At 71.1% G+C, this 55,367-nt stretch carries 58 protein-coding genes and 2 tRNA genes (1 of these 60 running past the window's edge); 26 read left to right on the top strand and 34 right to left on the bottom strand.

The window, feature by feature from the left end; genetic code table 11:
- Positions 1–446: the 5' end (the start) of a cell division protein ZapE gene (gene zapE, locus VGT80_RS18065; RefSeq protein WP_327458043.1), read on the bottom strand. Its footprint begins 679 nt before the window's first position; only the first 446 of its 1,125 coding nucleotides appear in the window; its start codon is at positions 444–446; the stop codon falls past the left edge of the window.
- 89 nt (positions 447–535) lie between these two features.
- Between zapE and VGT80_RS18060 the strand changes: the two genes are divergently transcribed.
- Positions 536–784: a hypothetical protein gene (locus tag VGT80_RS18060; RefSeq protein ID WP_327458042.1), complete on the top strand. Its 249-nt coding sequence runs from the start codon at positions 536–538 to the stop codon at positions 782–784.
- A 7-nt stretch (positions 785–791) separates the two neighbouring features.
- Here the strand turns inward: VGT80_RS18060 and VGT80_RS18055 are convergent, their stop codons facing one another.
- Positions 792–1,427, bottom strand: a complete 636-nt coding sequence (locus VGT80_RS18055; protein ID WP_327458041.1) for a hypothetical protein — start codon at positions 1,425–1,427, stop codon at positions 792–794.
- A gap of 4 nt (positions 1,428–1,431) precedes the next feature.
- A complete protein-coding gene (locus VGT80_RS18050; protein WP_327458040.1) occupies positions 1,432–2,928 on the bottom strand; it encodes a CoA-acylating methylmalonate-semialdehyde dehydrogenase in 1,497 nt (498 codons plus the stop codon).
- Positions 2,929–3,008: 80 nt separating this feature from the next.
- On the opposite strand from VGT80_RS18050, the gene VGT80_RS18045 reads away from it, so the two are divergent.
- From VGT80_RS18045 to trxA, 7 genes are read left to right on the top strand one after another with little or no spacing between them, the layout of a single operon-like run.
- Entirely contained in the window at positions 3,009–3,881 is an 873-nt protein-coding gene (locus VGT80_RS18045; RefSeq protein WP_327458039.1) for a 1-acyl-sn-glycerol-3-phosphate acyltransferase, read from the top strand.
- Positions 3,878–4,333 carry a tRNA (adenosine(37)-N6)-threonylcarbamoyltransferase complex ATPase subunit type 1 TsaE gene (tsaE, locus tag VGT80_RS18040; RefSeq protein ID WP_327458038.1) on the top strand — a complete coding sequence of 152 codons (456 nt, stop codon included), beginning with the start codon at positions 3,878–3,880 and terminating at the stop codon, positions 4,331–4,333. The genes VGT80_RS18045 and tsaE overlap by 4 nt, the downstream gene beginning before the upstream one ends.
- On the top strand, positions 4,323–5,408 hold the full coding sequence (amgK, locus tag VGT80_RS18035) for an N-acetylmuramate/N-acetylglucosamine kinase AmgK (RefSeq protein ID WP_327458037.1): 1,086 nt from the start codon (positions 4,323–4,325) through the stop codon (positions 5,406–5,408). The genes tsaE and amgK overlap by 11 nt, the downstream gene beginning before the upstream one ends.
- Positions 5,405–6,139: a nucleotidyltransferase family protein gene (locus tag VGT80_RS18030; protein WP_327458036.1), complete on the top strand. Its 735-nt coding sequence runs from the start codon at positions 5,405–5,407 to the stop codon at positions 6,137–6,139. The genes amgK and VGT80_RS18030 overlap by 4 nt, the downstream gene beginning before the upstream one ends.
- A complete protein-coding gene (gene addB / locus VGT80_RS18025; protein ID WP_327458035.1) occupies positions 6,136–9,174 on the top strand; it encodes a double-strand break repair protein AddB in 3,039 nt (1,012 codons plus the stop codon). The genes VGT80_RS18030 and addB overlap by 4 nt, the downstream gene beginning before the upstream one ends.
- Entirely contained in the window at positions 9,171–12,695 is a 3,525-nt protein-coding gene (gene addA, locus VGT80_RS18020) for a double-strand break repair helicase AddA (protein ID WP_327458034.1), read from the top strand. The genes addB and addA overlap by 4 nt, the downstream gene beginning before the upstream one ends.
- Before the next feature lie 50 nt (positions 12,696–12,745).
- On the top strand, positions 12,746–13,084 hold the full coding sequence (gene trxA / locus VGT80_RS18015; protein WP_327458033.1) for a thioredoxin TrxA: 339 nt from the start codon (positions 12,746–12,748) through the stop codon (positions 13,082–13,084).
- Between the two features lie 42 nt (positions 13,085–13,126).
- Here trxA and VGT80_RS18010 read toward each other — a convergent pair whose 3' ends face one another.
- The 11 genes from VGT80_RS18010 to aroA form a co-directional block, all read right to left on the bottom strand.
- Positions 13,127–14,443 carry a folylpolyglutamate synthase/dihydrofolate synthase family protein gene (locus tag VGT80_RS18010; protein WP_327458032.1) on the bottom strand — a complete coding sequence of 439 codons (1,317 nt, stop codon included), beginning with the start codon at positions 14,441–14,443 and terminating at the stop codon, positions 13,127–13,129.
- A 13-nt stretch (positions 14,444–14,456) separates the two neighbouring features.
- Complete coding sequence (gene accD, locus VGT80_RS18005) at positions 14,457–15,383, bottom strand: acetyl-CoA carboxylase, carboxyltransferase subunit beta (protein WP_327458031.1); 927 nt, start codon at positions 15,381–15,383, stop codon at positions 14,457–14,459.
- A 5-nt stretch (positions 15,384–15,388) separates the two neighbouring features.
- The gene (gene trpA / locus VGT80_RS18000) at positions 15,389–16,222 is read right to left on the bottom strand and encodes a tryptophan synthase subunit alpha (protein WP_327458030.1); all 834 of its coding nucleotides are present in this window, start codon (positions 16,220–16,222) and stop codon (positions 15,389–15,391) included.
- Positions 16,219–17,439: a tryptophan synthase subunit beta gene (trpB, locus tag VGT80_RS17995; RefSeq protein WP_327458029.1), complete on the bottom strand. Its 1,221-nt coding sequence runs from the start codon at positions 17,437–17,439 to the stop codon at positions 16,219–16,221. The genes trpA and trpB overlap by 4 nt, the downstream gene beginning before the upstream one ends.
- A 38-nt stretch (positions 17,440–17,477) precedes the next feature.
- On the bottom strand, positions 17,478–18,119 hold the full coding sequence (locus tag VGT80_RS17990; RefSeq protein WP_327458028.1) for a phosphoribosylanthranilate isomerase: 642 nt from the start codon (positions 18,117–18,119) through the stop codon (positions 17,478–17,480).
- 38 nt (positions 18,120–18,157) lie between these two features.
- Positions 18,158–18,589, bottom strand: a complete 432-nt coding sequence (gene mscL / locus VGT80_RS17985; protein ID WP_414693926.1) for a large-conductance mechanosensitive channel protein MscL — start codon at positions 18,587–18,589, stop codon at positions 18,158–18,160.
- Positions 18,590–18,642: 53 nt separating this feature from the next.
- Positions 18,643–18,930: an integration host factor subunit beta gene (locus VGT80_RS17980; RefSeq protein ID WP_327458027.1), complete on the bottom strand. Its 288-nt coding sequence runs from the start codon at positions 18,928–18,930 to the stop codon at positions 18,643–18,645.
- Between the two features lie 161 nt (positions 18,931–19,091).
- Positions 19,092–21,050 carry a DUF3857 domain-containing protein gene (locus VGT80_RS17975; protein WP_327458026.1) on the bottom strand — a complete coding sequence of 653 codons (1,959 nt, stop codon included), beginning with the start codon at positions 21,048–21,050 and terminating at the stop codon, positions 19,092–19,094.
- Between the two features lie 105 nt (positions 21,051–21,155).
- Complete coding sequence (gene rpsA, locus VGT80_RS17970) at positions 21,156–22,865, bottom strand: 30S ribosomal protein S1 (protein WP_327458025.1); 1,710 nt, start codon at positions 22,863–22,865, stop codon at positions 21,156–21,158.
- Positions 22,866–23,039: 174 nt separating this feature from the next.
- Positions 23,040–23,687: a d(CMP) kinase gene (locus VGT80_RS17965; protein WP_327458024.1), complete on the bottom strand. Its 648-nt coding sequence runs from the start codon at positions 23,685–23,687 to the stop codon at positions 23,040–23,042.
- Positions 23,684–25,009 (bottom strand): 3-phosphoshikimate 1-carboxyvinyltransferase, encoded by a 1,326-nt coding sequence (aroA, locus tag VGT80_RS17960; RefSeq protein WP_327458023.1) that lies wholly within the window; start codon positions 25,007–25,009, stop codon positions 23,684–23,686. The genes VGT80_RS17965 and aroA overlap by 4 nt, the downstream gene beginning before the upstream one ends.
- Before the next feature lie 137 nt (positions 25,010–25,146).
- Between aroA and VGT80_RS17955 the strand changes: the two genes are divergently transcribed.
- From VGT80_RS17955 to VGT80_RS17925, 7 genes are all read left to right on the top strand, one after another.
- Complete coding sequence (locus tag VGT80_RS17955) at positions 25,147–25,605, top strand: TIGR02300 family protein (RefSeq protein WP_327458022.1); 459 nt, start codon at positions 25,147–25,149, stop codon at positions 25,603–25,605.
- Positions 25,606–25,769: 164 nt separating this feature from the next.
- A tRNA-Ala gene (locus VGT80_RS17950) sits at positions 25,770–25,845 on the top strand.
- Between the two features lie 103 nt (positions 25,846–25,948).
- Positions 25,949–26,503: a hypothetical protein gene (locus tag VGT80_RS17945; protein WP_327458021.1), complete on the top strand. Its 555-nt coding sequence runs from the start codon at positions 25,949–25,951 to the stop codon at positions 26,501–26,503.
- Between the two features lie 26 nt (positions 26,504–26,529).
- Positions 26,530–27,249, top strand: coding sequence for a class I SAM-dependent methyltransferase (locus tag VGT80_RS17940; protein WP_327458020.1), 720 nt, complete (start codon positions 26,530–26,532; stop codon positions 27,247–27,249).
- 32 nt (positions 27,250–27,281) lie between these two features.
- Positions 27,282–28,298 (top strand): glycosyltransferase family 2 protein, encoded by a 1,017-nt coding sequence (locus tag VGT80_RS17935; protein ID WP_327458019.1) that lies wholly within the window; start codon positions 27,282–27,284, stop codon positions 28,296–28,298.
- Between the two features lie 7 nt (positions 28,299–28,305).
- Entirely contained in the window at positions 28,306–29,034 is a 729-nt protein-coding gene (locus VGT80_RS17930; protein WP_327458018.1) for a class I SAM-dependent methyltransferase, read from the top strand.
- Positions 29,031–29,429 (top strand): GtrA family protein, encoded by a 399-nt coding sequence (locus VGT80_RS17925; protein ID WP_327458017.1) that lies wholly within the window; start codon positions 29,031–29,033, stop codon positions 29,427–29,429. The genes VGT80_RS17930 and VGT80_RS17925 overlap by 4 nt, the downstream gene beginning before the upstream one ends.
- Here VGT80_RS17925 and VGT80_RS17920 read toward each other — a convergent pair.
- Together VGT80_RS17920 and VGT80_RS17915 are read right to left on the bottom strand one after the other, a co-directional pair.
- Positions 29,426–30,577, bottom strand: coding sequence for a hypothetical protein (locus VGT80_RS17920; RefSeq protein WP_327458016.1), 1,152 nt, complete (start codon positions 30,575–30,577; stop codon positions 29,426–29,428). The genes VGT80_RS17925 and VGT80_RS17920 overlap by 4 nt on opposite strands.
- Before the next feature lie 10 nt (positions 30,578–30,587).
- The gene (locus tag VGT80_RS17915; RefSeq protein ID WP_327458015.1) at positions 30,588–31,874 is read right to left on the bottom strand and encodes a phytanoyl-CoA dioxygenase family protein; all 1,287 of its coding nucleotides are present in this window, start codon (positions 31,872–31,874) and stop codon (positions 30,588–30,590) included.
- A gap of 231 nt (positions 31,875–32,105) precedes the next feature.
- On the opposite strand from VGT80_RS17915, the gene VGT80_RS17910 reads away from it, so the two are divergent.
- The gene (locus VGT80_RS17910; protein WP_327458014.1) at positions 32,106–32,525 is read left to right on the top strand and encodes an Hsp20 family protein; all 420 of its coding nucleotides are present in this window, start codon (positions 32,106–32,108) and stop codon (positions 32,523–32,525) included.
- Between the two features lie 110 nt (positions 32,526–32,635).
- On the top strand, positions 32,636–32,890 hold the full coding sequence (locus tag VGT80_RS17905; protein ID WP_327458013.1) for a DUF1150 domain-containing protein: 255 nt from the start codon (positions 32,636–32,638) through the stop codon (positions 32,888–32,890).
- Between the two features lie 180 nt (positions 32,891–33,070).
- Here the strand turns inward: VGT80_RS17905 and ptsN are convergent, their stop codons facing one another.
- From ptsN to VGT80_RS17885, 4 genes are all read right to left on the bottom strand, one after another.
- Positions 33,071–33,544: a PTS IIA-like nitrogen regulatory protein PtsN gene (gene ptsN, locus VGT80_RS17900; RefSeq protein WP_327458070.1), complete on the bottom strand. Its 474-nt coding sequence runs from the start codon at positions 33,542–33,544 to the stop codon at positions 33,071–33,073.
- A 75-nt stretch (positions 33,545–33,619) separates the two neighbouring features.
- A complete protein-coding gene (gene hpf / locus VGT80_RS17895; RefSeq protein WP_327458012.1) occupies positions 33,620–34,246 on the bottom strand; it encodes a ribosome hibernation-promoting factor, HPF/YfiA family in 627 nt (208 codons plus the stop codon).
- Between the two features lie 76 nt (positions 34,247–34,322).
- Positions 34,323–35,810, bottom strand: coding sequence for an RNA polymerase factor sigma-54 (gene rpoN, locus VGT80_RS17890; RefSeq protein ID WP_327458011.1), 1,488 nt, complete (start codon positions 35,808–35,810; stop codon positions 34,323–34,325).
- Between the two features lie 79 nt (positions 35,811–35,889).
- Positions 35,890–36,600 (bottom strand): type II CAAX endopeptidase family protein, encoded by a 711-nt coding sequence (locus VGT80_RS17885; protein WP_327458010.1) that lies wholly within the window; start codon positions 36,598–36,600, stop codon positions 35,890–35,892.
- Positions 36,601–36,666: 66 nt separating this feature from the next.
- Here VGT80_RS17885 and VGT80_RS17880 point away from each other — a divergent pair, with 66 nt between their 5' ends.
- Positions 36,667–37,389 (top strand): YafY family protein, encoded by a 723-nt coding sequence (locus VGT80_RS17880; RefSeq protein WP_327458009.1) that lies wholly within the window; start codon positions 36,667–36,669, stop codon positions 37,387–37,389.
- A gap of 1 nt (position 37,390) precedes the next feature.
- Here VGT80_RS17880 and VGT80_RS17875 read toward each other — a convergent pair whose 3' ends face one another.
- From VGT80_RS17875 to VGT80_RS17850, 6 genes are all read right to left on the bottom strand, one after another.
- Positions 37,391–38,038 (bottom strand): hypothetical protein, encoded by a 648-nt coding sequence (locus tag VGT80_RS17875; RefSeq protein ID WP_327458008.1) that lies wholly within the window; start codon positions 38,036–38,038, stop codon positions 37,391–37,393.
- Between the two features lie 11 nt (positions 38,039–38,049).
- On the bottom strand, positions 38,050–38,784 hold the full coding sequence (gene lptB / locus VGT80_RS17870; protein WP_327458069.1) for an LPS export ABC transporter ATP-binding protein: 735 nt from the start codon (positions 38,782–38,784) through the stop codon (positions 38,050–38,052).
- A 28-nt stretch (positions 38,785–38,812) separates the two neighbouring features.
- Entirely contained in the window at positions 38,813–39,391 is a 579-nt protein-coding gene (locus VGT80_RS17865) for an LptA/OstA family protein (protein WP_327458007.1), read from the bottom strand.
- Positions 39,392–39,423: 32 nt separating this feature from the next.
- A complete protein-coding gene (gene lptC, locus VGT80_RS17860) occupies positions 39,424–40,047 on the bottom strand; it encodes an LPS export ABC transporter periplasmic protein LptC (protein WP_327458006.1) in 624 nt (207 codons plus the stop codon).
- A gap of 6 nt (positions 40,048–40,053) precedes the next feature.
- Entirely contained in the window at positions 40,054–40,671 is a 618-nt protein-coding gene (locus tag VGT80_RS17855; protein ID WP_327458005.1) for a ribonuclease D, read from the bottom strand.
- Between the two features lie 90 nt (positions 40,672–40,761).
- Positions 40,762–40,848 (bottom strand) — tRNA-Leu (locus tag VGT80_RS17850).
- A 154-nt stretch (positions 40,849–41,002) separates the two neighbouring features.
- Between VGT80_RS17850 and VGT80_RS17845 the strand changes: the two genes are divergently transcribed.
- Together VGT80_RS17845 and VGT80_RS17840 are read left to right on the top strand one after the other, a co-directional pair.
- Positions 41,003–41,971 (top strand): complex I NDUFA9 subunit family protein, encoded by a 969-nt coding sequence (locus VGT80_RS17845; RefSeq protein WP_327458004.1) that lies wholly within the window; start codon positions 41,003–41,005, stop codon positions 41,969–41,971.
- Positions 41,972–42,029: 58 nt separating this feature from the next.
- A complete protein-coding gene (locus tag VGT80_RS17840) occupies positions 42,030–42,935 on the top strand; it encodes a sulfotransferase domain-containing protein (RefSeq protein WP_327458003.1) in 906 nt (301 codons plus the stop codon).
- Positions 42,936–42,941: 6 nt separating this feature from the next.
- Here VGT80_RS17840 and VGT80_RS17835 read toward each other — a convergent pair whose 3' ends face one another.
- A complete protein-coding gene (locus VGT80_RS17835; RefSeq protein WP_327458068.1) occupies positions 42,942–43,748 on the bottom strand; it encodes an undecaprenyl-diphosphate phosphatase in 807 nt (268 codons plus the stop codon).
- A gap of 95 nt (positions 43,749–43,843) precedes the next feature.
- Positions 43,844–44,149 (bottom strand): helix-turn-helix domain-containing protein, encoded by a 306-nt coding sequence (locus VGT80_RS17830; RefSeq protein WP_327458002.1) that lies wholly within the window; start codon positions 44,147–44,149, stop codon positions 43,844–43,846.
- A gap of 82 nt (positions 44,150–44,231) precedes the next feature.
- Between VGT80_RS17830 and VGT80_RS17825 the strand changes: the two genes are divergently transcribed.
- Positions 44,232–44,597, top strand: coding sequence for a VOC family protein (locus VGT80_RS17825; RefSeq protein WP_327458001.1), 366 nt, complete (start codon positions 44,232–44,234; stop codon positions 44,595–44,597).
- Positions 44,598–44,607: 10 nt separating this feature from the next.
- Here the strand turns inward: VGT80_RS17825 and VGT80_RS17820 are convergent, their stop codons facing one another.
- Positions 44,608–45,771 carry a citrate synthase gene (locus VGT80_RS17820; protein ID WP_327458000.1) on the bottom strand — a complete coding sequence of 388 codons (1,164 nt, stop codon included), beginning with the start codon at positions 45,769–45,771 and terminating at the stop codon, positions 44,608–44,610.
- Between the two features lie 83 nt (positions 45,772–45,854).
- Between VGT80_RS17820 and VGT80_RS17815 the strand changes: the two genes are divergently transcribed.
- The 4 genes from VGT80_RS17815 to queG all read left to right on the top strand — a co-directional run bounded on the left by VGT80_RS17815 (position 45,855) and on the right by queG (position 49,948).
- Entirely contained in the window at positions 45,855–46,940 is a 1,086-nt protein-coding gene (locus VGT80_RS17815; RefSeq protein ID WP_327458067.1) for a citrate synthase/methylcitrate synthase, read from the top strand.
- Positions 46,941–47,025: 85 nt separating this feature from the next.
- Positions 47,026–47,964: a cation diffusion facilitator family transporter gene (locus VGT80_RS17810; protein ID WP_327457999.1), complete on the top strand. Its 939-nt coding sequence runs from the start codon at positions 47,026–47,028 to the stop codon at positions 47,962–47,964.
- A gap of 96 nt (positions 47,965–48,060) precedes the next feature.
- Positions 48,061–48,747, top strand: a complete 687-nt coding sequence (locus VGT80_RS17805) for a glutathione S-transferase family protein (protein WP_327457998.1) — start codon at positions 48,061–48,063, stop codon at positions 48,745–48,747.
- A complete protein-coding gene (queG, locus tag VGT80_RS17800; RefSeq protein ID WP_327457997.1) occupies positions 48,728–49,948 on the top strand; it encodes a tRNA epoxyqueuosine(34) reductase QueG in 1,221 nt (406 codons plus the stop codon). The genes VGT80_RS17805 and queG overlap by 20 nt, the downstream gene beginning before the upstream one ends.
- A gap of 82 nt (positions 49,949–50,030) precedes the next feature.
- Here the strand turns inward: queG and rfbC are convergent, their stop codons facing one another.
- The gene (gene rfbC / locus VGT80_RS17795) at positions 50,031–50,585 is read right to left on the bottom strand and encodes a dTDP-4-dehydrorhamnose 3,5-epimerase (RefSeq protein ID WP_327457996.1); all 555 of its coding nucleotides are present in this window, start codon (positions 50,583–50,585) and stop codon (positions 50,031–50,033) included.
- A 31-nt stretch (positions 50,586–50,616) separates the two neighbouring features.
- On the opposite strand from rfbC, the gene VGT80_RS17790 reads away from it, so the two are divergent.
- Positions 50,617–51,657 (top strand): glycosyltransferase family 2 protein, encoded by a 1,041-nt coding sequence (locus VGT80_RS17790; RefSeq protein ID WP_327457995.1) that lies wholly within the window; start codon positions 50,617–50,619, stop codon positions 51,655–51,657.
- Here the strand turns inward: VGT80_RS17790 and argE are convergent.
- The 4 genes from argE to VGT80_RS17770 all read right to left on the bottom strand — a co-directional run.
- The gene (gene argE / locus VGT80_RS17785; protein ID WP_327457994.1) at positions 51,629–52,795 is read right to left on the bottom strand and encodes an acetylornithine deacetylase; all 1,167 of its coding nucleotides are present in this window, start codon (positions 52,793–52,795) and stop codon (positions 51,629–51,631) included. The genes VGT80_RS17790 and argE overlap by 29 nt on opposite strands.
- A gap of 195 nt (positions 52,796–52,990) precedes the next feature.
- Positions 52,991–53,518, bottom strand: a complete 528-nt coding sequence (locus VGT80_RS17780; RefSeq protein WP_327457993.1) for an FKBP-type peptidyl-prolyl cis-trans isomerase — start codon at positions 53,516–53,518, stop codon at positions 52,991–52,993.
- A gap of 15 nt (positions 53,519–53,533) precedes the next feature.
- Positions 53,534–54,742, bottom strand: a complete 1,209-nt coding sequence (locus VGT80_RS17775; protein WP_327457992.1) for a threonine ammonia-lyase — start codon at positions 54,740–54,742, stop codon at positions 53,534–53,536.
- A 34-nt stretch (positions 54,743–54,776) separates the two neighbouring features.
- The coding region (locus VGT80_RS17770) for a hypothetical protein (RefSeq protein WP_327457991.1) at positions 54,777–55,367 on the bottom strand (591 nt) is incomplete at its 5' end.

The following is a 55,367-nucleotide window of genomic DNA, read 5'->3' as shown; positions in this document are numbered from 1 at the left end:
ACCTGGAATTCGTCGAAGCACAGCAGTCGCGCCTCGCCCGCCACCACGTCGGCCAGGGGCGGGATCGGGTCGTCCCCCTTGTGTTGGCCGAAGCGGGCCTTGCGCGCCGCCGCGTCGCCCTTGCGCCAGGCGTCGATCAGCCGATGCACCTCGCCCATGAAGAGATGGAAGTGGGTCCGCCGCTTCGAGGTCGTGGGCGCGGCCTCGAAGAACAGGTCCATGAGCATGGACTTGCCCCGCCCCACCGGCCCCCAGAGATAGACGCCGCGCGGCGCCGTCTCCGCCGCCTTGCGGAACAGCCGCGTCAGCCCGCCCGCCGCCGGCTGGTCGGCGAGCTCGGCCTCCAGCCGCAGCAGCGCCTGCAGCCCCGCCTGCTGCCCGGGATCGGCGGCGATCTCGCCCTTGGCCAGGCGCTTGTCGTAGGCGGCTTGCAGGGCGGAGGCCATCGCCTCCCCGCCTAGCCGGGCTGAGCCGGCCATGCAAGGAACGGGGCGCGCGCCTGAGGGTTGGGACCATAGGCAGAAGGAGACCCGCCATGGCTCAAGACGATCGCACCTTCCGCACCTCCACCCCCGAGGCCAACCGCGCCGAGACGCAAGGGTTGGGCGTGGGGCAGAGGGAACTCGACGCCCAGCGCTCCCCCGGCGAGCCGGACGGACTCCTCGACGAGGACATCGAGACCGACGAAACCCCCTCGCGGCGGGGGCTGAAGACCGAGGCCGAGCGCGGCCAGGGCGCCAAGACCCGTCAGCTCAACAAGGACATCGTCAGCCGGCGGACCTAGGCGCGGCTCAGCCGCCGACCTCACGCCGCACGAATCGCCAGGTCTGCGGCGCCTGGCAGGCGCAGGCGCGCATCTCGCCCTTGCCGTTCCACCAGACGAGGATGGGGTAGGCGAACCTGACGCCGTTGTCCTTGAGCAGCGGCGTCAGCCGCGCGACCACCTGGCGACCGCTCTCAACGATGGCCGTGCGCCCCATGTCGCCGTCGGCCGCAGGCACGCCCGGCGCGGTCCAGCCCGCCGCCGGCGCCTTCTCCCAGCGATCGAGCAGGCCGCGGTCGCGGGCGATCCACAGCTGCGCCACCGTGGCCCGTTCGGCCGGGGTCGACTGCGCCTGGCCGTTGGCGTCGACCGGGGCCAGCGCGATCACCCGGGTGTCGACGCCGCGATCGCGCAAGCCGGGCAGCAGGTCGGCGCGCAGGCCGTCGCAACCCGCGCAGGCATGCGGCGCCAGCACATAGAGCTTCGCCCCCTTGCCGCCGCCGGAAACCCAGCCCGAGGCCTGGAGCAAGGCCGAGATCTCGGCCTGATGACGGGTGATGGTCTTGGGCCGCCAGCGCAGCTCGAAGTTCCACAGCGCCCAGACCCCGGCGACGCAGACCGCCAGGATCAGGAAAATCGAGGCCCAGAGCTTGAGGCGGCCCATGGGCTTACTTCATCGTCGGGATGACGAAGGCTGAGTCCTCGACCGAGCCCTCGGGCCAGCGAGCGGTGATCGTCTTCACCTTGGTGTAGAACCGCACGCCTTCCATGCCATGCTGGTTCACGTCGCCGAAGGCCGAGCGCTTCCAGCCGCCGAAGGTGTGGTAGGCGACCGGCACCGGGATCGGCACATTGATGCCCACCATGCCGACGTTGACGCGGGCGGCGAACTCGCGGGCCGCGCGGCCGTTGCGGGTGAAGATGGCGACGCCGTTCCCGTACTGGTGCGACGAGGGCAGCTCGAGCGCCTCCTCGAAGGTCTCGGCGCGGACGATCTGCAGCACCGGCCCGAAGATCTCCTCCTGATAGGTGCGCATCGTGGGCTTCACCTGGTCGAACAGGGTCGGGCCGATGAAGAAGCCGTTCTCGTAGCCCTGAAGCTTGAACCCCCGTCCGTCGGCGACCAGCTCGGCGCCTTCGTCGACCCCCATCTGGATGTAGTCCTCGATCCGCTGCTTGTGGGCGGCGGTGACCACCGGGCCGTACTGCGCCGCGGCGTCCGTCGAGACGCCCACCTTGAGGCTGTCGATCTCGGCGAGCACGCGCTCCCGGACCTCGTCGGCGGTTTGCTTGCCGACCGGGACGACCACCGGCAGGGCCATGCAGCGCTCGCCGGCCGAGCCATAGGCCGCGCCGATGATGTCCTTGGTCGCCTGCTCCAGGTCGGCGTCGGGCAGGATGATCCCGTGGTTCTTGGCCCCGCCCATGGCCTGCACGCGCTTGCCCGCCGCCGTGCCGCGCGAATAGACGTAGGACGCGATGTCCGAGGAGCCGACGAAGCTGACCGCCTTGATGTCCGGGTGGTCGAGGATGGCGTCGACCGCGGTCTTGTCGCCGTGCACCACGTTCAGCACGCCCTTCGGCGCGCCGGCCTCCATCATCAGCTCGGCCAGCCGCATCGGCACGCTCGGGTCCTTCTCCGAGGGCTTCAGGATGAAGGAGTTGCCCACCGCGATGGCGATGCCGAACATCCACATCGGGATCATCGCGGGGAAGTTGAACGGCGTGATGCCCGCCGCCACGCCCAGCGGCTGGCGCATGGAATAGACGTCGATCCCCGGTCCGGCGCCTTCGGTGTATTCGCCCTTCAGCGCATGCGGGATGCCGCAGGCGAACTCGATGACCTCCAGGCCGCGCTGCACGTCGCCCTTCGAGTCGGCGATGACCTTGCCGTGCTCGGCGGACAGCATCTCGGCCAGCTGGTCCATATTGGCTTCGACCAGCCGCTTGAAGTCGAACATGACGCGGGCCCGCCGCTGCGGGTTGACCAGGGCCCAGGTCTGCTGGGCCCGCAGGGCCGAGGCCACGGCCTTGCCGACCTCCGCCTCGCTGGCCAGCGCCACGCGGGCCTGCACCTCGCCGGTGTTGGGGTTGAAGATGTCGGAGAACCGACCGCTCGTCCCGGCGACTGAGGCGCCGTCGATGAAGTGGGTGATGTCACGCATGGCGCGCGTTTTAGGACGAGAGTCGCCGTCCGACTAGAGCGGCTTGCTCGCCTCGTGCGGCGCGGGGCATCCTGACGCTCATGACGGCCGTTTCGCCCGCCCAGGTCCTGCCCCGCGCCGGCGCGGAGAAGCACATCATCGACGTGCTGATCGAGGAGCGCGCGCCCAAGCTTTCGGCCTCGCCCGCCTGGCCGATCGTGCGGCCGATGCTCTACCGCCTGCTGGACTACGCCAAGGCGCGGCGCATGGCCGATGCGATCCAGTTCATGGCAGGGCGCGAGGCGCTGGAATTTGTCTCGGACCTCCTGGCCCTGAAGGTGGGGGTCCAGGGCCTGGAGCGCGTGCCCCGCGCGGGACGCCTGGTGGTGGTCTGCAACCACCCGACGGGCATCGCCGACGGCGTCGCGGTCTATGACGCGCTGAAGGCCGTCCGCCCCGACATCTGCTTCTACGCCAACTCCGACGCCCACCGGGTCGCCCCGCGCCTGGAGGAGGTGCTGATCCCCGTGGAATGGGTGGAGGCCAAGCGCACCCGCGAGCGCACGCGGCTGACGCTGCAGCGCACCCACGAGGCCCTGGACGCCGAGCGCTGCCTGGTGATCTTCCCCTCGGGCCGGCTGGCCCGGCGCGGCGCCGATGGCCAGCTCACCGATCCGCCCTGGGCGGCCACCGCGGTGTCGCTGGCCCGCCGCCAGGGCGCGCCGGTCACGCCGCTGCATGTCGCCGGACCCTGGTCGGCCCTGTTCCACTTCTTCAACAACTTCTCGCCGGAGCTGCGCGACGTCACCCTGTTCCACGAACTGCTCAACAAGCAGGGCCGCCAGTTCACCCTGACCCTCGGCGCCCCCATCCCGCCCGAGGCCCTGGCCGGCGAAGCCGCCGAGGTGGCGCTGCGCCTGAAGCACCATGTCGAGCGCGTCCTGCCGGTCGATCCGGGCCGGGCCTTCGCATGATCCTCGCCGATGAGGCCGCCACGGCCCGGCTCGGCGTCGCCATCGCCGCGATGCTGCAGCCGGGTGAGGCCGTCTGCCTCTCCGGCCCCCTGGGCGCCGGCAAGTCGACGCTGGCCCGCGCCCTGGTCCGCGCGCTCACCACCCCCACCGAGGAGGTCCCCTCGCCGACCTTCACCCTCGTGCAGTTCTACGAAGGGGCGCGACTGCGTGTCGCCCACTTCGACCTCTATCGGCTCTCGAACCCGGACGAAGCCTATGAGATCGGTCTGGACGAGGCGCTGGACGACGGGGCCGCGGTCATCGAGTGGCCGGAGCGGCTCGGGGGTCGGCTGCCGCAGGATCGACTCGATGTAGAGATCGCGCTCGATGATCCGGGGCGGTCCGTGCGACTGGTCCCCCACGGCGCCTGGAAGGGACGCAAGCTTGAGTTCGGCCAGGCAATTGGATCGTGAAGCCCTGAAGCGGGCGTTCCTCGAGGCCGCGGGCTTCGGGGCGGCGGTGCGCGAGCCGATGGGCGGCGACGCCTCGACGCGGCTCTACGAACGCCTGCGCCTGGCCTCGGGCGAGAGCTTCGTCTTCATGGACCAGCCCCCGGCCCTGGAGAGCGCGGTCTGTCCCCCGGGCGCCAGCGACGCCGAGCGCCTGGCCCTGGGCTATAACGCCGCCTCGCGACTGGCCGCGGGCTCGGTCGCCGCCTTCGTCACCGTCGCCGAATACCTGCGGTCCCTGGGCCTCTCGGCGCCGCGGATTCCGGCCTACGACATCGCCGAGGGCCTGGCGGTGCTGGAGGACCTGGGCGACGGCCTCTACGCCACCCTGATCGCCCAGGGCGCGCCGGAAGGCCCGCTCTACGAAGCCGCCGTCGAGGTGCAGGTGGTGCTGCATGCCGCCGCGCCGCCGGCCGTGCTGACCGCCAGGGCCGCGGCCTGGCCGCTGCTCAGCTACGACACCCTGGCCCTCAAGGTCGGGACCGACACCTTCCTGGAGTGGTGGCCGAGGTTCTCCGGCCTGGCCGAGTTCGATACCGCGGCGGTCGCCGAATGGGATGCGCTCTGGGCGCCGGTCTGGGTGCGCGGCGAGGCGGGCGCGACCGTCTTCACCCACCGCGACTACCACGCCCAGAACCTGCTCTGGCTGCCCGAGCGCTCCGGGGCCGGCCGGGTCGGCCTGCTGGACTTCCAGGACGCCCTTCGCGGACACCCGGCCTGGGATCTGACGCATCTCCTGCAGGACGCCCGCCGCGACGTCGACCCGGGGCTGGAGGCGGCCATGCTCGACCGCTATCTCGCCGCGCGGCCCGGCCTCGACGCGCCGGCGTTCCTGGCCGACTACCGGGCGCTCGCCGCCGCCAACGCCGCGCGCATCCTGGGCCGGGTGTTTGCGAGGCAAGCGCTGCTCGGCCGCTCGCAGTACAAGGCCTACATGCCGCGCACCTGGCGCTACCTCGAACGCAACCTGACCGACCCGGCGCTGGCGGACCTGAAGTCCTGGTTCGACCGCCACGTCCCGGCGCAGGCCCGGGCATGACCGCCGCCGCCGCCCCCGCCATCCGGACGGCCATGGTGCTGGCGGCCGGGCTCGGCACGCGCATGCGCCCGCTCACCGACCACCGGCCCAAGGCCCTCGTCGAGGTGGCCGGCAAGCCGCTGATCGACCACGTGCTGGACCGCCTGGCCGAGGCCGGCGTCGAGCGCGCCGTGGTCAATGTCCACCATTTCGCCGACCAGGTGGAAGCCCACCTGGCGAAGCGCCGGGACCTCGAGATCCTGATCTCCGACGAGCGGGCGGCCCTGCTGGACTCCGGCGGCGGCATCCAGCACGCCCGGCCGCTGCTGGGCGAGGCGCCCATCCTGCTCGCCAACATCGACAGCCTGTGGCTGGAGGACGGTCAGCCGGCGCTGGAGACGCTCAAGGCCGCCTGGGACGCAGGCCGCATGGATCTGGTCCTGCTGCTGGTGCAGCGCGGCCACGGCCTCGGCTTCGAGGGGCCGCAGGGCTTCTTCATGGACGCTGACGGCCGGCTCACCCACTCCACCTCTCCCGACGTGGTCACGCCCTTCGCCAACGTCGGCTTCGGGATCATGACTCCGCGCGCGCTGGACGGCCCGCCCACGGGCGCCTTCAGCATCTATCCCACCTGGCGGCGCCTGCAGTCGGAGGGCCGGCTCTACGGGGCGGCCATGAACGCCTTCTGGATGCACGTCGGCGACCCCGCCGCCCGCGACGCGGCCGAGGCGAGGCTCAAGGAGCTGACGTGAGCCCGCGGGACAGCCTTCCGGGCTTCCTTGATCGCCCCGCGCCGCGCTGGTTCAACATCCCGGCGCACCGGCCCTTCGTGCAGGACCTGGCGCGGGGCCTGCACGAGGCGCTCGGCCCGCTCGGCCCTGAAGCCCTCTCCCAAGCCACCGTCCTGACCCCGACGCGCCGCGGCGCCCGGGCCCTGGCCGACGCCTTCGTCACCGCCGCCGGCGGCCGCGCCGTCCTGCCGCCGCAGATGCGCCCGCTGGGCGACCTCGACGAGGGCGAGCCGCCCTTCGAGCCCGGCGACCTGGTGCTCGACCTGCCCGCGGCGATCGAGCCCCTCGCCCGCAGGTTCGAACTCACCCGGCTGGTCGCCGACCACGCCCATCACCTGAACCGCGACCTCACCGCGCCCGCCGCCCTGGAGCTCGCCGACGCGCTCGGCGGCTTCTTCGATAGCGCCCAGATCGAGGAGGTCGACCTCGCCGGCAAGCTCGAGACCCTGGTCGCCGCCGACCTCGCCGAGCACTGGCAGGTCAGCCGCATCTTCCTGGAAGCCGCCATCGTCGCCTGGCCCGCCCGGCTCGAAGTCCTGGGGCTCGCCGACGTCAGCGCCCGCCGCGTCGCCCTGCTGCGCCGCCTGGCCGGGGCCTGGACCGAGCGCCCGCCGAGCGGCGTGCTGATCGCGGCCGGCTCCACCGGCACGGCGCCGGCCACCCGCGCCCTGCTGACCGCCATCGCCGCCGCGCCTCAGGGCTGCGTCGTGCTGCCGGGCCTCGATCAGGACCTCGACGACACCGCCTGGGCCGAGGTGGGCGACCAGCATCCGCAGGGCGCGTTGAAGCGACTGCTGGCCGAAGCCGGCGTGGATCGCCGTTCCGTCGAGGAATGGCCCGCGTCCTTCGAGCTCGACGCCACCCGCGGCGCCCGCCAGCGGATCGTCAACGAGGCGCTGCGCCCGGCCGACCGCACCTCCGACTGGCTGGGGGTGATCGCCGATCTCAAGGCGCGCGGCGACCGGACCGGCGTCGACGAGATCGCCGCCGGCCTCGCCGGCCTCTCGCTGGTCAGCGCCCGCACCGAGGAGGAAGCGGCCACAGCCGCCGCTCTGCTGCTGCGCGAAACCCTGGAGACGCCCGAGCGGACCGCCGCCCTGGTCACCCCCGACCAGGCGCTGGCTCGCCGGGTCACCGCCAAGCTGGCGCGCTGGGGCGTGATCCCGGACTCCTCGGTGGGCGAGGCCCTGGCCGGGCGCCGCTGCGGCGTGCTGGCGGGCCTGGTCGCCCGCGCCGCCCTAGATCCCCTCGACCCCGTGGCCCTGCTCGGCCTCGTCAAGCATCCCTATGCGCGGTTCGGCTGGCCGGCGCAGCGGCTGGCGGCCGCCGCGGCGGGCGTGGAACGCCATGGCCTGCGCGGCGCCCGCCCGCAGAGCTGGGACCAGCTCGCCGCCCGGCTGGCGAAAGCCAAGGCGCCCGACGACGCCATCGATCTCGCCACTCGGCTGCAAGCCCTTGTCGAAGGCCTCGCCTGGCCCGCCGAAGCCGATGCGCCCGCCGCCGCCGCCCGCCGCCTGGCCGCCGCCATGGAGGCCGTGGCGGTCGACGACGCCGGATCGACCGGCGACCTCTGGGCGGGCCACGGCGGGGAGGCCATGGCCCGGCTGCTCGCCGCCCTGATCGCCGACCGGCGGCTGCCCGCCGCCGGGCCCCGCGCCTTCGCCGACCTCCTGGCCCGGCTGATGGACGGCGAGACGGTGCGCTCCGGCGGCGCCACCCATCCGCGCCTGCGCATCCTGGGCGCCATCGAGGCCCGCCTCGTGCGCGCCGACCGGCTGGTCGTGGCCGGCCTGGAAGAGGGCGTGTGGCCCCGCCCCGCGGCGCTCGATCCTTTTCTGTCGCGGCCCATGCGGCGCGAGCTGGGCCTGCCCTCGCCCGAGCGCCGCATCGGCCTCGCCGCCCACGACTTCGCCCAGGCCGCCTGCGCGCCGGAGGTGGTCCTGCTGCACACCGAGCGCCGGGAGGGCGCGCCCTCGGTGAAGTCCCGCTGGCTCTGGCGGTTGGAGACCCTCGCCCACGGCGCCCAGGCCGCCATCCCCGGCCGCGCCGATGTGCTCGCCTGGGCCCGGACCCTCGACGCCGGCGGCAAGCCGGAGCCCGCCCCGCGCCCCGCGCCGAGGCCGCCTGTGGCCGAGCGTCCGACCAAGCTGTTCGTCACCCGCATCGAGGCCCTGACGCGCGATCCCTATGCGGTCTGGGCGCGCGACATCCTGCAGCTGCGCGCGCTCGACCGGCCCGACCAGGCGATCGACGCGCGGGCCCGGGGCACGGCCATCCACCTGGCCTTCGAGCGGTTCGCCAGAAGCTTCCCCGAGGCGCTTCCCGCCGACGCCGCCGGGCGCTTCGAGAGCCTCTATCTGGAGGCCCTGCGCGAGGAAGGCGTGCCCGCCGAGGCGCTGGCCCGCGAGGCGGCCCTGGCCGGCGAGGCCGCCCGCTGGGTGGCCGACCTGGAGGCGCGGCGCCGCGCGGACGGCCGCGAGATCCATGTGGAAGCGACCGGCGAGATCACCCTGAAGATCGACGGTGAGGACTTCACCCTCGCCGCCAAGGCCGACCGCATCGAAATCGGGCCCGACGGCCTGGGCCATGTGCTCGACTTCAAGACCGGCCACGCGCCGTCGAAGAAGATGGTCGAGTTCGGCTTCTCGCCGCAGCTCACCCTGACCGCGGCCATCCTGCGTCTCGGCGGCTTCGAAGGGCTGCCCGCCGCGGAGCCGGGCGAGCTCACCTACCTCGAAGTCACCGGCCGCAGGCCCGCCGGCCGCGAGGAGGTCCGCGCCGCGCCGGGCGCCGACGGCAAGAAGGTCCTGGAAAGCCAGGCCGCGGTCGACGAGGCCCTGGCCGGCCTCGCCCGGCTGGTCGCCCACTACCGCGACCCGGCCCACGGCTACATCTCGCGCACCGCCCCGCAGTTCGTGCGCCAGTACGCTTCCGACTACGACCACCTGGCGCGCGTCTTCGAGTGGTCCACCAGCGGCGAAGGGGCTGAGGAATGAGCCTCACCGAGGCCCCGACCCCCACACGCGCCGCCGACCGCCGCGATCCCCAGGCCCGCGCCGCCGACCCGACCCTGTCGGTGTTCGTCACCGCCAATGCCGGCTCCGGCAAGACCAAGACCCTGATCGACCGCGTGGCGCGCCTGCTGCTGGCCGGCGCCGCGCCTGAGACCATCCTGTGCGTCACCTACACCAAGGCGGCCGCCGCCGAGATGCAGCGCCGCCTCTACGAACAGCTCGGCGACTGGTCGGTGATGGCCGGCGAGACGCTCGCAGAACGGCTCACGGCGCTGGTCGGCCAGCCGATCGACCCGCGCGACGAGGCCCGGCTGTCCGAGGCCCGCGCCCTGTTCGCCCGCGCCCTCGAGACCCCCGGCGGCCTGAAGATCCAGACCATCCACGCCTTCTGCGAGAAGCTCCTGCGCCGCTTCCCTCTGGAGGCCGGGGTTTCGCCGGGCTTCAGGGTGATGGACGATGCGGCCAGCGCCGCCGTGGCCGCCGCCGCCCGCCGCGACGTCGCCCGCCACGCCATGGCGCCCCTCTTGGGCAAGGAAGGCGGCGAGGTCGCCGAGGCCTATGCCCGGATGTCCATCGCCCTGGATTTCCAGGCCTTCGAGGCGATGTTCGGCGCCTTCGAGGCCCGCCGCGGCGCGCTCGCCGGCTTCTTCCAGCGCGAAGGCGGCCTGGCCGGCGCCAGGGCCTGGGTCTGGACCGCCTGCGGGTTCGACGCTCCGACCACGGTGGCAGCGCTTGCGCAGGACGGCGCGGCCCGCATCCGCCGCGACCAGTGGCGCGCCGCCGCCGAGGTCGCCGATGCGGGCGGCAAGCGCGACCAGACCTATGCCGCCCGGCTGCGCGCCGTCGCCGACGATCCCGACGCGCCCATCGAGACCGCCTTCGCGGCCATGTTCACCGACGGCGGCGACGGCAAGGAAGCCGACTGGTTCGCGGCGACCCGGTGCTTCGACGCCCATCCGGCGCTTCGGGCCTATCTGCTCAGCGAGCAGGCGCGGCTGGACGAACTGCGCGAATATATCCGCGCCGCCCAGGTGGCCGAGGACAGCGCCCATGCGCTCGCCCTCGCCGCGGCCTATCTCGAGGCCTACCGGATCGAGAAGCGGTTCGCCGGCGCCCTGGATTTCACCGACCTGATCGAGAAGGCCTGCCACCTGCTGCGCGACAGCGCGGCGGCCCAATGGGTGCTCTACAAGCTCGACGGCGGCATCGATCACATCCTGCTGGACGAGGCGCAGGACACCGCCCCTGACCAGTGGAGGATCGTCGACGCCCTCACCGACGAGTTCTTTGCCGGGGCCGGGCGCGCGCGGACCGGCCAGCTGGCGCGCAACCTGTTCGTGGTCGGCGACGAGAAGCAGTCGATCTATTCCTTCCAGGGCGCCCAGGCCGATCTGCTGATCAAGCAGTTCGAGGCCCATCTGGCGCGCGCTGCCGGCGCGCGGCGGGAGCTGCATCGGGTCGATCTCCTGACCTCCTGGCGCTCGACGCCGGAAGTCCTCTCCTTCGTCGACGCGGTCTTCGCCCCCGCCGAGCTATCGGCCGCGATCCAGCCGCGGCCCCAGCCCGAGCCGGTCCGCCACGAGGTCGCCCCCTATCGCGCCGCCCACGCCGGCTGCGTCGACGTCTGGCCGCTGGAGGCCGAGCCGGAGGTTCCCGAGCGCCGCGCCTGGGACGCCCCGCTGGACGCCCGGCCCGAGGACAGCGCCACCCGCACGCTCGCCCGCAAGATCGCCTGCGAGATCCGCGACCTGATCGCCCGCGGCGACGGGGTCTACGACAAGGACCTGAAGGATTGGCGGCCCGCAAAGCCCGGCGACGTGCTGATCCTGGTGCGCCGTAGGCGAGCCCTCTTCGAGGAGATCCTGCGGGCGCTGAAGCAGGAGAACATCCCCGTCGCCGGCGCCGACCGCCTCGCGCTCTCCGAGCACATCGTCTTCGACGACCTCCTGGGGCTCGCCCGCTTCGCCCTGTTCCCGGGCGACGAGCTGACCCTGTCGGCTCTGCTGCGCAGCCCGTTCTGCGACGTGAGCGACGACAGCCTCTACGACCTCGCCCATGGCCGGAAGCACGAGCCGCTGTGGGACCGCCTGCAGCGCCGGGCCGGCGAGCAGCCGGAGTGGGGGGCGGCCACCGCTTTCCTCAGCGCGGTCATCGCCGAGGCGGCGACCCGCAGGCCCTTCGAGTTCTACGGCCGGGTCATGGGCCTGACCGATGCGGCGGGCCGGTCCATGCGCGCGCGCCTGCTCCGCCGGCTGGGCGCCGAGGCGCAGGACGCGCTGGATGAGTTCCTCGCCCAGGTGATGGCCGCCGAGGCGCGCGGCGTGCACGACCTGGAGCGGCTGGCCTTCGACTTCGCCGGCCTGTCGATCACCGTGAAGCGCGAGATGGAGGCGGCGCGCGACGAGGTCCGGGTGATGACCGCCCATGGCGCCAAGGGCCTGGAGGCGCCGATCGTCATCCTGCCGGAGACCACGCTCTCCCAAGCCGCCCGCGGCTCGCCCCTGATGGAGACGGAAGACGGCGGATTCCTCTGGTGTGGCGCCAAGGATCGCGATTGCGAGCCCTCCGCCGCGGCCCGCGCGCGCCGCGCCAAACGCGAGGAGGACGAGGCCTACCGCCTGCTCTATGTGGCCCTCACCCGGGCCCGCGACCGTCTCATCCTTTGCGGCCGGCTGCCCAAGCGCGCCGACGAGGCCAAGCTCAAGGGTTGGTGGGGCGCGGTGCGCGACGCCCTGGGCCACGACGGCGTCGCCCCGCGGGTCCGCACGGTGGCCTGCGGCGGCATGGAGATCCTGCGCTACGGCCCCGATCCGACGGGCCGCCTCGCGGCGCCCGCGTCGGCCGCCGCGACGGTGGGGCTGCCCGCCTGGACCCGCGAGGCGGCCCCGGCCGAGACCTTCGGCCGCTACGCCTCGCCCTCGGACCTGGGCGAGGGCGCGCGCGTCGCCGCCCCCTCGCCGCTGGCCGCCTCGGGCGGGCTGGGCCGCTTCCGGCGCGGCGACCTGATCCACAAGCTCCTGCAGCTGCTGCCCGATCTGCCGGCGGATCGCCGCGCGCCGGGCGCCCAGGCCCTGCTCGGCCGCGAGCGCGATCTCACCGAGGCTCAAGCCTCCGAAATGGCCGCCGCGGCGCTCTCGGTGCTCGAGGATCCCCGCTTCGCCGAGGTGTTCGGCGAGGGCTCCCGCGCCGAGGTGGCCATCGCCGGCTCCGCCGCCGCCCTACCGGCCGGCCTCAAGGTCTCCGGCCGCATCGACCGCCTGGTGGTGCTGCCCGACCGGGTGCTGGTGGCCGACTTCAAGACCAACCGCCCCTCGCCCGCGACCATCGAGGCCGCCGACCCGGCCTATCTGCGCCAGATGGCGATCTACTGGGCGGTGCTGGCCGAGGTCTTCCCCGGCCGCCGCATCGAGGCGGCGCTGATCTGGACCGACGGGCCGAAACTCATGCCCGTGCCAGAAAACTTGATAAGGCAAAGCCTTGCCGGACTCGGGGCAAGCGGTTGATACCAGCCGGGCGGCCGCCTACATCGGCGGATCGATGAGGAGCGTAAGCCATGAGCAGCGTTAAGGTCACCGACGAGTCCTTCGAGGCCGACGTCCTGCAGGCCGACAAGCCGGTGCTGGTGGATTTCTGGGCCGAGTGGTGCGGACCCTGCAAACAGATCGCGCCCGCCCTCGAACAGATCGCCGACGAGTTCGCCGGCCGCGTGACCATCGCCAAGCTCAATATCGAGGAAAGCCCGACCACGCCCTCGCGCTACGGCGTGCGCGGCATCCCGACCATGATGCTCTTCAAGGGCGGCCAGATGGCCTCCATGAAGGTCGGCGCCATGCCCAAGGCCAAGATCGTCGAGTGGCTGACTGAAGCCGGCGTGGCCGACGCGGCGGCCTAAACGCTGCACTCATCCCTCCTCTTTAGGGGAGGGAAAATGTTCCTAGGTCGGCCAGGTCTCCGGGCTCATCGCCAGGACCTCGCCGGCGAAGTGCAGCCCCCCGCACACCAGCAGGTGCGGCGCGGGCCCCTCGCCGGCCAGCGCCTGGCGCACGCCTTCGCCCACATCGGCCACGATCTCGACGTCGAGCCCGGCCGCCAGCGCCGCGGCGGCGATGTCCTGCGCGGGCGCGGCGTTGGGGCTGTCGAAGGTGGTGGCGAAGACCTTGGGATGCATCTCGGCGAACGGCCGGAAGAAGCCCTCGGAATCCTTGCGGGCGAACATGCCGGCCACCAGCACCAGCGGCCGGGGGTCGCGGTCCACCAGCCGCGAGGCGGCCTCGGCGAGCGCGCGTCCGGCGTGCGGATTGTGCCCCCCGTCGAGCCACAGGTCCGAGCCCCGCGCCTTGGCGAGCGCCGCCAGCGGGCCCTTGGTCAGCCGCTGGAAGCGCGCCGGCCAGGACGCCGAGGACACCCCGCGGGCGATCGCCTCTTCGCTGAGGCCGTGGTCGAAGGTGAGCGCCGCGGCCACCGCCAGGCCGGCGTTCTCGAACTGGTGCCCGCCGAACAGGGCGGGCGGCGGCAGATCAAGCAGCCGGTCGGGCATCTGGACCATCAGCCGGCCGCGCTCCTCCCAGGCGTCGAAGTCGCGGCCCATGACGAACAGCGGGGCCATGCGGTCGTCGGCCTCGCGCTCGATGACCTCCAGCGCCTCGTCCATCTGGCGGGCGACCACCGCGGGCCGCCGGGCCTTGATGATCCCGGCCTTTTCCCAGGCGATCTTCCACAGCTCCGGGCCCAGCATCTCCAGGTGGTCGTAGTCGATGGGGGTGATCACGCTCACCGCCGGAGCGTCGAAGATGTTGGTGGCGTCGAACCGCCCGCCCAGCCCCACCTCGACGATGGCCAGGTCGGCCGGGGTCTCGGAGAAGGCCAGCAGGGCCAGCACCGTGGTGATCTCGAAGAAGCTGATCGGCTCGGCGCCGTTGGCCGCCTCGACGCGGGCGATCAGGTCCTCCAGCTCCGCATCGGTGATCAGCCGTCCGGCCAGCCGGATCCGCTCGGCGAAACGCACCAGGTGCGGCGAGGTGATGGCGTGCACCCGCAGGCCCGCGGCCTCGCCGATGGCCCTGAGGTAAGCCACCGTCGAGCCCTTGCCGTTGGTGCCGGCCACGTGGATCACCGGCGGCAGCTTCTTTTCCGGGTGGCCGAGCACGGCCAGCAGCCGTTCCACCCGGCCCGTGGTCAGGTCGATCAGCGTCGGGTGATTGGCGCGCAAACGCTGGATCACCGCGTCGGAGGCGCGGATGGGATCGTACATCGCAGCGATGGTATCAGGCGGCGGAAAGGCGGGCGCGCCCCATCATCATGGTTCCCAGCAAGGACCCCAGCATGGCCGGCAGCTCGGGCCGCGTCACCACCCGGTCGATCATGCCGCGCTCCACCAGGAACTCGGCGCGCTGGAAGCCCGGCGGCAGGGTCTCGCGGATGGTCTGCTCGATCACCCGGCGGCCGGTGAAGCCGATCAGGGCGTTGGGCTCGGCCAGGTGGATGTCGCCCAGCATGGCGTAGGAGGCCATGACCCCGGCCGTGGTCGGGTCGGTCAGCACCACCACATAGGGCAGGCGCGCGGCCTTGACCTCGTTGACCGCCAGGGTGGTCCGCGCCAGCTGCATCAGGGACAGGATGCCCTCCTGCATGCGCGCCCCGCCCGAGGCGGTGAACACCACGAAGGGGACCTCGCGCCGCACCGCTTCCTGCGCCGCCTTGATGAAGGCCTCGCCCACCGCGGTGCCCAGCGATCCGCCCATGAAGGCGAAGTCCTGCACCGCCACGACCACCGGCTGGCCGTGGATGGTCCCATAGCCGATGGCCATGGCGTCCTGCTCGCCGGTCGCCTTGCGCGAAGCCTTCAGGCGATCCGGATAGGGCTTCACGTCGGGGAATTTCAGCGGGTCGTCTGGGGTGACGGGCGAGCCGATCCGCTCGAACTGGCCGTCGTCGAAGGTGTAGCGCAGGCGGGCCGCCGCCCCGATCCGCATGTGGTGGCCGGACGGCGTCACCCACAGGGCGGCCTCGAGGTCCGGGCGGTAGATCATCTCCCCGGTCTCGGGGCATTTGACCCACAGGTTCTCCGGCGTCTCGCGCTTGGAGAAGGCCTTGCGGATGCCCGGCGCGATGCGCGACAGCCAGCCCGAACGCTCTTTCGGCGCGGCGGCGGGACGTGCGGGCTTGTCGTTCTTTTGTTCAGCCATCGCCATGGGTCTTAGACCGTCTTCTGGCCGATCCGGGCAGCGCGGACAGCCTTAGCCAAGGATTCGGCTTTGAGAAGAACCCGGTCGGTCACGTCTTCGTTCATCTTCACCGCTTCGGCCACCTCGTCGACCAGCGCGGAGCCGACCACCACCGCGTCGGCCACCCGGGCTATCGCGGCGGCCCTTTCCGGAGTCTTGATGCCGAAGCCCACGGCGACCGGCAGGCCGGAGGCTGCGCGCACCGCCTCGACCCTCGGCGCCACGGCCTTTTCGTCGGCTTCCTTGACCCCCGTCACGCCCGCCACCGACACATAGTAGACGAAGCCCGACGTGCCCTTGACGATGACCTTCAGCCGCGCCGCGTCGCTGGTGGGCGTGGCCAGCCGGATCAGCGCCAGGCCCACCGGATCGAGGGCGTCGATCAGCGGCTGGGCCTCCTCCGGCGGGCAGTCCACCACGATCAGCCCGTCGACGCCCGCCTGCGCCGCGTCGCGGGCGAAGGCCTCGAAGCCGCGGTGCAGCAGCGGGTTCATATAGCCCATCAGGATGATCGGCGTGGCCGGGTCGCCCTCGCGGAAGGCCCGCACCAGCTCCAGCGTGCCCGAGAGCGTCATCCCCCCCGCCAGCGCCCTCTGCGCCGCCCGCTGGATCGGCGGCCCCTCGGCCATCGGATCGGAGAACGGGAAGCCGAGCTCGATGAGGTCGGCGCCCGCCGCCGGCAGGCCCTTGAGGATCTTCAGCGCCGTCGCCGCATCCGGATCGCCGGCCATCACATAGGCCACGAAGGCCGCCCGGCCATCGCGCTTCAGCTGCGCGAAGCGGGCTTCGATACGAGCCTTGGTCAAATGGTGCGCCCCAGGTGGGCGGCGACGGTGGCGACGTCCTTGTCGCCCCGGCCCGACAGGTTCAGCACCACGATCCCGTCCCGGCCCACGTCGCGCGTCACCACGTCGAGGCGGGCCAGCGCGTGCGCCGACTCGATGGCCGGCAATATGCCTTCCAGCTCCGCGCAGAGCTTGAAGGCGTCCAGCGAGTCCGCATCGGTGGCGGTGAGGTAGGTCGCGCGGCCCACGTCGTGCAGCCAGGCGTGCTCCGGACCGATGCCGGGATAGTCGAGGCCCGCCGAGATCGAATGGGCTTCCTCGATCTGGCCTTCGCCGTCCTGCAGCAGGTAGGTCAGGTTGCCGTGCAGCACGCCCGGCCGGCCGCCGTTGATGGCCGCGGCGTGGCGGCCGCTCGCCATGCCCTCGCCCGCCGCCTCGATCCCGAAGAGCTTCACCTCAGCGTCATTCAGGAACGGATGGAACAGGCCGATGGCGTTGGAGCCGCCGCCGACGCAGGCCACCACGGCGTCGGGCAGCCGTCCCTCGGCTTCCAGAATCTGCTCGCGCACCTCGCGGCCGATCACCGCCTGGAAGTCGCGGACCATGGCGGGATAGGGGTGCATGCCGGCCGCCGTGCCGATCAGGTAGTAGGTGTCTTCGACGTTGGTCACCCAGTCGCGCAGCGCCTCGTTCATGGCGTCCTTGAGGGTCGCCGAGCCAGCCGTCACCGGCCGGACCTCCGCGCCCAGCAGGTTCATGCGGAAGACGTTGGGCTTCTGCCGCGCCACGTCGACGGCGCCCATATAGACCACGCACGGCAGGCCAAAGCGGGCGCAGACGGTGGCCGTGGCCACGCCATGCTGACCGGCCCCGGTCTCGGCGATGATCCGGGTCTTGCCCATCCGGCGGGCCAACAGGATCTGGCCCATGCAGTTGTTGATCTTGTGCGAGCCGGTGTGGTTCAGCTCCTCGCGCTTCAGGTAGATCTTCGCCCCGCCGTAGTGGGCGGTCAGCCGCTCGGCGAAATAGAGCGGGCTCGGGCGGCCCACATAGTGGGTCAGGAAGCTCGTCAGCTCCGCCTGGAAGGCCGGATCGGCCTTGGCCGCCGCATAGGCCGCGTCCAGCTCGTGGACCAGCGGCATCAGCGTCTCGGGGACGTATTGTCCGCCGTAGTCGCCGAAGCGGCCCTTCGCGTCCGGATAGGCCGAATAGTCGTTGGGTCTGGCCAAGGAGGTCATGAATCTGGAGCGTTCACTGGGTCGCTGCGCGGCGCCGGTCAGGCCTTGCGGGCGGCGTCGAGGAACGCCGTGATCAAGGCGGGGTCCTTTAGGCCGGGACCGCGCTCCACGCCAGAGGAAACGTCCACGATCCGGGCGCCGGATTGCTGCACGGCCTCGGCCAGGTTCCAGCTGTCCAGGCCGCCGGCCAGGAACCAGGGCCGCTGGAAGCGGCGCCCCGCCAGCAGGCTCCAGTCGAAGCTCGAGCCCGTGCCGCCAGGCCGGGTCGCGTCCCTGGGCGGGCGGCCCTCGAACATCAGGTGGTCGGCGACGCTCTCATAGTCCGACGCGCGATCGAGGTCGGTGGCCTCGGAGACCGGGACCACCTTGATCACCCCGGCGCCGGTCCGGGCGGCGGCTTCGCGCACCCGCGCCGGCGTCTCCTTGCCGTGCAGCTGCAGGAAGTCGGGCCTCAGGCCCTCGGCGATCCGGTCGAGTTCGGCATCGCTCGGATCGACGACCACGGCCACGACCTTGGCCCGCCCGCGCACCGGCTCGGCCAGGCGGGCGGCGGCCTGGATGGCGATGTTGCGCGGGCTCGCGGCGAAGAACATGAAGCCCAGATAGGCCGCCTTGCCGTCCAGCGCCGCGCGCACGGCCTCGGGCGTCGTCACCCCACAGATCTTGGCGCTCACGCTCATGGCGCCGATTAGGGGGTTTGGAGGCGGGGCCGCAAGGCCTAGTGCCGCGTCGGGCCTTGCGGGGCCTGGGCTTTCAGGAGGTCGCGGATCTCCATCAGCAGGGCTTCCTGCGGCGGCGGCGCGCTCGCCTCGGACTCCGGCTTGGCCGCGTCGCGGCGGCGGATGGAATTGACCAGCTTGACCATCAGGAACACCACCCAGGCGATGATCACGAACTTGATCATGGTGTTCAGGAAGGCGCCGTACTGGATGGCCACCTCCTCGTTGACCTTGGTCGCCGGATTGTCGGGCTTCAGCACCCACTTGAGCTGGGCGAAGTCGATGCCCGAGGTGCCGAGGCCAACCACCGGCATCACGACCTGGTCGACCAGCGACTTGACGATGTCCCCGAACGCCGCGCCGAGGATCACGCCGACCGCCAGGTCGATCACGTTGCCGCGGGCGATGAACTCGCGGAATTCGCCCAGGATCGGGACCCGCCGGGCCGCCTGCAGGGGATCCGGCAGCTTGACGGACAAGGGGACTACTCGTCCGTGGCGTTGAGCCGCTCGCGCAGCTCCTTGCCGCTCTTGAAGAACGGCACATGCTTGGCGCGCACCGACACCGGCTCGCCGGTCCGCGGGTTGCGCCCGGCCCGCGCGTCGCGCGACCTCACCGACAGGGCCCCGAAGCCGCGCAGCTCCACGCGGCCGCCGTTCTCGAGGGCCTGGATCATGCGCTCCAGCACCACACCGACCAGGCGCTCGATGTCGCGCTGGGTGAGGTGCGGATTTTCCTCGGCAAGCTTGGCGATCAGTTCGGACTTGATCATGGGAACCCCTCGAACGGCGCGACCATGGAAGAGTCCGCCTTTGTATTCAAGGCGCAAATCGGGGTGACCACCCGTTAAGGCCAAGCTTGCTCGAAAATGTGGCGCGACAACCCAGGCGCGCAAGTCGCCGCTGCTCGCTTCCCGGGCCGCCGGCGCGGGCTTCAGCTCGGGGCGCGGACCAGGCCCTCGTCGGACGCCAGGATGCGCAGCCGGGGGTTGGCGGCCTGGGCCTCGGCCACCGGGATCTCGCGGGTGTCGGAGCGCAGCTGCGCCTGGAAGAAGGCCACCCCGCCGGCCAGGCCGGAGGACCGCGTCACCTCATAGCCGCCCACCCGCTCCGCGCCGTTCGGCCCGCGCACGATGAAGCCCTTGCCCTGGTCGGGCAGGACGATCTCGGTGCGGTTCAGCACGAACAGCGGGAAGGTCACCGCATAGGGCGCGTCGATCGCCGGGCCGGGCTCGCGCACCGGGAACGGCTTGATGCTCACCCGCGGCGCATCGGTGCGGTACTCGCGCACCCCGAAGTCGGGGTTCTTGCGCCAGTCCATGGTGGCCGTGCCGGTCAGGTCGATCTCGAAGGCGTCGTGGTCGGGATCGTCGCGCCAGTCGACGGTCTCCGGCTGAAGCCAGTTCATGGAGGCGGCCATCCGCTGCTTGAAGGTGCGGACGAAGTCCTCCTTCTGGGCGCGGCCGATGCTGGTGCGCACCGCGCTGGCCAGGTCGCCCACATAGCGGAAGCTCAGCTTCACCGGGGCCGGCGCATCCAGGCCCTTCGAGGCGTCGATCCGCAGGCTGGTCTGGGTCATGGGCTCGGGCGGCGCGGGCTCGGGGATCGCCTCCAGCGGCGCGCCCTCGACCCGGAGCGGCAGGGCCCACCGATGCGGCGGCGGGCGCAGCGAGGCGAGACCGCCCTGGTCGCCGGCCCGGGTGCCGTCCAGCCAGTAGACCTGGCCCTTGATGACAGCCCGCACGATCACGTGGTTGAAGGCCGCCAGCGACGGCTCGCGCTCGTTCATCCCGTCGCCGCCGCCCAGGCTGACCAGCGCCGGCTCGGCCTGGACGCCAAGCTCCTTGAGCAGCGCCAGCAGCAGCACGGTCTTGCCCTTGCAGTCGCCGAACCGCCGGCTCCAGGTCTCGTCGGCGGCGGCCGGCACATAGCCGCCCTCGCCCATCAGCAGCGCCAGGTAGCGCACCTTCTGCTCGACCGCCTGCAGCGCCAGGAAGGCCCGCACCCTGGGATCTGGGCTGCGCGCCGCGATGGCGGCGGCCTCGGCCTTGATCGGCGAGTCCGGCTTCAACTGCGCGGCCTTGATGAAATGCGGCGCCATCAGCCGCGACACATCCTTCCAGTCGGCGAAGCTGGAGGCCTCCAGCGTGCCCACCCGGGCGTAGCGCAGCGGCGCGCCGGTGGGCGCCCGCGGCGCGCGGACATCGTGCAGGTCGAGGGTCAGCCAGGTGCGGCCGTCGTGACTGGCCGCCGACGGGGCGGGGAAGCCCGGTTCGGCCCGCCAGCGCACCGGGTCGCCCTGCGGCCAGGAAATCGCCACCCGATAGCGCGCCGCCAGGCCCGGGAAGCGTTCGGCCTCCAGGTCGTAGGAGCGGCCCTGCACCACCGGATCGCGCCGGATGCGGGTGAAGGCCACGTCGAGGATGTCGCCCACCTGCAGGCCGTCGAGCTGGCGGGTGGCGCTCATCCGCCCGTCCAGCATGGCCTTTTCCAGGTTCTGCTCGCGGCGCAGCACCAGCATGGCCTTGCCGTCGCCCAAGAGGTCGATGGTCTTGCCGTCGCGGATGATCTTCAGGTGGTGCAGGATCAGCTGTTCGGTGGACGGATCCCAGGTCTGGGTGATGGTGTTGAGCCCGGCCAGGGCCTCGGGCTTCAGCACCTTGACCGCGCGGCGGTTGTATTGGGCGTCCCCCGCCGGATCGAGGCGAATCTGGTCGTCGTCCAGCAGCACCTGGAACGCCGAGGTCGCATCGGGGTTCGCCGCGTTGGGCAGCTCCGCCGGCTGCACCCAGGCGGGCGGCGGGCCATAGCTCGGCTTGTCGTCGGCCGCCGCGGGACCAGCGAAGGCCAGCGCGAGCGGAACGGCCGCCGCGAACATCCAGAACCGAACCAAGCGCGCATCTCCCCTACTCGCCCCACGATAGAGGCAAGTCGTGAAAAGAAAACGGCGGACCGGTGTCCCGATCCGCCGTTCCGGTTTCCGTCCTGAAACGGAAGACTAGTCCTTCTTGGCCTTTTCGCGCAGGGCCGCGCCCAGGATGTCGCCCAGGGACGCGCCACTGTCGGAGGAGCCGAACTTCTCGATGGCTTCCTTCTCCTCGACCATCTCCAGCGCCTTGATCGACAGCGACATGCGGCGCGCCGCCTTGTCGATGTTGGTGATCTGGGCGTCGACCCGGTCGCCCACGGCGAAGCGCTCGGGGCGCTGGTCGGCGCGGTCTCGGCTGAGGTCCGACTTGCGGATGAAGGCCGTCATCGGCGCTTCGTCCTCGCCGAACTTCACCTCGATGCCGCCCGAGGTGACCTCGGTGACGGTGGCGGTGACGGTCTGGCCCTTGCGGAAGCTGTCGCCCTGCAGGGGGTCGCCGGCCAGCTGCTTGATGCCGAGCGAGATGCGTTCCTTCTCGACGTCGACGTCCAGCACGCGGGCCTTGACCATCTCGCCCTTGGTGTAGCGCGCGATGGCTTCCTCGCCCGGCGCCGTCCAGTCGAGATCCGACAGGTGCACCATGCCGTCGATGTCGTTGTCGAGGCCGATGAACAGGCCGAACTCGGTGGCGTTCTTGACCTCGCCTTCCACGGTCGAGCCGACGGGATGGGCCTCCACGAAGGCGTCCCACGGATTGGCCATGGCCTGCTTGAGGCCCAGCGAGATGCGGCGCTTGGAGGCGTCCACGTCCAGCACGACGACTTCCACTTCCTGGGAGGTGGAGACGATCTTGCCGGGGTGCACGTTCTTCTTGGTCCAGCTCATTTCCGAGACGTGAACCAGGCCTTCGACACCGGCTTCCAGCTCCACGAAGGCGCCGTAGTCGGTGATGTTGGTGATCCGGCCGGTGAACTTGGCGCCCACCGGGTACTTGGCTTCCACGCCGTCCCACGGGTCGGACTGCAGCTGCTTCATGCCCAGCGAGATGCGCTGGGTGTCGGGGTTGATCTTGACGATCTGCACCTTGACCGTGTCGCCCACCGCCAGGACCTGGCTCGGGTGGGAGACGCGCTTCCAGCTCATGTCGGTGACGTGCAGCAGGCCGTCGATGCCGCCCAGGTCCACGAACGCGCCGTAGTCGGTGATGTTCTTGACCACGCCTTCGCGGACTTCGCCTTCCTGCAGCTGGCTGACCAGCTCGGTGCGCTGTTCGGCGCGGGCTTCCTCGAGAATCGCGCGACGGGAAACAACGATGTTTCCCCGGGGTCGATCCATCTTGAGGATCGCGAACGGCTGCTCGCGGCCCATCAGGGGGCCGACGTCGCGCACCGGACGGATGTCGACCTGCGAACCGGGCAGGAAGGCGGAGGCGCCGCCGAGGTCGACGGTGAAGCCGCCCTTCACGCGGCCGACGATGGAGCCGTTCACCGGCTCGTTGCGCTCGTAGATGGCTTCCAGGCGCGTCCAGGCTTCCTCGCGGCGGGCCTTCTCGCGGCTGATCACCGCTTCGCCCAGCGCGTTCTCGACGCGCTCCAGGAACACCTCGACGTTGTCGCCGGCCTTGATCTCGATCTGCTGGCCGTTCTCGTCGCTGAATTCCTTCAGGGAGACGCGGCCTTCGGTCTTCAGACCGACGTCGATGATCGCGAAGTCCTTCTCGATGGCCACCACCTTGCCGTGGACCACCTGGCCCTCCATCAGGTCGCGTCCGCCGAGGGATTCCTCGAGCAGGGCGGAGAAATCGTCGCGGGAGGGATTGAGGCTCATATCGTCAGCCATGTTCACTTCATCTCTTCAATGACGCAGGGGTCCGCGCTGCATCCGCAGTCGGACGGATTTCCCCACATCGGTTAGGGGTTGGACCGAGTGGCGCGGGAATACCCGCACCGGTTCATTCTGCCCGCAGCCGTCCGAGGGTGAGGCGCGGTTGGATTTGCCAAGCCGGGAATAGTCCTAGGACCCATCCCAACGGGCGCGCGCCGCCTCGACGATGCGGCGGGCCGCATCGGCGGCCTGCTCTATAGTCATTTCGGAAGTGTCGAGCAACACCGCGTCAGGCGCGGGCCGCATGGGCGCGTCGTCGCGGCCGCCGTCGCGGGCGTCGCGAATATGGATGTCGGCGAGCACCTCGTCCAGGCTCACCGGCTCGCCTTGGGCCTTGAGCTGTCGCCACCGCCGTTGCGCCCGCACCTGCGGCGAGGCCGTGACGTAGAGCTTGGCAGGCGCCTGCGGGCAGATCACCGTGCCGATGTCGCGTCCGTCGAGGACCGAGCCCTGCTCCTGGCTGGCGAAGGTGCGCTGGAATTCCAGGAGCGCGCTGCGCACATGGGGATGCACCGCCACCTGGCTGGCAAGCTCGCCCGCCTCGCGGGTCCGCAGCGCCGGGTCGCTCAGCTGGTCGGCGGTCAGCGTCGCCGCCGCCGCGGCGCAGGTCTCCGGATCCCCCAGCCCGCCGGCCCGCGCCGTCAGCACCCCCACCGCCCGATAGAGCAGGCCGGTGTCGAGCACCGGCAGGTCGAACGCCTTTCCGAGCCCGGTGGCGATGGTCCCCTTGCCCGAGGCCGCCGGCCCGTCCACCGCGATGACGAAGGGACCTTTCAACTCCCGATCTCCCCGCCCAGGCTGCGCATCAGCGCCTCGAAGCCCGGGAAGCTGGTGGCGATCATGCCCGGCTGGTCCACGGCCACGGGCGCTTCGCTGGCCAAGCCCAGCACCAGGTGGCTCATGGCGATGCGGTGGTCGCCGTGGGTCGTCACCCGCGCCCCGCCGGCCACCCCATGATTGGCCCTGCGCGACCCGATCACCGTCATCCCCTCCGGCTCCTCCTCGACGCCCACGCCGCAGGCGGCGAGGCCGGCCGCCATCAGCGCCAGCCGGTCGCTCTCCTTGACCCGCAGCTCCGCCAGGCCGCGCATCACCGTCGCGCCCTCGGCGAAGGCCGCCGCCACGCCGAGGATCGGATATTCGTCGATCATCGAGGGCGCCCGCTCCGGCGGGACCGTCACGCCCCGCAGGCGCGAATGCCGCGCGGTGAGGTCGCCCACCGGCTCGCCGCCTTCGTCGCGCAGGTTCGCGACGGTCAGGTCGGCGCCCATCTCCTTCAGGGTCCCGAACAGGCCGGTGCGCAGCGGATTGAGCAGCACGCCCTCCACCGTCACCTCCGAGCCGGGCGTGATCAGCGCCGCCACGATCGGGAAGGCCGCCGAGGACGGATCGCCCGGGACGCGCACCGCGGTCCCCGTCAGCGTCTGCCCGCCCGGCAGCACGATCCGCCGCCCCGCCCCGTCGTCGCTCACCGCCACCGTGGCCCCGAACGCCCGCAGCATCCGCTCGGTGTGGTCGCGCGTGGCCTGCGGCTCGATGACCTCGGCCCCGCCGGCCGCCTGCAGCCCGGCCAGCAGCACGGCCGATTTCACCTGGGCCGAGGGCTCCGGCAGGCGATAGGCGATGCGCCTCAGCCCCCCGCCGTGCAGGGTGAGCGGCAGCCGCTCGCCGGCGCTGGCCGTCCAGGTCGCGCCCATTTCGCCCAGCGGCTTGAGCACGCGGCGCATGGGACGGCCGCGCAGGGACTCGTCCCCGGTGAAGGTCGCCGAGATCGGGAATCCCGCTGCGGCCCCCAGGATCAGCCGCACGCCGGTGCCGGAGTTGCCGCAATCGACCACGTCGGCGGGCTCGGCGAGCCGCCCGCGGCCCACCACCCGCCAGCGCCCGTCGGCGATGCGCACGACCTCGGCGCCGAAAGCGCGCATGGCGTCGGCCGTGCGCAGCACGTCCTCACCTTCGAGCAGGCCTTCGATGCTGGTTTCGCCGGTCGCCAGCGCGCCCAGGATCAGGGCGCGGTGGGAGATGGACTTGTCCCCCGGAGCCCGCACGCGCCCCGCGAGGGGGCCGGCGCGGCTGGCGGTCAGTAGGGCCGCCGTCATCGGTCGAAAACGAGCCTCCCGCAGGCTTCGGAATTCACGAGGGGGATTGCTTTTGACAGTCGCGTTCGCCCATGGCAAGGGAGCCCGCCTTCCGCGACACCCGCCACCTCACCTGACACCTCAGAGGCAAGCTCACATTGGCCAATCCCGAGCTGGGCGCAAAACAGATTTGCCCCAACTGCCAAGCGAAATTCTACGACCTCACCAAGCGACCGGCTCATTGCCCGAAGTGCGGGACCGAGTTCGATCCTGACGAGGCGATCCGCAATCGCCGGGTGCGAGCCCGCGTCGTGACCCCCGAACCCGAGCCCGATGACGAGCGCGAGGATCAGGTCGCCGAAGCCGCCGAGGCGGACGAGGAAGAGGAAGAGGAGGTCGTCACCCCCGAGCTGGACGCCGTGGTGGACGATCCGCCGATCGCCAGCGACGAAGACGAGGACGACACTGTCGACCCCGTGGTCAGTCCGGTCAGCGAGGACCTCGGCGAGTTCACCGACGAGGAAGAGGTCGAGGACGACGCCGACGTGCCCTTCCTGGAGGAGGAGGACGACGACTTCGACGATTCCGAGATCGAGGTGCCCGGCGACGACGAATAGGGCGCCAGAATCTTGCCCCGGCGGGCGGCGCGACGAAATTCGCCTGCCAAAAAAACGCGTCGGGCCGGTCTTGATCGGGCCGAGGTGTTTGAATAGGTTCCGCGCCTCCCGCGGGGCCCGCCCCTGCGGGGCGACCACCCGGAGACCAACCCAGAGACCACCCTGGGGCTATAGCTCAGCTGGTAGAGCGCTTGAATGGCATTCAAGAGGTCAGCGGTTCGACTCCGCTTAGCTCCACCATGAAGGCCCGCCGGACACCCCGGCGGGCCTTCTCCGTTTCAGGGCCGTTGCGGAAAGCCCGGCGGGAAGGCTATCGAGAGCCGAATCCTCCAGGAACCTGATCATGCGCACCTCCACCGCCTTCGTCGCCCTCTTCGTGCTCGGCCTCCTCACCGCCTGCAACCAGCCCAAGGCCCGCGACACGGCCGCCGACAACAGCGGACCGTTGCGCGCCCCGGGCGTCGCGGCGGCCCCCGACACCCTGCCCGGCGCGCCCGCCCAGGCCCCGATCTCCGCGGGGCTGACGCTGCGGCCGGAGTTCCCGGCCTTCTATCTCGACCGGATCAACGAGGCCCACGACCCGCTGAAGAACCCCGCCACCCTCTCGGGCAATGTGCCGCTGGAGATGACCGGCTTCGGCTTCGACGGCGTGGCCAAGGCGCCGGCCAAGGGTGTCGACCTGGACATCGACGGCCGCTTGTTCGGCACCGCCTACGGCTCGCCGCGCCCGGACGTGGCCTCGGCCAACAAGGTCCCGGCGCTGGGGGCCAGCGGCTACAAGGCGGTGCTGCCGCCCGGCGCCCTGAAGCCCGGCAAACACCAGGTGGTCGTGCGCGTCGTGACCGCCGACGGGACCGGCTACTACCAGTCTCCGGTCATCAACTTCACGGTCCAATAGTGTTCGGCAACGGCAAGGAGCCGCCGGTGACCACCAATGTGATGTGGCGCGACGTGCCGCTCGAGGCGCTGCACACCATCGACGAGCAGATCTATCCGCCGCAGCCGCATTCCCTGCCGATCCCCAACGAGGTGCTGCGCGAGGCCGCCGCCACCGCCGACCTGGCGGCCTTCTTCGCCATCGGCGAGGCCTGGTCGCAGATGGTCGCCCACTACCTGCCCAGGGACGCCCGGATCGTCGACATCGGCTGCGGCTGCGCCAAGCTCGCCCGCTGGTTCTACGTCATCCCCGGGGTGACCTACGTCGGCATCGACCTGTTCGCCCCCTCGATCCGCTGGTGCCAGAAGGTGTTCGCGCCCTATCGCGACCGCTTCGAGTTCGTCCACTTCGACGGCCATTCGGAGGTCTACAATCCGAACGGCAAGATCAAGTCGTCGGAATACGTCCTGCCTCTGGAGGACCAGGAGGTGGACATGACCGTCTGCGGGTCGCTGTTCACCCACCTCCTCGAGGATGACGCGCGGCACTACCTGGCGGAGATCTGCCGGATCGCCAAGCCGGGCGGCCAGGCGATCATCTCGATCCATGACAAGCCCAAGAACGGCCGCTTCGAGGGCGATGAGGTGCGCATCGACATCTCCGACCGCTACTTCCGCCAGATGTGCGCCGAGGCCGGCATGCCGGTGGCCGAGCAGATCGGCGTGATCTACGGTCAGACCGCCTACCTGCTGCGCCGCCCGGCCTGAGCGGCGCCGCGGCAGGTCGGGGAAGAGGCCAGATGACGGACACCACGCGCACAGGCCGCGCCCGGCGACGCGCGGCCGCGACGAAGACCGCGCCGGCGGGCCAGCGCTCGCGCCGCGGCAAGCGGCTGAGCCTGATCATTCCCATGCACAACGAGGCGCCGGTGCTGGACGCCCTGTTCGAGCGCCTCGACGCCACCGTGGGCGGGCTCAAGCTCGCCCTGGAGATCATCTGCATCGACGACGGCAGCCGCGACGACACCCTCGAGCGGCTCCGCCTCCGGGCCGCGACCGACGCCCGCATCCGCGCCATCTCGCTGTCGCGCAACTTCGGCAAGGAGGCGGCGCTCACCGCCGGCCTCGAGGCCGCCACCGGCCAGATGATCGTGCCGCTGGACGCCGACCTGCAGGACCCCCCCGAGCTGATCGCCGAGTTCGTGACGCTGTGGGAACAGGGCTATGACGTGGTCTACGGCGTCCGCTCCGACCGCAGCAGCGACACGCCCCTGAAGCGCACTACCGCCGACCTGTTCTACCGGCTGTTCAACAGCGTCTCCGACTATCCGATCCCGGCCTCCACCGGCGATTTCCGGCTGATGGACCGCTGCGTGGTCGAGGCGCTGAACCGCCTGCCGGAGCGCAACCGCTTCATGAAGGGCCTGTTCGCCTGGGTGGGCTTCAAACAGGTCGGCGTGGCCTATGTGCGCCCCGCGCGCCTGGCCGGCGAGACCGCCTGGGGCTACCGCAAGCTGTTCCGCTTCGCCGTCGACGGGGTGACCGCCTTCACCACCGTGCCCCTGCGCATCTGGACCCTGGTCGGCATCGGGGCGGCGATCGCGGCGCTGATCACCGGCGTCGGCCTGATCGTCCGCGTGCTGATCGTCGGGCGCGACGTGCCCGGCTACGCCTCGCTGATGGTCGCCCTGCTGTTCGGCTTCGCCCTGCAGATGATCGCACTCGGCGTGATGGGCGAATACATCGGGCGGATGTACCAGGAGGTGAAGGGCCGGCCGACCTACCTGGTCAAGGACCGCATCGGCTTCGACGCCTAAGAGACCCATGGAACGCGCCATCTACGACCAGATGCGGGTGCTGCAGCAGGACCATTGGTGGTTCGCCGCGCGCCGCGCGATCCTCAGCCATCAGATCGCCCGCCTGCCGTTGCCCCGGCCCGCCCAGATCCTCGAGGCCGGCTGCGGCCCCGGCGGCAACCTCGCCATGCTGCAGCGGTTCGGCGAGGTCTGCGCCATCGAGCCGGACGACGCCTCGCGCGCCTACGCCGCCGAACACTCCGGCGCCGATGTGCGCTCGGGCCTGCTGCCCCAGTCGGCCCCGGACTTCGGCAAGGCCTTCGACCTGGTCGCCGCCTTCGACGTGATCGAGCACGTGCCCGACGACGCCGGCGCGGTGGCGCGGCTGGGCCAATACCTCAAGCCCGGCGGCTACATGATCACCACCGTGCCGGCCAACGCCTGGATGTGGAGCGACCACGACGCCGCCCACCACCACAAGCGCCGCTACGCCATGGCCGCCTACCGGCGGTTATTCGAGAATGCCGGGCTCGAGGTGCGCCGCGCCAGCCACTTCAACACCCTGCTGTTTCCGCCGATCGCCGCGGTGCGCCTGGCCAAGAACGCCGCGGGCCTGACCGGCGGCGACGAAACCATGCCGGCCCGGCCGCTGAACGGCCTCCTGAAGGCCGTGTTCGGGGCCGAGCGCGCCTTGCTGGCCGCGGCCGACCTGCCGTTCGGCGTCTCGATCCTCCTGATCGCCCGGCGCAAGCCGTGAGCGGGGCGCGCGGCGAGATCGTCCGCCAGGGCGGGACCTTCCTGGTCGTCGGCCTCGCGGCCACCGCCGTCCATGCCCTGGTCTCGCTCGCCGCCCGCGACCTGGGCCACGCCAGCCCGGTGGCCGCGACCGCCTGCGGCTACCTCGCCTCGGTGGGCATCTCCTACCTCGGCAATGCGCGCTTCACCTTCGGACGGCCGGCGCTGCACGGGGCGCAGTTCGTGCGTTTCCTGGTGGTCTCGCTGAGCGGCTTCGCCGCCAACCTGGCGATCACCTGGCTGCTCTCCAACCGGCTGGGCTGGCCGTTCCCCGCGACGCTGGCGGTGATCGTGGTGGTGATCCCGGCCCTGACGTTCAGCGCCTCGAAGCTCTGGGCCTTCGCGGCGCGAAATTAGGCGTCGGCGACGTCGAAGAGGTGGTCTGGGGTTTCATAGTAGCCGCCCCCGTCGGCGGCGATCACCCGCACGCGCACGGCATGGCTGCCTGGCGCCAGGCTCTGGGGGGCCAGGGTCAGGACAAATCCGCAAGCCGTTAATTCGGCGTCGTTCTGGGACTTGGCGACGTCGTCGCGCCGCAGGCCGTAGCGCGCCTCGTAGGCGACGCCGTCCACCACCAGGTCGACGCCCCTGGCCAGCTTGCGCCCCGGCCCGTCGAAGGCGAAGCCGCGCAGATCGATCGGCTCGGACGCCGGGGTCGCGGCGTGCGGGTTGTTCAGCGGATCGAAGGCCGCGCCGGCCCTGTCCAGATAGGCCGGGCTGTAGTCGAAGCGGCGCGGGAGGCCGTCCGAGGGGCCGGGCTTCAGGTCCTCCAACCGCCTGCCCATGAGTTCGTCGCGCGACACCTCGCTGCCCGTCACCGCCGCCGGCGGCTTGCCGGGGAACGGGGAGACGGTCTGCGGCTGGAAGGCCACGGGCAAGGCCTGCGCGGCGCCCGAGGCGCCGGCCTCCTGCGCCGGCGGGGGCGGCTCGTTGAAGTCGCGTCGCCAGACCACGCCCTCGCGCAGCGGCTTGGCCGGCGAGCCGGCGGCGATGCAGCCGGCCGGCAGCTTGCCGACCACGATGGACCCCGCGCCGACGATCGCGCCGTCGCCGATCTCCGCGCCCTTCATCACCAGCACCCGCGTGCCCAGCCACACCCGGTCGCCGAGCACGATCGGCTTGGGCGGATTGACCCGCTCGCCGGTCCGGACGTCGTAGATCGGATGGACGTCGCTGACGTCCATATGAACCTCTTCGGACAACATGCAGCCTTCGCCGATGGTGATCTCGCCGGGCTCGTGGGTGGCGATGCCCAGGCCCGTGGCGGTGGTGCCGCGGCCGATGCGGATCACCGCCCCGCCGCGCACCACATGGATCATGCCGCCGATATCGCAGTCGTCGCCGATCTCCAGGATCGAGTCGTCGCCGCGGATCCAGATCGAGGCGCCCAGCCGGACGTTGCGGCCGATGCGGATGCGGTTGCCGCGGCCGCGCACCTCGACCGGGCCGAGCGGCTCGCTCTCGATCTCCAGGACGGTTCCGGCCGCGATGAACTCGAGGGGCATGGCCCGCGACCTAGGCCGTGAGCTCGCCCTCGTAAAGGACTCCCGGCATGCCGCTGGAGTCGTAGTAGACCACCGCCCCTTCCGCGAAATAGTGGCCGACGATCGAGCGCCGCGACTTCTCGCGGTCGAGCCGCATCGAGCCGGCGTGCATCAGGTTCTCGTGCCAGATCAGCACCGTGCCCGCCTTGGGGCGATAGATCTCGCGCGTGAACTTGCCGCTCTCCAGCAGGGACGTCCACACCGCCACCACCTTCTCGCCGAACTCGGTCCAGTCGCCGGTCACCTTGGCCAGGTCGGCGTCCTTCATATAGACGCGCGGCAGCCGGTGGCTCTTCGGGAAGACGACGAGCTCGCCCGAATCGGGCTGCACGTCCTCCAGGGCCGACCACACGCCGCACATCCGCCCGGCCGGGAACGGCGTCAGGTGGATGGTGTCCTGGTGGTACTGCTGCTCGGAACCGAACACATAGGTCAGCGACTGGCAGGGCCGGGCGGGCGCCTCGAAGATCAGCGTCAGCATCCGCAGCACGGTCGGGTGCAGCCACAGCTCGCGGATCGCCGGATATTGGTTGTGCAGGTTGTGCAGCCTTTGGCTCACACCCCACTCATAGCCCTCGATCTTCTTCTCGACGGCATCGTCCAGGGCGGCGTTCAGCCGCCCGAGCAGGGGCTGGTCGATCACGTCGGGCAGGACGAGGTAGCCCTCCTCGGTGAACTGGCGAAGCGCGGCGATCTCGGCGTCGTTGGCCGCGCCGCTCGCCTTGAGGTGCGCCAGGTGCGCCTCGATCTCGGCGGGGGCGCGGTCGTACCAGGCCTTCAGCCCCGGGTCGTCGTAGTCGTAGAGGCCGGCGTCGCACAGATCGATCACCGCGGGCACGCCGGTGCGCTTGAGGCTGTCGCGCGTCGCCTCGGCCAGCGGACCCTCGTTGCGCGCCTTCACCGTCAGCGTGCGCTCCGCGAGCGGACCGCCGGCGTCGCTCAGCTCCAGCCGCAGCCTGGCCGGACCGTTGCCGAGCAGGTGGCCGTGCACCGCCAGCCAGCCCTGCTGCGGCTCGGCGGTCAGCTGGACGGTCTTCTCGAAGGCGGGCTTGGCCGCCTCGCCCAGGAACACCCGCAGCGTCGCCTGGCGCGCCTCGGCGGCCTGCAGCGTCGTCTCGACGACGATCAACCCCGAGGTCGGCACGCTCTCGGCGGCCGCCGCCGCGCCCAGCGTGACCCCGGTCGAATCCGGGACAGGCCGCTCGGCCACCAGGGTGTCGCCGCGGTTGCGGTCGAAGAAACGAAGAATTGAACGCACGGGAAAGGGTCCATGGCTGGTCGACGCGGCGGGCGCGCGTCGCGGATGCAAACCAGCCGCGCATCTGTCCCCGCGTCAAGCGAGGAAACCTGCGTCTCGACCGCGCGGGCACTCGGCCGGCGCATTGAAAAGGCGCCCCGCCGCCCCCACATCAAGCTTGTCCGGACGAGCCGCGCCGCTGCCGGGCGGCCCGCCCGGAGAGTCGCTTCACTGCGAGGACTCTGAAAGGCGATGAACCGGTCGATTCTCTTCGACAGCCCCTTCCTTCTGGGCTTCGAGCACACCCGCGCCCTGGTCGAGCGCGCCGCCAAGGCGGCCGCCGAAAGCTATCCCCCCTACAATGTGGAGGACCGCGGCGACGGGGGCATTCGCATCACCTTGGCCGTCGCGGGCTTCTCGCCCGACCAGCTGGAGGTGAGCGTCGAGGATCGCCAGCTGGTGGTCGCCGGCAAACGCGACGCCGGGACCAAGCCCGAGGAGGCCTATCTGCACCGTGGCATCGCCGCGCGGGGGTTCATCCGGACCTTCGTCCTGGCCGACGGCATGGCGGTGGATGGGGCGACCCTGGAGCATGGCCTGCTCCACATCGACCTCGCCCGGCCCGAGCCGGAGAAGCGAATTGTGAAGGTGCCGATCCGCTCCGCCAGCTAGGCGGCGCAGGCGGCAGATAGAGGCGCCGGATGGTCCGGCGCCTGGTGAGCCTAGGATGGCCGGCTGAACCGGCGACCATTCGAAGCGTTCAGTTTCCCGGAGGTGGTCTTATGACACCTGTTTTGACATCCGAAGCGTTCGCGGCCCTTGGCGCCCCGCAGCTGGTCTATGTGCGGCCCGTGAAGGCCGCCGAGATCATCGCGAGCACCCCCTCGGCCCAGATCCAGGGGATCGAGCTCGATCCCAATCAGACGCTCTATGCCGTCCACCGCGCCGACGGCGAACGCCTCGCCGTCCTCACCGACCGCGACTCCGCGGTCGCCGCGGCCCTGGCCCACGAACTGGCGCCGGTTTCGGTCCACTAGCCGCATCCAGGGGATGTCATCCCGGTTTTCGCCGCACGCGAAAGACCGGGACCCTCATCGCCTGATCCCTGAAAACTGAATCGAAGGCTTCGCCGCCGCAGATCCGCCTCCGCCATCCGGCGCAGGGGGTCCCGGTCTCCAGCCTGCGGCTGAAACCGGGATGACACGCGTTGGGAGGCCCTAGGCCGCGCTCGGGCGCGCCGCTTCGCTTTCCTGGACCAGGATGGCGTGGATGGCGTCGGCCGTGCGGGCCTGGCGCAGGCGCTCGCGCACCGAGGCCTGGCGCAGCAGGCGTGACACCCGGGCCAAGGCCCTCAGGTGCTCCGCGCCGGCGTCCTTGGGCGCGAACAGGGCGAACAGCAGGTCGACCGGCTGGTCGTCCACCGCGTCGAACTCCACCGGATGCTCCAGGCGCACGAAGACGGTGCGCATGCGCTGCAGGCCCTCGATACGGGCGTGCGGGGCGGCCACGCCATGGCCAACACCCGTCGAGCCGGCCAGCTCGCGCTCGGTGAGCGCGTCCAGCACCTCGCCGACGTCGAGGCCGAAGTTGCGGGCGGCGATCTCGGAAATCACCGCCAGGGCCTGGCGCTTGTTGGCGGCGCTCACCCGCAGGGAGATCGCGCTGCGGTCCACGAGGTCGCCGATGTTCATCTGTGTCAACGAAAGCTCACAACCTGGGCCCTGCCCATCGGGGCGGGGTCGTTTAGAACGGAGCCTCCCAAGCGTCTAGTGCGACGCAGTGGTTCCCTTGGCCCCGTCCCCCTCAGCGCGGCTGCGTTCAGGGTCGATCCAACCGATATTTCCGTCGGGCCGGCGATATACCACCGAAAATCCGCCATGCGCCGCGTTTCGGAACACGATTGTTTGAGATTCGGTCACGTCCAGCTCCATGACCGCCATCGCAACGGTCATGGTGCGGATCGGCTTCTCGGTCTCGGCGATCACCACCGGCTCCGGGAAGCTCATCTCCTCCCCGTCCTCCAGCGAGTCGTCCTCGTCCTCGACGGGTTGCAGGATGAAATAGGCCGCGGTTTCCGCCTGCCGGGCCTGGGCCTGCAGATGGTGATCTTTCAGGCGCCGCGAGTAGCGGCGGACCCGGGTCTCCATCTTCTGCAGGGCGGCGTCGAAGGCCATGTGGGCGTCGCCGCCCACCCCGTGGGTGGTGAGCTGGGCCCCGCTGGCCAGCGTGACCGCGCAGTCGACCTTGAAGGCGTTGCCCTCCTTGGTGACCACCACGTCGGCCCCGCCGCCGCGGTCGAAATACTTCTCGATGCTGTTGGAGATTTCGTCGGAGACCCGCGTGCGCAGGGCCTCGCCGACGTCGACGTGCTTGCCGGTGACTTGGACTTGCATGGAGTGATCAACGCGCCGCGGCGCCGATGGTGTCAACGGTCCCGCTTGGCGTTTCCGAACACGCTTAAGTGCGTGCCTAAACCGCAGCCTTGAGCATGCGCCGCCGCTCCACCGACGAGGGGATGCGCATCGCCTCGCGGTACTTGGCGACCGTGCGCCGGGCGATGTCGACGCCGGCCTCCTTGAGGATTTCCACGATCCGGTCGTCGGAGTGGACGTCCTCCTCGCGGGCCTCGGCCTCGATCAGCAGGCGGATCTTGTGGCGAACGCTCTCGGCGGAGTGCGCCTCGCCGCCCTCGGTCGCCTGGATCGCCGAGGTGAAGAAGAACTTCAGCTCGAACAGCCCCCGCGACGTGGCGATATATTTGTTGGAGGTCACCCGGCTGACCGTCGACTCGTGCATGCCGATCGCCTCGGCCACGGTCTTCAGGTTCAGCGGCCGCAGGTGCTCGACCCCGAAGGCCAGGAAGGCGTCCTGCTGGCGCACGATCTCGGAGGAGACCTTCAGGATGGTGCGGGCCCGCTGGTCGAGGCTCTTCACCAGCCAGTTAGCCTGGGCCATGCAGTCGGCCACGAAGGCCTTCTCCTGATCGGAGCGGGCCGCCTTCGACACCTGGGCGTGGTAGCGCTGGTCGACCAGCAGGCGCGGCAGGGTGTCGGAGTTCAGCTCCACGTGCCAGACGCCGCCCAGGCCCTCCTTCACGAATACGTCCGGCGCCACCGGCTGGGAGGGCTCGCCGCCGAACGCCGCGCCGGGCCTGGGCGTCAGCGCCTTCAGCTCGGCCACCATCTCGCGCAGGTCCTCGTCATCGACCCCGCAGGCGCGCTTGAGCGCGGTCATGTCGCGCTTGGCGAGCAGTTGCAGGTTGTCCAGCAGGGCGGCCATGGCCGGATCGAAGCGGTCGCGCTCCACCAGCTGCAGCATCAGGCATTCGCGCAGGTCGCGAGCCCCGACGCCGGTCGGCTCGAAGCCGTGGATCACGCCCAGCACCTCTTCCACCAGCGCCAGGTCGCAGCCCAGGCGCTCGGCGATCTCGCCGAGGTCGATGCGCAGATAGCCGCCCTCGTCGACGGAATCGATCAGCACGGTGGCGACCGCCATCTGCTTCGGCGTCAGCCCGGCCACCGCCAGCTGGTCGTGCAGGTGCTCGGCCAGGGTCTTCTCGCGGCTCAGGCTGTCCTCCAGCCCGTCGAGGTCGCCGTCGAACCCGCCCTTGCCGGCCTTGGACCAGTCCACCGAGCCGCCGGCGTCGGCGGCGCCCGGCGCTTCCGGGGCGTCACCCGTGGCGTGCTCGCCGGGCGAGGCCTCGTCGTGGGTGACATCCATGTCGGCGGCGGCCTCGGCCGCGTCGGAGACCTCGGTCGCCACCGCGTCGGGCGGCGGCTCGGCGGCCGGCTCCTCCGGCTCGTCGCGCTGCAGCAGCGGGTTGCGCTCCAGCTCCGCCTCGACGAAGGCTTCCAGCTCCAGGTTCGACAGCTGCAGCAGCTTGATCGCCTGCTGCAGCTGGGGCGTGATGACGAGCCCCTGCCCCTGTCTGATCTCGAGCCGCGCGCTGAGCGCCAAGGAAGTCCCCTCTGGCCTGTTTCTTGCTCGGCGAGGCTAGAGGGCGAACCCACACCGATTGGTTAACCGCGGCGGCTTTTCAGCCGAGCAGCGATTTCGCGACCAGGCGCTCGACGTCGAAATAGATCATCGCCAGCGCCGTCAGGTCGAAGGCCGCGTGGGCGATCATCGACAGCCAGAGCCGGCCGGTGAGCGCGAACAGGGTCCCGAACACGAGGCCGGTGATCGCGGCCTGCTCGACGCCGGCGAGGCCCTGGTTCGCATAGTGCCCCGCCGCGAACGCGGCGGAAGTGACGAGCACGGCGACCGCCCTGGCGGCGGGGCGCAGGCCGAGCAGCTTTCCCAACCGCTCGAAACCGAAGCCGCGGAAGGTCGTCTCCTCGCCGAACCCCGCGCCGACGATCATGCTGAAGATCGCGCCCGGCAGCGCCGCGGGGTTGTGGGCCAGCACGTGGTAGGCCTGGTTCACCGGATCCGCGCCGAGCAGTGGCATGACCGCCGCCTTCATGACGAGCTTCAGGGTCACGCCCGCGAGCACGCCGAGCGCCAGAACGCCGGCCCAGCTCTTCGGCCTGGCGAAGCCCAGCTCGCTCAGCGGCGTCCGCGACGCCGCCGCCCAGGCCAGCACCAGGAGCCCGCTGATCGGGATCGTGTAGAAGCCGGGCGCCACCAGGCCGCCGGGCAGCATGACCACCACGATCCCCAGCAGCCCGAGAGGGCCGAACCCGCGCAGCGACGCGGCGAGCCCGTCGCCGTCCCGTCCCGCCGCGCTCGCCTCGCGCCCGCTCATGGCCCAGCTTACCACCGCTTGCGCCGAACCCCTCCTGGCAGCATTGTGTCAGCAGGGGACCAAACCATGCGACGCGCCGACCGCCTGTTCCAGATCATCCAGATCCTGCGGCGCCACCGGGGGCCGGTGACCGCCGAGGTGATCGCCGGCGAACTGGAGACGTCCAAGCGCACGGTCTATCGCGACATCGCCGACCTCGCGGCACAGCGGGTGCCGATCCGCGGCGAGGCTGGGGTCGGCTACGTGCTGGACAACGGCTTCGACCTGCCGCCCCTGATGCTGACCCAGCCGGAGGTGGAGGCCGCCGTCCTGGGCGCCCAATGGGTCGCCAGCCGCGGCGATCCGGAACTGGCTCGCGCCGCCCAGGACCTGATCGCAAAGATCGGCGCGACGGTGCCGGAGCGCCTGCGCCCCCTGGTGCTGGAGCCCGCCACCCGCGCCGTGCCCAACTACCGCAGCATGCCGGACCGGCTCGACATGGGCGCCGCGCGCCGCGCGATCCACACCGGCCGCAAGATCCGCCTGGTCTATCGCGACGAGCAGGAGCGGGAGACCGAGCGCATCGTCTGGCCCTTCGCCATCGGCTACCACGAGGCCGTGCGCCTGTTGATGACCTGGTGCGAGCTGCGCCAGGACTTCCGCAGCTTCCGCACCGACCGGGTCGCCACCGTCGAATTCCTCGACGACCGCTATCCCGACCGTCCCGCAAGCCTCAGGGCGAAGTGGCACAAGCACGCCATGGCCGAGGGCGAACGCATGCGCGCCGCGCACAAGGCCGCGGCGGAATGAGCTAGTTCAGTTCGACCCAGGCGGGCGGCCTCGCAAAGCGCACGGCCACGGCGCCTTGCGTCTTCGCGGGGTTGAACACCGGCACGCCCTTTTCCAGCGGCAGCGGCGCGCGGCGTCCATCGGCGAAACGCACCTCGCCGCCGCTGGCGCCGTGGAACAAGGCCTCGGTGATCTTGGGGGCCATGAAAGCCATCGGCCCGGCGACCTTGCGCACCCCAGCCGCGGCCTGGACCACCGCGACAGCCAGGTCGCGGGCGTCCATCTCGGCGGCGGGCGGGGCCGTGGGCACGACGTCCATCACCACGTTGAACGTCACCTTCTGGTCCGTCGCGATCAGCAGCTTGGCGCCCTCCAGCTGGGCGAGCGTCGGCAGCCGCTGGACGCGGCCCTCGACCAGGGTCAGGGGCGTGCGCATCCCGCCCTCGACGATCCACATGGCCAAGGTGACGGGCCGGCCGTCCTGGCGGAAGACATAGCTCGGGGTGAAATGGCTGCGCTCGGCGGCCGGCAGCTTCAGGAAGGTCTCCAGGTAGGGGAACGCCTTCTTCAGGTCGACCAGCTTGTCGGCCGCGGACGCGGGCCCCGCCATGACGGCCGCGACGGCGGCGAGGAGCAGGGTTCGTCGGGCGATCGTCGTCATCTCGGCCATCAGCTCGGTCGTCAGGTGAAGCGGTCGCCCAGATAGACCCGGCGCACTTCCGGGTCGTCGACGATCTCGTCGGGACGGCCCTCGAACAGCACCTCCCCGGCGTGGATGATCGAGGCGCGGTCGATGATGTCCAGCGTCTCGCGCACATTGTGGTCGGTGATCAGGATGCCGATGCCGCGCGCCTTCAGATAGGTGATCACCTCGCGGATGTCGGCGATGGCCAGGGGATCGATCCCGGCGAAGGGTTCGTCCAGCAGCATGAACGCCGGCTCGGACGCCAGGGCGCGGGCGATCTCCACCCGCCGCCGCTCGCCGCCCGACAGCGAATTGGCCGGCGCGTTGCGCAGGTGCTCGATGTGCAGCTCTTCCAGGAGCTCGGTGACCAGGGTGCGCGCCTTCTTGCGGTCGCGCTCGCGCAGCTCGACCACCGCCATCACGTTCTCGCCCACCGTCATGCCGCGGAAGATCGAGGTCTCCTGCGGCAGATAGCCGACCCCCATCCGGGCGCGCTGGTACATGGGCAGCTCGGTGATGTTCTCCCCGTCGAGGTAGATCGCGCCGTAGTCGGCCGGGATCAGGCCGGTGATCATGTAGAAACAGGTGGTCTTGCCCGCCCCGTTCGGGCCGAGCAGGCCCGCCACCTCGCCGCGGCGCAGGCGCAGCGAGACGCCCTTGACCACGCTGCGGCCGCGGAACGACTTGCCGACGTTGTCGACGACCAGGCCCTCGCCCGCGAGGCCGGGCAGGCTTGCGAGGCGGTCCTGCTTCAAGGGATCACCGAGGCTTGCCGGCGGCCGGCTTGGCCGCGCCAGCGTCCGGGTTGTCCGACTGGTTGGGATAGAAGACGCCGCGCACGCGGTTGGGCTGGTTGCGGCCGGTGTTGACGCCGACCATGTGGCCTTCGCCGGTCTGGGTGTTGATCACCATGCGCTCGCCGCGCATCACGTTCTTGTCGCGCACGGCCGTGACGTCGCCGGTGACCGTCAAGGTGGTGCTTTGCGCCTCATAGACCGCGGCGTTGCCATGCACCCGCTGCTCGGGCGTCATGTAATAGACCGAACCCAGCGCCTCGATGCGATCGAGGTCGCCGCACGCGCCGCTGGCGCTGCCGGCCTTGGCCTTCTTGGCCATGAAGATCTTCAGGGTGTCGGTCCGCAGCCGCGCATTGTCCTGCAGGGCCTCGACGCTGCCGGTCCACACCGAGAGGCACTGCTCGTTGAAGACGTCGTTGTGGTCGCCCGTCACGTCCACCGGCGCCTTGTTGTTCTGCGACAGCTGGGCGGCCACCGGCCCGGCGGCGGCGGCGAGGCCCAGCGCGAGCGTCGCGGTCAGGGTGGTCAGCAGGCTCTTCATCGGCTCATTCCAGCAGGATCGCGCAGCGGGCGCTACTTCTTCGGATAGAACCGCGCGTGGGCGCGGCCCTGGAAGACCATGTGGTCGCCCTTTTCATAGACGCCATAGGACGTCGCATCGATATCTCCAAGAGGCCCGGACCCGTGAACCGGGCCTGAACCGACCAGGTCTCCGGTCTTGGTGTCGAACTTCGATTCGGCGGTCTCCAGGGTGCCCTGGGAGGATGACATGCGCAGCCCGCCGCTCAGCTCCAGCTTTCCGGTCTGCTCATGGAAGACGCCCTTGGCGGACACGATCCGCGTCGGGTCGGAGCCCTGCTCGTCCAGCACCAGGGCCGGGCGGTCGAGATAGACCTTCTGGTATTCCTGCGGATCGCGGGTGGCGCTGGCGGCGGTGACCACGAAGGCCCGCCCGCGCGCGTCGCGGCCCACGAAGCGGGGGTTGATCAGGCGGATCGGCTGGTTCGCCTCCTGCGCCGGCTCGACGGTGGGTTTCATGGCGTTGTAGGCGATCGAGGCGCCGAGCCCCGCCAGGATCAGCACGATCAGCGTGGGGCCGACGACCCTGAGCACCCGGATGATCCGCGAGCGGCGGCGCCACCGCTCGATGTTGCGGCCTCGCAGGACGGCGGCGGTGGGGGCCGACTGGGCGGTCATGGCGGGTCAGCTATGGGCGAAGATGTCGATGTCTTCCCACCCCGCCACGTCCAGCAGGGCGCGGTTCGGCAGGAAGTCGAAACAGGCGCGGGCCAGGCCGTCGCGGCCCTCGCGGACCAGCATCTCGTCCAGCCGGGCCCTCAGCGCATGCAGGTGCAGCACGTCGGAGGCGGCATAGGCGACCTGGTCCTCGCTGAGCTGGGCCGCGCCCCAGTCGGAGCTCTGCTGCGCCTTGGAGAGGTCGACGCCCAACAGCTCCTTGACCACGTCCTTCAGCCCGTGGCGATCGGTGTAGGTGCGCGCGATCTTCGAGGCGATCTTGGTGCAGTAGACCGGCCCGGTGACCACGCCCAGGTGCAGGTGGAACATGGCGATGTCGAAGCGGCCGAAGTGGAACAGCTTCAGGACGCCCGGGTCGGTCAGGAGCCGCTTCAGGTTGGGCGCGTCGTAGCCGGGGCGCGACAGCCGCACCACATGGGCATCCCCGTCGCCCGCCGACAGCTGCACCACGCAAAGCGGATCGCGTCCGAGCCTCAGGCCCATGGTCTCCGAATCGACAGCCACCGCGCTCGCGCCGGCCAGGGCGCCCTCGGGGAGGTCTCCGTCATGCAGGAAGGTGGTCACGGCGGCTCCGCGCTCCGGGCGATCTGGCCCCCACTATAGGGAGCGCGAGGGCTCGCGGGGAAGCGCCGGCGGACATGGCCGGCCATCCGATGGTGCCCAGGAAAGGACTCGAACCTTCACGGCCGTTAAGCCACTGGCACCTGAAGCCAGCGCGTCTACCAATTCCGCCACCTGGGCCCGACCCGTCGGATCGCGCGAGCCGGCTTCCTTAAAGGTCGCGCCCCCGTCGGTCAACGGCGCCACTGACGGCGCGCGCACACCGCATTGCGGCGCTGGGCCGCATCGTCTATCGCCATGCTCCTCAGCCCAGCGGAACGGCCCCGGCGCACCCATGCAGAATCTAGTCACCGTCTTCGGCGGATCGGGCTTCATCGGCAGCCAGGCCGTGCGCCAGCTGGCCAAGGCCGGATGGCGGATCCGGGTGGCGGTGCGCCAGCCCAACCTCGCCTACGCCATGCGCCTGCACGGCGACGTGGGCCAGATCGACGTGGTGCAGGCCAATATCCGCAACGAGGCCTCCATCCGCCGGGCGCTGGACGGGGCGAGCGCGGCGCTGAACCTGGTGGGCCTGCTGCACGAGAAGGGCCGCCAGGGCTTCCAGGCCGTCCACGCCATGGGCGCCCGCAACGTCGCCGCCGCCGCCCGCGCCGAGGGCGTTGAGCGCCTGGTGCAGATGTCGGCCCTGGGCGCCGATCTCGACGCCGCCTCGAAGTACGCCCGCACCAAGGCCGAGGGCGAGGTCGCGGCGCGCGAGATCTACGCCGACGCGGTGATCGTGCGGCCCTCCATCGTGTTCGGCGCTGAAGATCGCTTCTTCAACAAGTTCGCCGCCATGGCCCAGGTCAGCCCCTTCCTGCCGCTGATCGGCGGCGGCCACACCCGCTTCCAGCCGGTGTTCGCGGGCGACGTGGCCCGCGCCGTGACCTACGCCGTCACCCGCCCCGAGGCCGCCGGCCAGACCTACGAGCTGGGCGGCCCCGCCGTCCTCAGCTTCCGCCAGCTGATGGAGCTGATGCTTCAGGAGATCGACCGCCATCGCCTCCTGCTGCCCATCCCCTTCGTCGCGGCCGAGGTGCTGGGCGCCCTGGGCGACCTCGGGTCCTTCGTCGTGACGCCGCCGATCACCGCCGATCAGGTGGCGCTGCTGCGCAGCGACAACGTCGTCTGCGGCGCCTATCCGGGCCTGGCCGAGCTCGGGATCACGCCGACCACGCTGGAAGCGGTGCTGCCCACCTACCTCTACCGCTATCGCAAGGGCGGCCAGTACGCCGACCAGGAAGACCGCGCCCTGGCCGTCTAGCCGCATCCAAACCCGCGGAACGCCAGTACATGCTCAAGTCTGTCAGGGAGGCTTGGGTATGAGCGACATGGTTGCGAACTGGCCGCGGAAGGTCCGCGAGTTTCAGAACCACCACATGGATTCCACGGTCTGGAACGATTTCGCGTTCCGCGACGACGACATCATCGTCTCGACCTACGGCAAGTCCGGCACCACCTGGACCCAGCAGATCGTCACCCAGCTGGTCTTCCAGGGCGACCCCACCGTGCCGGTCCATGCGATCTCGCCGTGGTGGGACATGCGGATCATCCCGCCGGAGGTGCGCGAAGAGGTCCGCGCCCAGACCCACCGCCGCATCCTCAAGACCCACCTGCCGGCCGACGCCCTGGTCATGTCGCCGAAGGCCAAGTACCTCTACGTGGCCCGCGACGGTCGCGACGTGGTCTGGAGCTTCTACAACCACCACACGGGCTTCAGGGACGAGGCCTACGCCCTCCTGAACGACACGCCGGGACGCGTCGGCCCGCCCCTGCCCCGGCCCGACCCCGACATCCGCAGCTACTTCAAGACCTGGCTCGAGCAGGACGGCTATCCCATGTGGCCGTTCTGGGAGAACACCGCGAGCTGGTGGGCGCTGCGCAACCTGCCCAACGTCAAGCTGGTGCACTTCGCGAAGCTCAAGGCCGACCTGCCCGGCCAGACGCGCGAGATCGCCGCCTTCCTGGACATCGACGTGCCTGAGGCCAAATGGCCGGAGATCGTCGAGCACTGCAGCTTCGACTTCATGAAGGCCCACGCCGACCTCTACGCCCCGATGGGCGGCTTCCCCTGGGAGAACGGCGGCGACACCTTCATCAACAAGGGCGTCAACGGCCGCTGGAAGGATGTGCTGACGCCAGAGGAGAGCCGCGCCTACGAGGCCATGGCCATCGAGAAGCTGGGTCCCGAATGCGCCCGCTGGCTGGCGACCGGCGAGGGCGGTTAGACCCTCCTAGGCCCGCGACAGCATCACCAGGCCGAGCGCCCCGACCGCGATGCGGAAGATGCCGAACGGCGCCAGGCCGCGCTTGGTGAGGATCGCCAGCATCGCCCGGATCACCACCAGGGCGACCACGAACGACACCCCGAATCCGATCGCGATCAGCGGGATCTCGCCCTTCACCGTCGCCAGCTCGTGGCGGTTCTTGAAGGCGTCCAGCACGAAGGCGCCGGCCATGATCGGGATGGCCAGGAAGAAGGAGAACTCCGCGGCCGCCTTCTTCTCCACGCCCATCAGCATGGAGCCCACGATGGTGGCGCCCGAGCGCGAGGTGCCCGGGATCAGCGCCAGGCACTGGAACAGCCCGATGGCCAGCGACGTGCCGAGCGGCAGCTTCATCGGGTCGTGGCGGGTCGGCGCCGGGACCACCCGGTCGATGAACAGCAGGATCACCCCGCCGACGATCAGGGCGATGCACTGGGCGGTCGGGCTGTCGAACAGGATGGCCTTGATATAGTCGTGGAACAGCGCGCCCAGGATGGCGGCCGGCAGGAAGGCTATCAGCACGCTGAGCACGAACCGCCGGGCCTGCGGATCGCCCGGGATGCGCAGCACCACGTTCCACAGCCGCTGGAAGTAGAGCACCACCACCGCCAGGATCGCGCCGAGCTGGATCAGCACCGTGAAGGTGTCCCAGAAGCCGTCGGGCAGGCCGAGCAGCTTCTTGGTCAAGAGCAGCATGCCGGTCGACGAGACCGGGATGAACTCGGTCAGGCCTTCGACGACGCCCATGATGGTGGCGTTGATCCAGTCCGGCAGCATGGCGCTCTCCCCAAAACGGCAATGGCCGAGGTGGGCGGCAATATGATGAACAAGAGGTTGACCGCAAAGCCGCGATCGCCCGCGCCCCGCCGCTAGCCCCCGGCCTCCCGCCGCCAGGGGCGCAGGGCCTCGTAGCGCGGCGCCTCGGTCAACCCGTCCTTGGTGATCCTGATCAGGCCGCGCCCGGCGAGGTGCCGCACGGCGATCTGCACGCCGCGCTTCGACAGGCCGGTCTGTTCGGCCAGCTGCGCCAGGCTCAACGAGGCGCGCCCGCCGTCCGCCGCGACCGCGATGGTCAGGTAGGCCAGGAAGGCCGAAGGGCGGCGGTCGTGGCCCACCAGGTCGCGCATCAGCGAGTCGATGACGTAGCCGTCCAGCACATGGGGTCTAGTCTTCATTGCTATAGCAATCACTACGTAGCTTCACCTTGGCAAGGCGGGGCCTTAACCGGAAGCTATCGATGCAAGGGACGAGACCGCCGTGATCAAGAAGCTCAACTTCGCGAGTATCCCGACGCGGGATCAGGACCGCGCGCTGGCGTTCTGGACCGAGACAATGGGGTTCAAGGTCGCCACCGACCAGCCTATGGGCCCCAACCAGCGGTGGATCGAGCTGACCATCCCCGGCGCCCAGACGGCCATCGTGCTCTTCACCCCGGAAGGGCACGAGGACCGCATCGGGACCTTCTTCAACGGCTCGTTCGGCTGCGATGACGTCGACTACAGCTACGAGCAACTCGTGAAGCGCGGCGTCGAGTTCACCGGCCCGCCGGAAAAGCAGCCCTGGGGGACCTTCGCGCGGTTCCGCGATCCCGACGGCAACACCTTCGTCCTCTCCAGCCGATAGGGCCGGCCGCTCAGCTGAACTCGGGCTCCGGGCCGACATAGCGCGCGCGGGGCCGGATCAGGGCGTCGCTCTGGCCCTGCTCGATGGCGTGGGCGATCCAGCCGGCGCAGCGGGCCACCGCGAACAGGGCGAAGGGCGCGTCCTGGGCCAGGCCCATGGCCTCACAGGCCGCCACCAGGGTGAAATCGACATTGGGCCCGAGGCCGGTTTCCCGCCGCACCGCCTCCTGCAGCGCCGCGAGCTCCGGCGGCGGGACGAACCGCTCCAGCAGCGCCGCGGCCCGCGGGTCGCCGTCCGGATAGAGCATGTGGCCGAACCCCGGCAGGGCGCGGTCCTCGGCCAGCCGGTTGGCGATCGCCTGGGGCGGGCCAAGCTGGGCGGCCTCGGCGGTGAAGGTCCTGACCGCCGCCGTCGCCATCCCGTGCCGAGGTCCGGTGAGGGTCGCGAGCCCCGCCAGGGCCGCGGCCGACAGCGAGGCCCCCGTCGAGGCCGCCACCCGCGCGGCGAAGGCCGAGGCATTGAGCTCGTGGTCGGCCACCAGCACCAGGCACCGCCGGATCAGGTCCGCGCCCGCGCCGCCGGGCCCGACTCCCCAGGCCAGCGCCAGGCGGTTGTGGATCGCGCCGCCGCCCACCTCGCCGGCGATGGCGTCGGTCAGCACGTCGAGCAGGGTCGCGGCCTCGACCGCCAGCGCCAGCGGATGGCGTCCCCGGGCCGGCGGATCGACCCCGGCGCGCGCCGCCAGCGCCAGGAAGCCGCGCGTGCGCATGTCGGGCGCCGGCAGCGGGTTCGGCCGCTCGGTCCGCTTCAGGGCCGCGCCGTGACCGCCGCGCAGCAGGCGCGCGACGCTCTCCAGGGTCTCGGTTTCCGCCAGCTTGATCGCATCGCGGCCGCGGTAGAACAGCCGCCCGCCCGCCACCGTGGTGATCTCCGAGGCCAGCACCGGCTCGCCCCAGGAGATCGCCCCCGCCGCCACATCGGAGACCTTGCGGCTGCGCGACTTGCGTTGCGTCAGGGCCGCGATGTCGGCGGCCCGATAGAGGCTGCGCCGCGGGTCGCCGGGGTCGGGGCGCACCTGCACCCGGCCGCGGCTCACATAGGCATAGAGGGTCTGCGGCCGCACCCCGAGCCGGGCCCTGGCCTCCTCCGCCGCGATCCAGTCTCTCTGAGGCATATATTGATTACATTGATCAAGATTGACGATGTCACTCTGAAGGTAAATCTGCACCGCAGCAAGAGTGGAGAAGCCCCATGCCTGTGTCCGACGGTCTGGAAGACGTCGTCGCCGCCGAAACCGTGCTGTCCGAGGTCGACGGCCAGGCCGGCCGCCTGATCATCCGCGGCCGCTCGCTGGACGACCTCGCCGGCCGCGCCTCCTACGAGGACGTGGCCCGGCTGCTCTGGGGCGGCTTCTTCGACGGCCTGCCCAGCGACTTCGGCCCTGCGTTGGGCGCCGCCCGCGCCGAGGTGTTCGCCGAGGTCTCGGCCCTCGACACCGGCCTCCTGGCGCTCAGCCCCATCGAGGCCATGCGCGCGCTCACCGCCCGGCTGGCCGACGGCGATAGCGCCGACGTCGCCTTCCGCCTGATGGCCGCCCCGGCCGTGTTCACCGCCGCCGTGGTCCGCGGCCAGGCGGGCGAGGCGCCGGTGCGCCCCGATCCGACCCTGAGCCACGCCGCCGACATCCTGCGGATGGTCAAGGGCCGGCCGCCCAGCCAGGCCGAAGCGCAGGCGCTGGACACCTACCTGGTGACGGTCAGCGACCACGGCCTCAACGCCTCGACCTTCGCGGCCCGGGTGATCGCCTCGACGCGGGCGGGCCTCGGCTCGGCCGTGCTCGGCGGGATCAGCGCCCTGAAGGGGCCGCTGCACGGCGGCGCGCCGGGCCCGATCATCGACATGCTGGACGGCATCGGGACACCCGAGAACGCCAAGCCCTGGATCGAGCAGGCGCTGGCCCGCGGCGACCGGCTGATGGGCTTCGGCCACCGGGTTTACCGGGTGCGCGACCCGCGCGCCGATGCGCTGAAGAAGGCCGTCCGCCGCCTGGGCGAGGGCTCCAATGTGCTGCCGGGCCGCCTGGCCTTCGCCGAGGCCGTCGAGCAGGCGGCGCTGGCCATTCTCAAGGAACGCAAGCCCGACCGCGCCCTCGACACCAATGTCGAATTCTACACGGCGCTGCTGCTGGAGGCGCTGGCCTTCCCGCCGTCGGCCTTCACCTGCGTCTTCGCCATGGGCCGGGTCGCGGGCTGGATCGCCCACGCCCGCGAACAGCTGGCCGGCGGCCGCCTGATCCGCCCGCAGTCGGTCTACGTCGGCCCCATGCCCAAGGTCGCGGCCTAGGCGCTTCCCTTCCCGCGTCGCGGGAAAGGAAGCTGAGAGTCGTTCGCGCTGGCGCGCGGCGCCATCCCGGCTAGTTTCCGGCGCGATGGACACCCACGGCCTCACCGCGAAGGAAAGTTCCGCCCTGACCCGGCGGGTGACCCTGTTCTCGGTCTCCACCGCCGCCATCCTGGTGGCCCTGAAGCTCGCGGTCTGGCTGGTCTCGGGCTCGGTGGCGCTGCTGGCCTCCATGGCCGACAGCGGCCTGGACCTGATCGCCTCCCTCGGCACCTTCTTCGCCGTCCGCTACGCCGTCGCCCCGCCCGACCAGGAGCACCGCTTCGGCCATGGCAAGGCCGAGGCCTTCGCCAGCCTCATGCAGGCGGGCCTGGTGTTCGCCTCGGCCGCCCTGATCGGCCGCGAGGCGATCGGCGACCTGATCCATCCGCACCCGATCGCCAACCAGGGCTGGGCGATCGGGGCGATGGTTGTCTCCATCCTGCTCACCGGCCTGCTGATCGCCGCCCAGGGCCGGGTGCTGCGCCAGACCGCCTCGGTGGCGGTCTCCGGCGACCGGGCCCACTACGCCGCCGACCTGGCCTCAAACGTCATCGCCTTGCTGGGCATAGCCGCCACCGTCTGGCTGGGCCGCGGCAGCCTCGACGCCGCCGCCGCCCTGGTCGTCGCGGCCCTGCTGCTGTGGGGCGCCGTGGGCGTGTTCCGCGAGGCCTCCGGCCAACTCATGGACCGCGAGCTGCCTGACGAGGAGCGCGCCCGCATCGTCGCCCTGATGACCGCCGATCCGCGGCTGACCCACGTCCACCAGCTGCGCACCCGCGCCTCGGGCCCCTTCGTGCACATGCAGATGCACATCGACCTCGACCCGCAGCTGACGCTCGAGGCGGCCCACCAGGTGATCGTCGCGGCCGAGAAGCGCGTGCTGGCGGCTTTCCCCTCGGCGGACATCATCATCCATGCCGATCCCCGCGGCCGCGCCGAACCGCACGGCGGGGCCTTCGCGGAGGTCCACCACGCCGAGGCCTGACCCCGCGGCTGTGCCTTCAAAAGTTAAGTAAACCGGTGCTTAAGGGGAAAAGCGTCTGTTCCGTTTGATGAGTCTCCCGCCCAGCCCCCGCCGGACATGAGCCAGGACCGCACCCTGCATCATTTCCCGCTCGACCCCGCCTCGCGCCAGGTGCGCCTGGCGCTGGGCGAGAAGCGGTTGGCCTTCTCCGAGGTCCAGGTCCGCTATTGGGAGCGTCCGAAGGAGTTCACCACCCTCAATCCCTCCGGCATGACCCCGGTGCTGGTGGAGGGCGACGGCGCCGAGCGGCTGGTGCTCTGCGAGGCCCGCGCCATCCTCGACCACCTGGAGGAGGCCCATCCGGAGCCCGACCTGCTGGGCCGCGAGCCGGCCGAGCGCGCCGAGGCCCGGCGGCTGATCACCTGGTTCGACCGCAAGTTCGAGAACGAGGCCGGCGGCTACCTGCTGCACGAGAAGATGGAGAAGCGCCTGCTGGGCCTGGGCGCGCCCGACCTCGCCAACCTGCGGCGCGGGCGCGAGGGCCTGAAGACCCACCTCGGCTATGTCGAGGGCCTGCTGCAGGAACGCGAATGGCTGGCCGGGCGGCGGCTGTCGCTTGCCGATTTCGCGGCCGCGGCCCATCTGTCGGTCGTCGACTACTTCGGCGACGTGCCCTGGGCCGACTTTCCGGCGGCCAAGACCTGGTACATGAAGCTGAAGTCCCGGCCGGCCTTCCGGCCCCTGCTCACGGACCGCTGGCCGGGTCTCAACCCCGCCAGGCACTATGACGATCTCGACTTCTGAAGCCCCCGAAGACCTGATCCGCGCGCAGGCCCAGGCGCTCGGCTTCGACGTCTGCCGCTTCACCGATCTTCCAGATGGCGCCGGGCGGGACTGGCCGGCCGCCGACCGGCTGGCGGAATACGTGGCCGACGGCCGTCACGGCGAGATGGACTGGATGGCGCAGCCCGCGGAGCGCCGCGCCCATCCCCGCGCCATGTGGGGCGAGGCGCGCTCGGCCATCGTGCTCGGCGTGAACTACGGGCCGGGCGGCGATCCGCTGGCGATATTGCAGGAACCGACCAAGGCGGCGATCAGCGTCTATGCCCAGGGCGACGACTACCACGAGCTGATCAAGGCCCGGCTGAAGGCGCTCGCCCGCTGGCTCCAGGGCCGCCTCGGCGGCGAGCTGAAGGTCTTCGTCGACACCGCGCCGCTCCTCGAAAAGCCGCTCGCCGCCCGCGCCGGCCTCGGCTGGCAGGGCAAGCACACCAACCTGGTCTCCCGCGAGTTCGGCTCCTGGCTGTTCCTGGGGTCGATCCTGACCACGCTGGAGCTGACCCCCGACCCGGTCGAGCCCACCACCTGCGGGACCTGCCAGGCCTGCCTCGACGTCTGTCCGACCCAGGCCTTCCCCGCGCCCTACCAGCTCGACGCGCGGCGCTGCATCTCCTACCTGACCATCGAGCTGAAGGGGCCGATCCCGCGCGAATTCCGCGCGGCGCTCGGCAACCGCATCTACGGCTGCGACGACTGCCTGGCGGTCTGTCCCTGGAACAAGTTCGCCAGCCTGGCCGCCGAACAGAAGCTGCACGCCCGCGACGCCCTGCGCGCCCCGGCGCTGGCCGAGCTTGCCGGCCTCGACGATGCGGCGTTCCGCACCCTCTTCAGCAAGAGCCCGGTGAAACGCATCGGCCGCGACCGCTTCGTGCGCAACGTGCTCTACGCCATCGGCAATTCGGGCGATCCCGCGCTCGCCGGGGAGGCTGAGCGACGCCTCGACGATCCCTCGCCTTTGGTCCGGGGGGCTGCGGTCTGGGCGCTGTCGCGGTTGCTGGCGGCGGACCGGTTCGAGGCCCTGCGGGCCCGGCGTCTGCCACTCGAGGCCGAGCCGGCCGTCCGCGACGAGTGGCTACAGGTGGGCGATCGCGTACAGCCCGACGAGGATCGCCACCCCCGCGAGACCGCCCCAGTAGAGGCCGCCGCTGCGGAGCACCGTCGATAACCGCGTGGGGGGCTTGTAGTCGGGGTTCATGGGCTGCTTTCGGCGGGGGACCCGGCGGCGAGGTGAGGATCGCCCTCTAGGTCTAGAACGTCGGCGGAGCCAGTTCGTTCAGCCGGGGCAGCCCCCGGTCCTTCTCCGACAGCAACGGCTCGCCGTTGAACGGCCAGGCGATGGCCAGGTCCGGGTCGTTCCAGGCGACCCCGCCTTCCAGCTCCGGCGCATACTTGCCGTCGACCTTGTAGAACAGCTCGGTGTCGTCCTCGAGCGTCACATAGCCATGGGCGAAGCCGCGGGGGACGAAGAGCTGCCCGCCGCCGCTCGCGGTGAGGGTCGCGGCGACCCAGCGGCCATAGCTGGGCGACGCCCGCCGTAGATCCACGGCCACGTCGAAAATGGCGCCCTTGATCACCCGCACCAGCTTGCCCTGGGCGTGCGGGGCGGTCTGGAAGTGCAGGCCGCGCAGGGTGCCCTTCCTGGCGTTGAACGCCTGGTTGTCCTGCACGAAGGAATGGGTCAGCCCGGCCTTGGCCATGACGGCCTCGCTCCAGGTCTCGGCGAACCAGCCCCGCGCATCGCCATGCCGCTTGGGCGTGATAAGCAGGACCTCGGGAAGCGCGAGCGGCGTGATCGTGGTCATGTCGTCTCAGAACAGGGGAAGACGCCTTCGGATGGCCCGCCGGGCTCCTAAAGACAAGTCCCTTGCGCCGGCCGTCAGCGTGGTGGTGGTGACCTATCAGAGTGGCCCGACGCTGGAGCTCTGCCTCGCCGCCCTCAAGGCCCAGACCTTCCGCGACCTCGAGGTGATCCTGGTGGACAACGCCTCCAGCGACGGCGCGGCCCAGGCGGCGGCCACGGCCGATCCCGCCCTGCGCCTGATCGCCAACCGCGAGAACCGCGGCTTCGCCGGCGGCGTCAACGACGGGGTCCGCGCCGCGCGCGGCCGCTGGATCGCCCTGATCAATCCCGACGCCTATGCCGAGCCGGACTGGCTCGCCCGCCTGATGGACGCCGCCCGCGCCTACCCCGACGTCCGCGCCTTCGCCTCGCGCCAGCTGATGGCCCAGGACCCCACCCGGCTCGACGGCCTGGGCGATGTCATGTCGGCCGCCGGCTTCCCGTTCCGCGGCGGCTACCGCGCCCGCGACCCCGGCCGGCGCGAGCTCGGCGAGGTGTTCAGCGCCTGCGGCGGCGCCATGCTGATCGACCGGCGACTGTTCCTGGGGATGGGCGGCTTCGACGAGCGGCTGTTCTGCTACTGCGAGGACGTCGACCTCGGCTACCGCCTGCGGCTGGTGGGCGAGCGCACCCTGGTGATCCCCGACGCCGTGGTCCGCCACGAGGGCTCGGCCTCCACCGGCGGCCCGCGCTCCGACTTCGCGGTCTTCCACGGCACGCGCAACCGGCTCTGGGTGTTCGTGAAGGACACCCCGCCCCTGCTGTTCTGGCTGACCGCGCCGCTGCACGTGGCGACCACGGCCCTGCTGTTCGCCCGCCACGCCACGCGCGGCGAGCTGGGGGCGCCCTGGCGGGGGCTGAAGGCCGGACTGGCGGGCCTCCCCGAGGCGTTCGCCGCGCGCCGCGCGACCCAGGCCGGGCGCAAGTCGGGCTCGCTCGAGATCGCCCGCGCCATGACCTGGAACCCGCTCGACCTGTTCCTGCGCCGCGTGGTCATTCGCCGGCTCAAACCTCTTGGGCGGCCCACTCGCTGAGCCGGCGCATGAAGGCCGCGCCGCGCTCCATCTGGCTCACCTCGACATATTCGTCCGGCTGGTGCGCCTGGGCGATCGAGCCCGGCCCGCAGAGCACGGTGGAGAACCCCGCCCCCTGGAACTGCCCGGCCTCGGCGGCGTAGGACACCGCCCGCGCCGGCCCGTTGTCGCCGGCCAGCCGCCGCGCGAACGCCTCGGCCAGGCCGTCCTTCTCCGGGGCGAAGGCCGGCACATTGGAATGCCGCCGGACCGTGACGCCGGCCTCCGGCGCGCGCGCCTTCACCTGGGCGTCCAGCACCTTGGCCAGGTCGAAGAAACCGCCGAGCAACGCCTCGGCGTCCACGCCCGGCGGACAGCGCAGGTCGAAGTGGAAGTGGCATTCGCGGGCCAGGATGTTGTGCGCCGTGCCGCCGTGGACCACCCCGATGGTCAGCGTCGCGCCCTTGGGGGTGAACAGCGAGGCCGGATCGGCCTCCCGCTCCAGCTTTTCCGACAGCGCCACCAGCGCGGCCATCAGCTTGACGGCGACCATATTGGCCGAGACCCCCTGCTGGGTCTGGCTGGAATGCGCCTCGCGACCGGTCACCGTCACGTGGAAGGTCATGATCCCCTTGTGGCCCGAGACCGCCTCCATGTCGGTGGGCTCGCCCACCACCACCAGGGCCGGGCGGGGCAGTTCGCGCCTGATGGTCTCGATCATCGCCGGCGCGCCCAGGCAGCCGATCTCCTCGTCATAGGAGAAGGCCAGATGCACCGGCTTCTTCGGGTTCACCGCCAGGATCTCCGGCGCGGCGGCCAGGGCGAGCGCGATGAACCCCTTCATGTCGCAGGTCCCGCGCCCATAGAGCCGCCCGTCCCGCTGCACGACCGTGAACGGGTCCGACGACCAGGGCTGGCCGTCCACCGGCACCACGTCGGTGTGGCCGGAGAGCACGACGCCGCCCTCCACCATGGGCCCCAGCGTGGCGATCAGGTTGGACTTGGTCCCCTCCGCGTTGGGCACGCGGCGATGCGGCGCGCCCAGGGCGTCGAGGTAGGTCTCGACCCACTCGACCAGCGCCAGGTTGGAGCCGCGCGAGGTGGTGTCGAAGCCCACCAGCGTCTTCAGCAGTCCGGCGGCGGTCGCGAGATCTGGCATGGCGATGAGATAGACCCGCCAGCGGCAACCCCCAAGCCTGTCATCCCGGTTTTGGCCGCAGGCCAAAGACCGGGACCCTCAACGCCTGATCGGTGGCCAGGTCCGCAGCGGCCCCATCGCGACTCCCTTCGACCATCTGGAGCCGAGGATCCCGGTCTTCGCTGCGCGAAACCGGGATGACACGGGAGGGCCGCTCTATCCGTTCGCGACGTTGCCCGGCGCGCGCAGGAAGTCGATCAGCTCGATCTTGAAGATCAGCACCGAGTTCGGCGGGATCTCGCCGCCGGGCGTCCCCTGGGCGCCATAGCCCAGCTTTGGCGGCACATAGAGCATCCAGACGTCGCCCGGCCGCATCAGCGGCAGCGCCTCTTCCCAGGCCGGCACCAGGCGGGCCAGCGGCATGGCCGCCGGCTGGCCGCGCTCGTAGGAGCTGTCGAACACCTGGCCGTCGATCAGCCTGCCTTCGTAGTTGACCTTGATCTCGTCGCCCTTCTGCGGACGCGAGCCGGCGGCCGGACCGGATTGCACCACCTCGTACATCAGCCCGCTCGGCAGGGCGTGGACGCCGGGCTTCCGGGCCATCTTGTCGAGGAAGGCCTGGCCCGCGGGCGTCGGTTTCGATTCGGCCTGGGCCGCGGGGGTCGTGTTGCTGACCGACCGGGCCGGGCCGTGGCAGGCGGTCAGCGCCAGGGCGGCGGCCAGCAGGATCAGGCTCTTGCGCATGCTTCAAACAGTCCCTCAGACGGCCCGGGGGGGATAGCCGCTCTCGCGCAGCGCATCCATCACCTCCTGGGCGTGCTGCGCGTCGCGGGTCTCGATCATGATGTCGAACTCGGCGCCCTTGGCCGGCACGTCCAGCGCCAGGCGGTTGTGCGCCACCTCGATGATATTGGCGCCCATCCGGCCGATCACCGCGGAGACCGTCGCCAGCAGGCCCGGCCGGTCGTCGCCGATGATCCGCAGCGAGACCAGCCGCTGCTCGCGCACCAGCTCGCGGGTCAGCACCGAGGCCAGCAGGCGCGTGTCGATATTGCCGCCGGTGACCACCAGGCCGCACTTCTTGCCGCGGAACTTGCGCGGATAGGCCAGCAAGGCCGCCAGCGAGGCCGCCCCGGCCCCCTCCGCCACGGTCTTTTCCACGTTGCAGTACAGCGCGATGGCGCGTTCGAAGAACGGCTCCTCGATCAGCAGCACCTCGTCGATCAGCGGCCGGGCGATCGCATAGCTCTCGTCGCCCACCTGCTTGACCGCGATGCCCTCGGCGATGGTCGAGGCGCCCAAGGTCGTCGCCGTATTCACCCCGCGCATCTTGGCGGTGAAGGAGGGGAACATCGCCGGCTCCACGCCGACGATCGAGATGTCCTTGTTCATGTGCTTGGCGGCGGTCGCCATGCCGGCGATCAGCCCGCCGCCGCCGATCGGCACCGGCAGCACCTCGAGCTCGGGAACCTCCTCCAGCATCTCCAGCGCCACCGTGCCCTGGCCGGCCATCACCGCCGCATCGTTGAACGGGTGGACGAAGGTCAGCTCCCGCTCGTCGCACAGCCGGCCGGCCGCGGCCTGGGCCTCGTCGTAGCCCTCGCCCTCGATCACCACCTCGGCGCCGTGGGCGCGGGTCTGCTGCACCTTCACGAAGGGCGTGGCCTTGGGCATGACGATGGTCACCGGGATGCCCAGGCGCGCGGCGTGGTAGGCCAGGCCCTGGCTGTGGTTGCCGGCCGAGGCGGCGATCACCCCGCGCTGCCGGGCGTTCTCGCCCAGCTGCAGCAGGGCGTTCAGCGCGCCGCGCTCCTTGAAGGCGGCGGTGAACTGCAGGTTCTCGAACTTCACCCACACCTCGGCGCCGGTGATCTCCGACAGGGTCCGCGAATAGCGGCACGGCGTGCGCTCGATGTGCCCCTGCAGCCGGTCGCGGGCCGCGAGGATGTCGTCGAAGGAGAGGGTCATGGAAAGCCGGGGGGCAGCGCGAAAGGCGGGCAACCTAACGGCGCGGGGCTCCGGGGGCAACGTTCGCAGGCGCCAAGGCGCCGATGGTGGTGATCAAGCGCAGCTCGCGACCCTGCGCTTCGCACCGAACGTCCACCCGCCGGGCGGCGGCCCAGGCGGGTTCGGTCGGGATGAGGCTGAGCATCACCGCCTTTCCCGACCCCGCGACGGCCGTGCGGCCGGTGACCAGGTCGGGAGCGCCGTCCATGGACAGGCTGAACCCGCCCGACGCATCGAAGGCCAGGGTCAGGCCGCCGGTGTCCGGCCGGTCCCCCGCCACCCGGACGCGGGTCAGGTCGAGCCGGTCGCCGACCCCAAAGGCCGTCAGCGTCTCGCCGGAGCCGTCCTGCGCCGCGATGGTCAGCTCGCCCTGCGGCGTCCGCGCGGTTATGGCGTAGGCGATCTCCCCGGCCGCCGTCCCGAAGCGCCAGCCGGCGCCCACCTCGAAGCGGGACGGCGTCGTCCGCGGCGTAAGGATCACCTCGCCTGCCCGCACCACGCCCATGGCGTGGGTCTCGGTGTAGTAGCCCTCCTGACCGACGAAGGCGGCGGTCCGCACCTTCACCGGCAGAAGGTATTCGGCGCC

Origin of the sequence: Phenylobacterium sp. (assembly GCF_035944335.1) — a bacterium.
Lineage (GTDB): Bacteria > Pseudomonadota > Alphaproteobacteria > Caulobacterales > Caulobacteraceae > Phenylobacterium.
This window is presented reverse-complemented; position numbering and strand designations above follow the sequence as displayed.

Bases quoted from the DNA above. Each gene is read 5' to 3' on its own strand.
- VGT80_RS18060 (WP_327458042.1), top strand. From the start codon at position 536: ATGGCTCAAGACGATCGCACCTTCCGCACCTCCACCCCCGAGGCCAAC.
- VGT80_RS18055 (WP_327458041.1), bottom strand. From the start codon at position 1,427: ATGGGCCGCCTCAAGCTCTGGGCCTCGATTTTCCTGATCCTGGCGGTC.
- VGT80_RS18050 (WP_327458040.1), bottom strand. From the start codon at position 2,928: ATGCGTGACATCACCCACTTCATCGACGGCGCCTCAGTCGCCGGGACG.
- VGT80_RS18045 (WP_327458039.1), top strand. From the start codon at position 3,009: ATGACGGCCGTTTCGCCCGCCCAGGTCCTGCCCCGCGCCGGCGCGGAG.
- tsaE (WP_327458038.1), top strand. From the start codon at position 3,878: ATGATCCTCGCCGATGAGGCCGCCACGGCCCGGCTCGGCGTCGCCATC.
- VGT80_RS18030 (WP_327458036.1), top strand. From the start codon at position 5,405: ATGACCGCCGCCGCCGCCCCCGCCATCCGGACGGCCATGGTGCTGGCG.
- addA (WP_327458034.1), top strand. From the start codon at position 9,171: ATGAGCCTCACCGAGGCCCCGACCCCCACACGCGCCGCCGACCGCCGC.
- trxA (WP_327458033.1), top strand. From the start codon at position 12,746: ATGAGCAGCGTTAAGGTCACCGACGAGTCCTTCGAGGCCGACGTCCTG.
- VGT80_RS18010 (WP_327458032.1), bottom strand. From the start codon at position 14,443: ATGTACGATCCCATCCGCGCCTCCGACGCGGTGATCCAGCGTTTGCGC.
- accD (WP_327458031.1), bottom strand. From the start codon at position 15,383: ATGGCGATGGCTGAACAAAAGAACGACAAGCCCGCACGTCCCGCCGCC.
- trpB (WP_327458029.1), bottom strand. From the start codon at position 17,439: ATGACCTCCTTGGCCAGACCCAACGACTATTCGGCCTATCCGGACGCG.
- VGT80_RS17990 (WP_327458028.1), bottom strand. From the start codon at position 18,119: ATGAGCGTGAGCGCCAAGATCTGTGGGGTGACGACGCCCGAGGCCGTG.
- VGT80_RS17980 (WP_327458027.1), bottom strand. From the start codon at position 18,930: ATGATCAAGTCCGAACTGATCGCCAAGCTTGCCGAGGAAAATCCGCAC.
- rpsA (WP_327458025.1), bottom strand. From the start codon at position 22,865: ATGGCTGACGATATGAGCCTCAATCCCTCCCGCGACGATTTCTCCGCC.
- aroA (WP_327458023.1), bottom strand. From the start codon at position 25,009: ATGACGGCGGCCCTACTGACCGCCAGCCGCGCCGGCCCCCTCGCGGGG.
- VGT80_RS17945 (WP_327458021.1), top strand. From the start codon at position 25,949: ATGCGCACCTCCACCGCCTTCGTCGCCCTCTTCGTGCTCGGCCTCCTC.
- VGT80_RS17935 (WP_327458019.1), top strand. From the start codon at position 27,282: ATGACGGACACCACGCGCACAGGCCGCGCCCGGCGACGCGCGGCCGCG.
- VGT80_RS17930 (WP_327458018.1), top strand. From the start codon at position 28,306: ATGGAACGCGCCATCTACGACCAGATGCGGGTGCTGCAGCAGGACCAT.
- VGT80_RS17920 (WP_327458016.1), bottom strand. From the start codon at position 30,577: ATGCCCCTCGAGTTCATCGCGGCCGGAACCGTCCTGGAGATCGAGAGC.
- VGT80_RS17910 (WP_327458014.1), top strand. From the start codon at position 32,106: ATGAACCGGTCGATTCTCTTCGACAGCCCCTTCCTTCTGGGCTTCGAG.
- VGT80_RS17905 (WP_327458013.1), top strand. From the start codon at position 32,636: ATGACACCTGTTTTGACATCCGAAGCGTTCGCGGCCCTTGGCGCCCCG.
- ptsN (WP_327458070.1), bottom strand. From the start codon at position 33,544: ATGAACATCGGCGACCTCGTGGACCGCAGCGCGATCTCCCTGCGGGTG.
- hpf (WP_327458012.1), bottom strand. From the start codon at position 34,246: ATGCAAGTCCAAGTCACCGGCAAGCACGTCGACGTCGGCGAGGCCCTG.
- VGT80_RS17885 (WP_327458010.1), bottom strand. From the start codon at position 36,600: ATGAGCGGGCGCGAGGCGAGCGCGGCGGGACGGGACGGCGACGGGCTC.
- VGT80_RS17880 (WP_327458009.1), top strand. From the start codon at position 36,667: ATGCGACGCGCCGACCGCCTGTTCCAGATCATCCAGATCCTGCGGCGC.
- VGT80_RS17875 (WP_327458008.1), bottom strand. From the start codon at position 38,038: ATGGCCGAGATGACGACGATCGCCCGACGAACCCTGCTCCTCGCCGCC.
- VGT80_RS17865 (WP_327458007.1), bottom strand. From the start codon at position 39,391: ATGAAGAGCCTGCTGACCACCCTGACCGCGACGCTCGCGCTGGGCCTC.
- lptC (WP_327458006.1), bottom strand. From the start codon at position 40,047: ATGACCGCCCAGTCGGCCCCCACCGCCGCCGTCCTGCGAGGCCGCAAC.
- VGT80_RS17845 (WP_327458004.1), top strand. From the start codon at position 41,003: ATGCAGAATCTAGTCACCGTCTTCGGCGGATCGGGCTTCATCGGCAGC.
- VGT80_RS17840 (WP_327458003.1), top strand. From the start codon at position 42,030: ATGAGCGACATGGTTGCGAACTGGCCGCGGAAGGTCCGCGAGTTTCAG.
- VGT80_RS17830 (WP_327458002.1), bottom strand. From the start codon at position 44,149: ATGAAGACTAGACCCCATGTGCTGGACGGCTACGTCATCGACTCGCTG.
- VGT80_RS17820 (WP_327458000.1), bottom strand. From the start codon at position 45,771: ATGCCTCAGAGAGACTGGATCGCGGCGGAGGAGGCCAGGGCCCGGCTC.
- VGT80_RS17810 (WP_327457999.1), top strand. From the start codon at position 47,026: ATGGACACCCACGGCCTCACCGCGAAGGAAAGTTCCGCCCTGACCCGG.
- VGT80_RS17805 (WP_327457998.1), top strand. From the start codon at position 48,061: ATGAGCCAGGACCGCACCCTGCATCATTTCCCGCTCGACCCCGCCTCG.
- queG (WP_327457997.1), top strand. From the start codon at position 48,728: ATGACGATCTCGACTTCTGAAGCCCCCGAAGACCTGATCCGCGCGCAG.
- rfbC (WP_327457996.1), bottom strand. From the start codon at position 50,585: ATGACCACGATCACGCCGCTCGCGCTTCCCGAGGTCCTGCTTATCACG.
- VGT80_RS17790 (WP_327457995.1), top strand. From the start codon at position 50,617: ATGGCCCGCCGGGCTCCTAAAGACAAGTCCCTTGCGCCGGCCGTCAGC.
- argE (WP_327457994.1), bottom strand. From the start codon at position 52,795: ATGCCAGATCTCGCGACCGCCGCCGGACTGCTGAAGACGCTGGTGGGC.
- VGT80_RS17780 (WP_327457993.1), bottom strand. From the start codon at position 53,518: ATGCGCAAGAGCCTGATCCTGCTGGCCGCCGCCCTGGCGCTGACCGCC.
- VGT80_RS17775 (WP_327457992.1), bottom strand. From the start codon at position 54,742: ATGACCCTCTCCTTCGACGACATCCTCGCGGCCCGCGACCGGCTGCAG.